42 protein-coding genes and 1 other RNA gene are annotated in these 40,777 nt (G+C 64.7%); 30 read left to right on the forward strand and 13 right to left on the reverse strand.

Annotated elements, in window-relative coordinates:
• Window positions 1-561: 561 nt before the first annotated feature.
• The 3 genes from DFR52_RS23265 to tkt all read right to left on the reverse strand — a co-directional run bounded on the left by DFR52_RS23265 (window position 562) and on the right by tkt (window position 5,832).
• Complete coding sequence (locus DFR52_RS23265) at window positions 562-2,361, reverse strand: potassium/proton antiporter (RefSeq protein WP_110034484.1); 1,800 nt, start codon at window positions 2,359-2,361, stop codon at window positions 562-564.
• A gap of 427 nt (window positions 2,362-2,788) precedes the next feature.
• Window positions 2,789-3,799: a type I glyceraldehyde-3-phosphate dehydrogenase gene (gene gap, locus DFR52_RS23270; protein WP_110034485.1), complete on the reverse strand. Its 1,011-nt coding sequence runs from the start codon at window positions 3,797-3,799 to the stop codon at window positions 2,789-2,791.
• A gap of 41 nt (window positions 3,800-3,840) precedes the next feature.
• Window positions 3,841-5,832, reverse strand: a complete 1,992-nt coding sequence (gene tkt, locus DFR52_RS23275) for a transketolase (protein WP_110034486.1) — start codon at window positions 5,830-5,832, stop codon at window positions 3,841-3,843.
• A 265-nt stretch (window positions 5,833-6,097) separates the two neighbouring features.
• Here tkt and DFR52_RS23280 point away from each other — a divergent pair, with 265 nt between their 5' ends.
• The 3 genes from DFR52_RS23280 to ssrS all read left to right on the forward strand — a co-directional run bounded on the left by DFR52_RS23280 (window position 6,098) and on the right by ssrS (window position 7,118).
• Window positions 6,098-6,373 carry a DUF4164 domain-containing protein gene (locus DFR52_RS23280; protein ID WP_110034487.1) on the forward strand — a complete coding sequence of 92 codons (276 nt, stop codon included), beginning with the start codon at window positions 6,098-6,100 and terminating at the stop codon, window positions 6,371-6,373.
• A 168-nt stretch (window positions 6,374-6,541) separates the two neighbouring features.
• The gene (locus tag DFR52_RS23285; protein WP_110034488.1) at window positions 6,542-6,907 is read left to right on the forward strand and encodes a cell division protein ZapA; all 366 of its coding nucleotides are present in this window, start codon (window positions 6,542-6,544) and stop codon (window positions 6,905-6,907) included.
• A gap of 54 nt (window positions 6,908-6,961) precedes the next feature.
• Window positions 6,962-7,118: non-coding RNA, 6S RNA (gene ssrS / locus DFR52_RS23290), on the forward strand.
• Window positions 7,119-7,132: 14 nt separating this feature from the next.
• On the opposite strand, the gene DFR52_RS23295 is transcribed toward ssrS, so the two are convergent.
• Window positions 7,133-7,336 (reverse strand): helix-turn-helix transcriptional regulator, encoded by a 204-nt coding sequence (locus DFR52_RS23295; RefSeq protein ID WP_158285031.1) that lies wholly within the window; start codon window positions 7,334-7,336, stop codon window positions 7,133-7,135.
• A 229-nt stretch (window positions 7,337-7,565) separates the two neighbouring features.
• Here DFR52_RS23295 and DFR52_RS23300 point away from each other — a divergent pair, with 229 nt between their 5' ends.
• Window positions 7,566-8,138: a 5-formyltetrahydrofolate cyclo-ligase gene (locus DFR52_RS23300; protein WP_280954205.1), complete on the forward strand. Its 573-nt coding sequence runs from the start codon at window positions 7,566-7,568 to the stop codon at window positions 8,136-8,138.
• 8 nt (window positions 8,139-8,146) lie between these two features.
• Complete coding sequence (locus tag DFR52_RS23305) at window positions 8,147-8,971, forward strand: TIGR00282 family metallophosphoesterase (protein ID WP_110034490.1); 825 nt, start codon at window positions 8,147-8,149, stop codon at window positions 8,969-8,971.
• Window positions 8,972-8,992: 21 nt separating this feature from the next.
• Here DFR52_RS23305 and DFR52_RS23310 read toward each other — a convergent pair whose 3' ends face one another.
• From DFR52_RS23310 to DFR52_RS23320, 3 genes are all read right to left on the reverse strand, one after another.
• Window positions 8,993-9,577 carry a tetratricopeptide repeat protein gene (locus DFR52_RS23310; protein ID WP_146215660.1) on the reverse strand — a complete coding sequence of 195 codons (585 nt, stop codon included), beginning with the start codon at window positions 9,575-9,577 and terminating at the stop codon, window positions 8,993-8,995.
• Window positions 9,574-10,389 (reverse strand): MBL fold metallo-hydrolase, encoded by an 816-nt coding sequence (locus tag DFR52_RS23315; RefSeq protein WP_110034492.1) that lies wholly within the window; start codon window positions 10,387-10,389, stop codon window positions 9,574-9,576. Before DFR52_RS23315 ends, DFR52_RS23310 begins: the two co-directional genes overlap by 4 nt.
• Window positions 10,390-10,478: 89 nt before the next feature.
• Window positions 10,479-10,952, reverse strand: a complete 474-nt coding sequence (locus DFR52_RS23320; protein WP_110034493.1) for a GFA family protein — start codon at window positions 10,950-10,952, stop codon at window positions 10,479-10,481.
• Window positions 10,953-11,031: 79 nt separating this feature from the next.
• Between DFR52_RS23320 and DFR52_RS23325 the strand changes: the two genes are divergently transcribed.
• From DFR52_RS23325 to DFR52_RS23375, 11 genes are all read left to right on the forward strand, one after another.
• A complete protein-coding gene (locus DFR52_RS23325) occupies window positions 11,032-11,778 on the forward strand; it encodes a YebC/PmpR family DNA-binding transcriptional regulator (RefSeq protein ID WP_110034494.1) in 747 nt (248 codons plus the stop codon).
• Window positions 11,779-11,919: 141 nt separating this feature from the next.
• Window positions 11,920-12,426, forward strand: a complete 507-nt coding sequence (gene ruvC / locus DFR52_RS23330) for a crossover junction endodeoxyribonuclease RuvC (protein WP_110034495.1) — start codon at window positions 11,920-11,922, stop codon at window positions 12,424-12,426.
• A gap of 55 nt (window positions 12,427-12,481) precedes the next feature.
• On the forward strand, window positions 12,482-12,748 hold the full coding sequence (locus DFR52_RS23335) for an AbrB/MazE/SpoVT family DNA-binding domain-containing protein (protein WP_110034496.1): 267 nt from the start codon (window positions 12,482-12,484) through the stop codon (window positions 12,746-12,748).
• Window positions 12,729-13,145, forward strand: a complete 417-nt coding sequence (locus DFR52_RS23340) for a type II toxin-antitoxin system VapC family toxin (protein ID WP_110034497.1) — start codon at window positions 12,729-12,731, stop codon at window positions 13,143-13,145. The genes DFR52_RS23335 and DFR52_RS23340 overlap by 20 nt, the downstream gene beginning before the upstream one ends.
• Before the next feature lie 83 nt (window positions 13,146-13,228).
• Entirely contained in the window at window positions 13,229-13,480 is a 252-nt protein-coding gene (locus tag DFR52_RS23345) for an AbrB/MazE/SpoVT family DNA-binding domain-containing protein (protein ID WP_110034498.1), read from the forward strand.
• 1 nt (window position 13,481) lies between these two features.
• On the forward strand, window positions 13,482-13,892 hold the full coding sequence (locus DFR52_RS23350; RefSeq protein WP_110034499.1) for a type II toxin-antitoxin system VapC family toxin: 411 nt from the start codon (window positions 13,482-13,484) through the stop codon (window positions 13,890-13,892).
• A gap of 25 nt (window positions 13,893-13,917) precedes the next feature.
• The gene (gene ruvA / locus DFR52_RS23355) at window positions 13,918-14,535 is read left to right on the forward strand and encodes a Holliday junction branch migration protein RuvA (protein ID WP_110034500.1); all 618 of its coding nucleotides are present in this window, start codon (window positions 13,918-13,920) and stop codon (window positions 14,533-14,535) included.
• 149 nt (window positions 14,536-14,684) lie between these two features.
• Entirely contained in the window at window positions 14,685-14,978 is a 294-nt protein-coding gene (locus DFR52_RS23360; RefSeq protein WP_110034501.1) for an AbrB/MazE/SpoVT family DNA-binding domain-containing protein, read from the forward strand.
• The gene (locus tag DFR52_RS23365) at window positions 14,975-15,373 is read left to right on the forward strand and encodes a type II toxin-antitoxin system VapC family toxin (RefSeq protein ID WP_158285032.1); all 399 of its coding nucleotides are present in this window, start codon (window positions 14,975-14,977) and stop codon (window positions 15,371-15,373) included. Before DFR52_RS23360 ends, DFR52_RS23365 begins: the two co-directional genes overlap by 4 nt.
• A gap of 40 nt (window positions 15,374-15,413) precedes the next feature.
• Window positions 15,414-16,451 (forward strand): Holliday junction branch migration DNA helicase RuvB, encoded by a 1,038-nt coding sequence (gene ruvB / locus DFR52_RS23370; RefSeq protein ID WP_110034503.1) that lies wholly within the window; start codon window positions 15,414-15,416, stop codon window positions 16,449-16,451.
• Window positions 16,452-17,351, forward strand: a complete 900-nt coding sequence (locus tag DFR52_RS23375; RefSeq protein WP_110034504.1) for a metallophosphoesterase — start codon at window positions 16,452-16,454, stop codon at window positions 17,349-17,351. It begins immediately after the preceding gene.
• A gap of 89 nt (window positions 17,352-17,440) precedes the next feature.
• Here the strand turns inward: DFR52_RS23375 and DFR52_RS23380 are convergent, their stop codons facing one another.
• The 3 genes from DFR52_RS23380 to DFR52_RS23390 are packed head-to-tail and all read right to left on the reverse strand — an operon-like array spanning window position 17,441 to window position 20,510.
• The gene (locus tag DFR52_RS23380) at window positions 17,441-18,391 is read right to left on the reverse strand and encodes an NAD-dependent epimerase/dehydratase family protein (protein ID WP_110034505.1); all 951 of its coding nucleotides are present in this window, start codon (window positions 18,389-18,391) and stop codon (window positions 17,441-17,443) included.
• Window positions 18,388-19,293: a glycosyltransferase gene (locus DFR52_RS23385; protein WP_110034506.1), complete on the reverse strand. Its 906-nt coding sequence runs from the start codon at window positions 19,291-19,293 to the stop codon at window positions 18,388-18,390. The genes DFR52_RS23380 and DFR52_RS23385 overlap by 4 nt, the downstream gene beginning before the upstream one ends.
• Window positions 19,290-20,510, reverse strand: a complete 1,221-nt coding sequence (locus DFR52_RS23390; protein WP_110034507.1) for an NAD-dependent epimerase/dehydratase family protein — start codon at window positions 20,508-20,510, stop codon at window positions 19,290-19,292. Before DFR52_RS23390 ends, DFR52_RS23385 begins: the two co-directional genes overlap by 4 nt.
• Window positions 20,511-20,632: 122 nt before the next feature.
• Here DFR52_RS23390 and ybgC point away from each other — a divergent pair, with 122 nt between their 5' ends.
• From ybgC to serA, 14 genes are all read left to right on the forward strand, one after another.
• A complete protein-coding gene (gene ybgC / locus DFR52_RS23395; RefSeq protein WP_110034508.1) occupies window positions 20,633-21,091 on the forward strand; it encodes a tol-pal system-associated acyl-CoA thioesterase in 459 nt (152 codons plus the stop codon).
• A 196-nt stretch (window positions 21,092-21,287) separates the two neighbouring features.
• A complete protein-coding gene (gene tolQ / locus DFR52_RS23400) occupies window positions 21,288-22,004 on the forward strand; it encodes a protein TolQ (protein ID WP_110034509.1) in 717 nt (238 codons plus the stop codon).
• Between the two features lie 13 nt (window positions 22,005-22,017).
• On the forward strand, window positions 22,018-22,470 hold the full coding sequence (gene tolR / locus DFR52_RS23405; RefSeq protein ID WP_110034510.1) for a protein TolR: 453 nt from the start codon (window positions 22,018-22,020) through the stop codon (window positions 22,468-22,470).
• Window positions 22,471-22,476: 6 nt separating this feature from the next.
• A complete protein-coding gene (locus tag DFR52_RS23410) occupies window positions 22,477-23,628 on the forward strand; it encodes a hypothetical protein (RefSeq protein ID WP_110034511.1) in 1,152 nt (383 codons plus the stop codon).
• A 17-nt stretch (window positions 23,629-23,645) separates the two neighbouring features.
• The gene (gene tolB, locus DFR52_RS23415) at window positions 23,646-24,959 is read left to right on the forward strand and encodes a Tol-Pal system beta propeller repeat protein TolB (protein ID WP_110034512.1); all 1,314 of its coding nucleotides are present in this window, start codon (window positions 23,646-23,648) and stop codon (window positions 24,957-24,959) included.
• 151 nt (window positions 24,960-25,110) lie between these two features.
• On the forward strand, window positions 25,111-25,620 hold the full coding sequence (gene pal / locus DFR52_RS23420) for a peptidoglycan-associated lipoprotein Pal (protein WP_110034513.1): 510 nt from the start codon (window positions 25,111-25,113) through the stop codon (window positions 25,618-25,620).
• A gap of 164 nt (window positions 25,621-25,784) precedes the next feature.
• Window positions 25,785-26,708, forward strand: a complete 924-nt coding sequence (ybgF, locus tag DFR52_RS23425; protein ID WP_110034514.1) for a tol-pal system protein YbgF — start codon at window positions 25,785-25,787, stop codon at window positions 26,706-26,708.
• 128 nt (window positions 26,709-26,836) lie between these two features.
• Complete coding sequence (gene tilS / locus DFR52_RS24745) at window positions 26,837-28,045, forward strand: tRNA lysidine(34) synthetase TilS (RefSeq protein WP_280954206.1); 1,209 nt, start codon at window positions 26,837-26,839, stop codon at window positions 28,043-28,045.
• Window positions 28,046-28,164: 119 nt separating this feature from the next.
• Complete coding sequence (gene ftsH / locus DFR52_RS23435) at window positions 28,165-30,096, forward strand: ATP-dependent zinc metalloprotease FtsH (protein ID WP_110034516.1); 1,932 nt, start codon at window positions 28,165-28,167, stop codon at window positions 30,094-30,096.
• A 506-nt stretch (window positions 30,097-30,602) separates the two neighbouring features.
• A complete protein-coding gene (gene glmM, locus DFR52_RS23440; protein WP_110034517.1) occupies window positions 30,603-31,955 on the forward strand; it encodes a phosphoglucosamine mutase in 1,353 nt (450 codons plus the stop codon).
• A 206-nt stretch (window positions 31,956-32,161) separates the two neighbouring features.
• A complete protein-coding gene (locus DFR52_RS23445) occupies window positions 32,162-33,010 on the forward strand; it encodes an outer membrane protein (RefSeq protein ID WP_110034534.1) in 849 nt (282 codons plus the stop codon).
• A gap of 218 nt (window positions 33,011-33,228) precedes the next feature.
• Window positions 33,229-34,068 (forward strand): outer membrane protein, encoded by an 840-nt coding sequence (locus DFR52_RS23450; RefSeq protein WP_245415466.1) that lies wholly within the window; start codon window positions 33,229-33,231, stop codon window positions 34,066-34,068.
• Window positions 34,069-34,223: 155 nt separating this feature from the next.
• The gene (locus DFR52_RS23455; protein WP_110034519.1) at window positions 34,224-35,402 is read left to right on the forward strand and encodes a phosphoserine transaminase; all 1,179 of its coding nucleotides are present in this window, start codon (window positions 34,224-34,226) and stop codon (window positions 35,400-35,402) included.
• A 76-nt stretch (window positions 35,403-35,478) separates the two neighbouring features.
• On the forward strand, window positions 35,479-37,074 hold the full coding sequence (serA, locus tag DFR52_RS23460; protein WP_110034520.1) for a phosphoglycerate dehydrogenase: 1,596 nt from the start codon (window positions 35,479-35,481) through the stop codon (window positions 37,072-37,074).
• A 151-nt stretch (window positions 37,075-37,225) separates the two neighbouring features.
• Here the strand turns inward: serA and DFR52_RS23465 are convergent, their stop codons facing one another.
• From DFR52_RS23465 to DFR52_RS24355, 3 genes are all read right to left on the reverse strand, one after another.
• A complete protein-coding gene (locus DFR52_RS23465; protein WP_146215661.1) occupies window positions 37,226-39,943 on the reverse strand; it encodes a patatin-like phospholipase domain-containing protein in 2,718 nt (905 codons plus the stop codon).
• A gap of 303 nt (window positions 39,944-40,246) precedes the next feature.
• Window positions 40,247-40,495: a hypothetical protein gene (locus tag DFR52_RS23470; RefSeq protein ID WP_110034522.1), complete on the reverse strand. Its 249-nt coding sequence runs from the start codon at window positions 40,493-40,495 to the stop codon at window positions 40,247-40,249.
• On the reverse strand, window positions 40,492-40,777 hold a 286-nt coding region (locus tag DFR52_RS24355), incomplete at its 5' end, for a hypothetical protein (protein WP_158285033.1). The genes DFR52_RS23470 and DFR52_RS24355, both read right to left, overlap by 4 nt.

A 40,777-nucleotide genomic window follows, 5' to 3' on the forward strand; every position in this document is an offset into this window, starting at 1 on the left:
CCACCGCCTTCCGCCGTCCCGGGGTCCGTAGCCCCGGAACATCCGTTCTGGCGGAAGATGCGGCAAGTATGGCACGGGGGCGCGAGGGGTGGACGCCAAGGGGCGAAAATTTCCGCAAGGGACTGGAATTGCTGGAGGGGCTTTGCGGATCCGTCCAACAGTTCCGGCCGGGTGCTGACCCCAGTCTCCCCGTGCGGGGGAGATGTCGGCGCCCGCCGACAGAGGGGGTATGCGGCCACGGATCCGGCGGGCGCGGGAATCGCAGCGGCCTACCCCCCTCTGTCACCTTCGGTGACGGGGCGAGCCACGGGTCTCGCCCGTCCTGCGGACCCCTCCACAAGGGGGGAGAATGGCATCGTGCGCGCACCCGCCACCCACGCCGAAATCCCGCGCATGGCTTTGGCCATCGACCGTCCCGGCAGGCAGCATGAGCCTTCGCGCGGCGTCGCGCTCAGGCCTTCGATCGCTGACATCGATTTCTGGCCTGCGGACACCGCTCCGAAGCCCCCGCAAGGGGGGAATGGCATCGGGCGCGTGGCGTCGGGCGGTCAGCGGACGGGGTCAGCGCCGATGCCTGCGACCGAAGTCGCGCAACGCCTCGATGAGTTCGCGCAGGTTGAGGAACAGCGGCAGGCGGGTGACGGGGGCGACCGGCTCGAGCGAAATGCCGACCATCGACATGTGCCCGTGTTCGTCGGTCTGGCGGACGATGAGCACCATGCGGCCGATCCTGACCCGGTCCGCATAATCCGGCCTGCCGCCCAGGCGCTGCTCCATCAGCTCGGCAATGGTCAGGTCCTTGTCGGCATCGCTGATCAGGCCCGGGCCGTAGGCGACGTCAAGCTCCTCGGCCTTGCGCGAGGGCAGGATGGTGAAGGTGCCGAAGAACTCGTTGTCATTCTCGGTCAGCACCGCCTTGGAGGCGAACAGACGGTCGAGCAGGCGCGAAAAACCGGGCGCGATGAAGAGATAGACATGGTCGTTTTCCCGCAGGCGCCCCGCATACTGATAGCGCATCGACCTGTCGTCGCGGATGACCAGCGACGGCCGCGCCCAGCGGGGAATGCGCTCGCCGCGCAGCACCGGACTGTCGGCCACCACGCGATAGACCAGCAGTTCGTGGTTGGCGGCGCCCGGCAGGTCGAGTTCGACCTTGTCGATGGCGCCGATCTGCGGCGGCACGATCAGGCCCAGCCAGCGCGCCATCGGCTTGACGGTCCAGCCCTGGATGGCGAGCGAGACCATCACCACGATGAAGGTGGCGTTGAAAAACAGCTGGCCATTGTCGAGATTTCCCAGGATCGGCAGGATCGCCAAGAGGATCGAGACCGCGCCACGCAGACCGACCCAGGAGATGAACGCCGTTTCCCGCTGGCTGTAGTCGAACGGCAGCAGGCAGAGCCAGACGGCAAAGGGGCGGGCGACGAAGACCAGCAGGAACGCCAGCGCGACCGCCGGAACGGCGATCTGCGGGAACTGCGAGGGGGTGGCGAGCAGGCCGAGGACGAGAAACATCACGATCTGCGCCAGCCAGGTCATGCCCTCCTGGAAGCGGATGATGGAGGCCTTGGCCTGGATCCTGCGATTGCCCGCATAGATGCCGGCCACATAGACGGCGAGGAAGCCGCTGCCGCCGATGGCGGAGGTGAAGGCAAAGACCATGAGCGCCAGGGTCAGCACGAAGATCGGAGCCAGGCCGCGCTCGACCTTCATGCGGCGGATCACCTGAACGATGAGCACGCCGCCGAGAAGGCCGAGGATCAGGCCAAGTCCGATCTGGCGGGCGAACTGGATGAGAAGATCAAGGCCGACGGAGTCGAGGCTTTCGCCCGCTGCCATGATGTTGACCAGCGCCAGGGTGAGGAAGATCGCCATCGGGTCGTTGGTCCCGGACTCGACTTCCAGCGTCGAGCGGACCCTGTCGCGGATGTTGATGCCGCCAATGCGCAGCAGGAAGAAGACCGCGGCCGCATCCGTCGACGCGACGATCGAGCCGAGCAGAAATCCCTCCAGCCATGAAAAGCCCAGCAGGTAGCGCGCGGCGAGCCCGAATCCCATCGCCGTGATCAGCACGCCGATGGTGGCGAGCGTCAGCGCCGGGGCTGCCGCCTGGCGGAAGGACTGCAGCGATGTGCCAAATCCAGAATCGAACAGGATGATGGCCAGCGCGATCGAGCCGACCATGTAGGCGGCGGAATTGTTGGAAAAATCGATGCCGAGGCCGTCGACGCCCGCCAGCAGGCCGATGAGGAGGAACAGCAGCAGCAGCGGCGCGCCAAATCGCCGGGCCAGCAGGCTGGAGAATGCGGCAATCAGTATGAGCGAGGTCGAGGCCAGCACGACTATATAAAATGCATCCAACCGCTGTCCCTTTGAAAAATCGTCAGTCGATGAATGGCCGGAGCCGGGATGCCTGAATCGACCCGGCGGCGCATTGCGCCGCCCTGTCCGGAATCAAACGAGGTGTTGGGTCGGGCACTATCGCGCGGAAACCCCTATATGCCCAATGTGGCGGCAATGAAGGCGGGCGGCAAGGGCCAAGCCCTGCAAATGCCTCCGATTGCTGGTCTTTCGCGTTTCGGCATGGCGCAACCGGCGGTGATCCGGCCTCGGCAGCAAAAGGCCGGCCCGCGATGATCGCAGGCCGGCCCTGTCGGCGTCCGGAGGTGTTTCGGCGTCCGGAAGGCTGAAGCCCATCGCGTGAATTCAGATTCACGTGATGGGCTTCAGCTCTTTGATTTTGCATGTCGTGGTCCCGAAACCGCTGCACAGTTTCGGGCGACATGCATTAGATCAGCTTTGCCATCGCCAGGGCCGTGTCGGCCATGCGGTTGGAGAAGCCCCATTCGTTGTCGTACCAGGCCATGACCCGGACCAGCGTGCCTTCCATGACCTTGGTCTGGTCCATGTGGAAGGTGGCGGAGTTCGGGTTGTGGTTGAAGTCGATGGAGACATTCGGGTCGTTGGTGTAACCGAGAATTCCGTGCAACGGCCCGCTGTCCGCCGCAGCCTTGATGGCGGCGTTGACCTCCTCGACCGTGGTCTCGCGCCTGGGCACGAATTTCAGGTCGATGACGGAAACATTCGGCGTCGGCACGCGAATCGAGACGCCGTCGAGGCGGCCCTTGAGCTCGGGCAGCACCAGGCCGACGGCCTTGGCGGCGCCCGTCGAGGTCGGAATCATCGACAGGGCGGCGGCGCGGGCGCGGTAGAGATCCTTGTGCATGGTGTCCAGCGTCGGCTGGTCGCCGGTGTAGGAGTGGATCGTGGTCATGAAGCCCTTGTCGATGCCGATGGCATCGTTGAGGACCTTGGCCACGGGCGCCAGGCAGTTGGTGGTGCACGATGCGTTGGAAACGACGAGGTGCTCGGCGCTCAGCTTGTCATGGTTGACACCATAGACGACCGTGAGATCGGCGCCGTCGGCGGGCGCCGAGACGAGCACGCGCTTGGCGCCGGCCTTCAGATGCAGGGCGGCCTTGTCGCGGGCGGTGAAGATGCCGGTGCACTCCATGACGATGTCGATGCCGAGATCGCCCCAGGGCAGGTTGGCCGGGTCGCGTTCGGCAAACACCTTGAAGCTGTCGTCACCGACGCGGATGACATCGCCCTCGACCTTGACGTCGAGCGGGAAACGACCGTGAACCGAGTCATAGCGCATCAGATGCGCGTTGGTTTCCACCGGGCCGAGGTCATTGATGGCGACGATATCGATGTCGGTGCGGCCCGACTCGAAAATCGCCCGTACGACATTGCGTCCAATACGGCCAAACCCGTTGATGGCAATCCTGGTCTTCATATCGAAAATCCTTCAGCGTCAGGAATGGCCTGTCTTGATGATCAGGCCTGGTCGTTGATACGTGCCTCGACGGCCGCGACGGTCGCCTCGGCGGTGATACCGAAATGCTTGTAGAGCTCCTTGTAGGGGCCGGAGGCGCCGAAGGTGTTCATGCCGATGAAGATGCCGTCGGAGCCGATGAAGCGGTCCCAGCCCTGGCGGATGCCGGCCTCGATGGCGACCTTGATCCGCGACGTGCCGATGATGGCTGCCTTGTACTGCTCGGTCTGGTCCTCGAACAGCTCGAAGCTCGGAACCGAGACGACGCGGGTCGAGTGGCCGTTGGTCTCGAGCTGGGCGCGGGCGGCCAGTGCGATCTCGATTTCGGAGCCGGTGGCGAAGATGGTCACATCCGCGTCGCTGGCCGAGACGAGATCGTAGGCGCCATAGGCGCAGAGGTTCTCCTCGGTGAACTCGGTGCGCACGGTGGGCAGGTTCTGCCGGGTGAGCGCCAGGCCGCTTGGCCGGGTTTCCGACATCAGCGCCAGATGCCAGCACTCGGCCACTTCGACGGCGTCGGCGGGACGGTACATGACAAGGTTCGGGATCGCCCTGAGTGCCGCCATGTGTTCGACCGGCTGGTGGGTCGGGCCATCCTCGCCCAGACCGATGGAATCGTGGGTGAGCACGTGGATGACGCGAATGCCCATCAGCGCGGCCAGCCGGATCGACGGGCGGCAGTAATCCGAGAAGATCAGGAAGCCGCCCGAATAGGGGATCAGACCTCCATGCAGGGCGATGCCGTTCATCATCGCCGCCATGCCGTGTTCGCGGATGCCGTAGTGGATGTAGCGGCCCGAGAAATCGGTGGGCGTGATCGCCTTGGTCTGGCTGGTGCGGGTGTTGTTCGAACCCGTCAGGTCGGCCGAGCCGCCGAGCGTTTCGGGAACGACGCCGTTGATCACTTCCAGCGCCATCTCCGAGGACTTGCGGGTGGCGACCGCCGGCTTGTCTTCGGACAGCTTGCGCTTGTAGGCGATGATGGCGGGTTCCAGCGCGCCGGGCAGTTCGCCGCTCATGCGGCGATCGAGCGCCACGCGCCTGTCGGAATCGGCTGCGGCCAGCCGGTCTTCCCAGGCCTTGCGGTCCTTGACCGACCGCAGGCCGGCCAGACGCCAGGCGTCGAGGATGTCGGAAGGAACCACGAAGGGCTCGGAGGTCCAGCCGAGCGCCTTGCGGGTGGCGGCGATCTCCTCGGCACCGAGCGGCGAGCCGTGGGCGTCCTTGCTGCCGGCCTTCTTCGGCGCGCCGAAGCCGATGGTGGTCTTGCAGGCGATCATCGTCGGCTTGTCGGATTTCTGCGCCGCTTCGATGGCCGAAGCGATCGCCTCGGGATCATGGCCGTCGATCTCGATCGTGTTCCAGCCCGAGGCGCGGAAGCGCATCGGCTGGTCGGTGGAATCGGCCATCGATACCGGTCCATCGATGGAAATGCCGTTGTTGTCCCAGAACAGGATCAGCTTGTTGAGCTTGAGGTGGCCGGCCAGCGAAATCGCTTCCTGGCTGATACCTTCCATCAGGCAGCCGTCGCCGGCGAGCACATAGGTGTAATGGTCGACCAGGTCGGCGCCGAATTCTGTGGCGAGATGCCGTTCGGCCATCGCCATGCCGACGGCGTTGCCGATGCCCTGGCCGAGCGGGCCGGTGGTGGTCTCGATGCCGGCGGCGTGGCCGTATTCCGGGTGGCCGGCGGTTGGCGCTCCCAACTGGCGGAAGTTCTTGATGTCATCGATCGAGATGTCGTCGTAGCCGAGCAGATAGAGCAGCGAGTAGATCAGCATCGAGCCGTGGCCGGCCGAGAGCACGAACCGGTCGCGGTCCGCCCAGCCGGGCTTCTTCGGGTCGAAGGACAGGAAACGGGAGAACAGCACCGTCACCACATCGGCGGCGCCCATGGGCAGCCCGGGATGGCCGGATTTCGCTTTCTCGACGGCATCCATGGACAGGAACCGGATCGCATTTGCCATCCGGTCGTGTTTTTCGCGTGCGTTCATGACGGTTAGGCCTTCTTGCGTTCGGGTCTGACATGGCCCGTTTCCGGGCCGGTTGAAGGGCGGCGAACTCATAGCAGTTGCGCCGCCGGTGTCAACAAACAGGCGTTTGACCCCGGCGATTTGCCTCGCTGTCCGGTCCGGATGCAGAAGCCTGGGGAGGGAGCTCCGGCTTTGTTGACGGCCCGTTGCGCTGATGGATAAACTCACCGCAGCAAGCCTCGGGGATTGCAGCGATTCGGCCGATCCCCTGCTGTCCGGGATACCCATGACGAACACTGAAAGAACAGTGAAATCAACACTCGAGGCGCTGCATCAGGCGCTGAAGAAGCTTGACCACGCGGTGGATCGGAAAGTCGAGACCGGCCGCAATGCCGAAGCCGCGGAGGCCGAACTGGGGCGGATGATCGAAGATCGGTCCCGACTCGCCCAGGAACTCGATCGGTCCGAGGACCGGGCAAACCGGCTCGAGGAAGCCAATCGCGAGGTGTCGCGCCGGCTGGTGACGGCGATGGAGACCATTCGTGCCGTGCTCGACCGCTGACACGCGACGGTCGTGATGCCATGGTGCCTGGCGCGAGAGGGACGAGGCGGATGGATCCGATGACATCCTCGATGCTGCATCCGGCCGGGGCGGCTCCGTGCGGGTGCTGGCCGGGCGCTTCACTCCTATATGCATTCATATCCACACGCGCATGACAGGGACTGCTCCATGGCTCAGGTAACGGTTTCCATTGACGGCAAGGCCTATCGAATGGCCTGCGAGGAGGGGCAGGAAGATCATCTGACCGAACTCGCCGGCAAGCTCGACCGCTATGTCGGACATCTCAAGGGGCAGTTCGGCGAGATCGGCGATCTCAGGCTGACGGTGATGGCCGGCATCATGATCATGGACGAACTGCACGAGATCCAGAGCCGGACCCGCGGCCTCGAGGCGGAACTCGAGACACTGAAGAAGACGCGCGACAACGCGCTGACGAAGATCGAGAGGACCGACAGTGACCTGTCGGAGGCGCTGATGCAGGTCACCAGCCAGATCGAGGCCATCGCCGGAAAGCTCAACGGCCAGCCGACGTGAATTTCCATCGAGCCGGGCACTGGCGCTTTGGCCGCCGGGAGCCTATATCCGGAGTGCGGTCTGCGCCTCACGACAGGATACACAATCCCCGGGGCCTTACTCGATCCTAAGGGAGCTGTCCCTGACTCGACCCGTGGGTTTGGTCACACGGCGCCCACCTACGTTGTAGGCACCCGGGATCGACCTTTCCATCGGTTGTCGTGGATCGCACTCATTTCCCCCTGATCAGCACCCCGACCGCCTGGCGATGATGGCCGCGTCGATGACGGTGGGTGCGGCGAACTTGTCGCGCGCCGCCATGAGATGGACGAGCACCATGGCGGCGCTGCAGCCGAGCAGGCGGGCGATGTCGGGCACCGAATTGCCTTCGGTGACCAGCATCAGGCATCGCCGTTCGACCGACGTCATCTCAGGTTCTGGTAGGGTCATGGGTCCTCGCTTGATCGGCCGGATTGCCAGCGGCATTGGTGGGGTTAACGAGAGCTGCCGAATTGAGTTGCACGTGGAGTTGGTTGCGTTCCACCATGGTGAACAAAGCCTGCAGGAGAGTGGGCGCCGGGATCAATCCGGCACACACCGCCGGCCGGCCGGCGGGCGATCATTGACAGCGGAGCGCTTGGGTCCTATCGGCTGAGCAACAGGCAGGGACGGACGCCACTTGGAAACCAAGGCAGATATCCGCAAGGCGATGCTGGCGCGGCGCAATGCGATTGCGGTCGAGGACCGCATCGAGATGAGCCTGGCGATGGCGGACGCCGGCGAAGCGCTCGACTTTGTCCCCGGCACGGTGATCTCCGGCTACATGCCGATCCGTTCGGAGCCCGATCTCAGGCCGCTGATGGCGCGGCTGCGCGAGCGCGGCGCGCGGCTGTGCCTGCCGGTGGTGCTCGACGCCGAGACGATCGCATTCCGCGATTTCGTGCGCGAGGCGGCGCAGGTGGACACCGGGTTCGGAACCACGGGGCCGGGAGAGGGCGCCGAGGTGCTTGACCCCGACATCGTGCTGCTGCCGCTGTCGGCGTTCGACGGGGCGGGAAACCGGCTCGGATACGGTGCCGGCCATTACGACCGGGCGATCGCGCGCCTGCTGGCACGGGGCCGCAAGCCGGTGCTGATCGGCACCGCTTTCTCCCTGCAGCAGGTTGAGCATCTGCCGGCGGAGGCCCATGATGTGCCGCTCGATTTCATTCTCACCGAAGGCGGCCTCAAGCCGTTCGCAAAGCCCCGATAGGATACTCCATGCGCCTGCTGTTCCTCGGAGACATGTGCGGCCGGACCGGCCGTACGGCGGTCTTCAACCGCCTGCCCGGGCTGATCCGCGACCTGAAGCTCGATTTCGTCATCGTCAACGGCGAGAACGCGGCGGGCGGCTTCGGCATCACCGAGGACATCCTCACGGAAACGCTGGATGCCGGCGCCGACGTGGTGACGACCGGCAACCATGTCTGGGACCAGCGCGAGGCGATCGCCTTCGCCGACCGGCAGGACCGGTTCCTCAGGCCCGCCAACTATCCGGCCGGCACGCCGGGCCGCGGCTCCAATCTCTACATCGCCCGCAACGGCGCGCGGGTGCTGGTCGCCAACATCATGGGGCGCGTGTTCATGCATCCCGATCTCGACGACCCGTTCGGCGCCGGCGAATCCATTCTCGCCGCCTGTCCGCTCGGCGAGCAGGCGGACGCCATCGTGTTCGATTTTCACGCCGAAGCCACGAGCGAGAAGATCTGCTTCGGCCATTTCGTCGACGGACGGGCAAGTCTCGTCGTCGGCACCCACACCCATGTACCCACCGCCGACTGCCAGATCCTCAACGGCGGTACCGCCTACATGTCGGATGCCGGCATGTGCGGCGATTATGATTCCTCGCTCGGCATGGAGAAGGAGGAGCCGATCAACCGCTTCATCTCGCGCATGCCGAAGGGGCGGTTCGAGGCCGCGTCCGGGCCGGCGACGATCTGCGGCGTGGGCGTCGAGATCTCCGACCGAACCGGACTGGCGGAAAAGATCGCGCCGCTCCGGATCGGGCCGCGGCTGTCGGAGACGGTGCCGGAATTCTGGCGCTGAGCGCCCTCGGGCGATTGCTGCTCAGAGTTCCTGCTGGGTGCCCCTGACCGCCGGCCGCCTGGCGTCGGGGTCGGGCGGCAGCATGCCGCGCTCCTTGAGCCAGGGATGGATGGTGACGGCGCGCGACAGCGCGGCCACCGCACTCTCCGTCCGCCCGATGCGCATGAGGACGTGGTACATGCCCGACCAGGCGGCGAAATGGTCGGGATCAAGGTCCACGGCCGTCTCCAGATCCGACAGCGATCCGTCAATGTCGTCGCGCAGGAAGCGGACGAAGGCGCGCTGGCTCCAACCCTCCGCATAGGCCGGCGCCTCGCGCACGGCGATGTCGAAGGCGGCTTCGGCTGCCTCAAAATCATAGCTTTCCCGGCGCTCCATGCCGCGGTCGATGGCCTCGCGCACCCGGGCCGTCGGCGCCTGGTCGAGCCACCAGTGCCAGATGGCGTTCTCGGCCATCCGACCCTCGGTCTCGGTTGCGGCGGATTTCAGCGCGGCAAACAGCCGCGTCCGTTCGCCCGGGGTGTCGGCGAGCAGGGACGAAGGCTGCCCGACGACCACGGCGAGGGCGATCGCGGCGGCGATGAAGCGGCGGCGGCGCATGGTCATATTCCCTTCAGCACCATGATCGTCGGCCGCCGGGGCAGGGAGCGCGCGGAGACGGTGACGGCCTCGTCGTTGACGTAGTCGGTGGCGAAGCTGTCGCCCATCATGGTGATGAAGCCGGAGATGGCCGCGCCGCGACGGTGCATCGGCAAGAGGATGGAAGACTGCAGCCGTCGGGCGATGGCGGTCATGGCGCCGTGGCTCAGCGTCAGGCCGCCATCGACCGGAACCATGACGATGTCGAGCCGGCCGATCTTCGCATAATGCCGGTCCTCGAGCGGGTGGTGCAGATGGCCGAGATGGCCGATGCACAGGTCCGCCACCTCGAAGATGAAGATCGAGTTGCCGTCCGGCTCCATGCCGCCGAAATTGCGGATGTCGGTGGTGACGTTGCGGACATAGACATCCTCGACCACCAGATGATGCTCGGCCGGCATGCCGTCGTCGCGCCAGCCGGGGAGCACGTGCCCGATGCGCGGATCTGGCGAGCGGGTGAAATGCGAGCCGTGCGCCTTGTTCATGGTGACGACGCGCGGGACCTCCACCGGGCCGGCATAGCCGTTGTAGTCGGTGGCGATGGTGACGCCCGCAGGCGTGGTGATGACATAGGTGGCGTGGGCGGCGAAGCGGATCTCGACCTCGCCCGGATTGCCGCCCGCCACCGGCAGTGCATCCGGCGCGAGATTGACATAGGTGGCCTGAGGCAGCGCCTCGGCCACAGCCATGCACTGGCTGAAGGGACGGGCCGCGTCCTCAGCCAGGGCGGGGACCGACAGGGCGGCAAGCAGAACGGCGACGAGGGCAAGGATTGGCATCAGCTCACTCCATGGTCGTTGTTCCGTCCAATCTAACGGCCGATGGCCGCAGGTAAAGTGCCGCCGGCCGATCCGGGGGCCGCGGCGGATCACACTTGCGTCATCTCCCGCCAGCGCCGTGCGAGCGCCGCGTAGCCGTCGTCGGGCTGCCTGTCATAGACGAGCTCGTCCTCCCCGAAAGCGATGAAGCGCTGCCTGGATCGGGTCCAGATGTGGCCGGCGGGAACCAGCCAGGAGGTGTCGTTGAGCGTGCCGGCCTTGATGTTGATCTCCGGGCTCGCCGTCGAGCCGTGCCAGATGCGCACGCCGCAGTCCGGGCAGAACCAGCCCTGGCGGCGGGCGCCGCTTTCGGACAGCCGTTCGACAAGCCTGAGTTCGCCCTCGATCTCCATGTCGGGGCGGCGGAAGCGCAGGCTTTCGCCATAGGCGGACGAGGTCTGGCGCTGGCATTCCGTGCAATGGCAGAGATAGAAGACCAGCGGCGCGCCGCGCATGCGGTAGCGCACTCGGCCGCACTGGCAAGCGCCGGTGATGGGCAGCGGCGGGACGGCGGTCCTGAACATGGTTGCGTTCCTTCTGGACGAAACAGGGCAACATCCTTATAAGGCGGCCATTCCAAAACCAAAACCGTTCAGGGGTGCCATGGCCGGCCATTCACAATTCAAGAACATCATGCACCGCAAGGGGCGCCAGGACGCCGTGCGCTCGAAGATGTTTTCCAAGCTTTCGCGCGAGATCACCGTCGCCGCCAAGATGGGGACGCCCGACCCGGCGATGAACCCGCGGCTGAGGCTGGCGATCCAGAACGCCAAGGCGGTCTCGCTGCCCAAGGACAACATCCAGCGCGCCATCAACAAGGCGTCGGGCGGCGACAGCGAGAACTACGAGGAAGTGCGCTACGAGGGCTACGGCCCCGGCGGCGTCGCCGTCATCGTCGAGGCGCTGACCGACAACCGCAACCGCACGGCTTCGAATGTGCGCGCCGCCTTCACCAAGTCCGGCGGCGCATTGGGCGAGACCGGGTCGGTGGGCTTCATGTTCGCCCGCGTCGGCGAGATCGTCTATCCGGCCGACGCCGGCTCGGCCGACGCGGTGATGGAAGCGGCCATCATGGCCGGCGCCGAGGATGTGACCAGCGACGAGAGCGGCCACACCATCCTTTGCGCCTTCGAGGACATCGGCGATGTCTCCAAGGGCCTCGAGGAGGCGCTCGGCGAGGCGACATCGGTGAAGGCGATCTGGAAGCCGGCGACCACCGCGCCGGTGGACGAGGACAAGGCGCTGTCGGTGCTCAGGCTGATCTCGACGCTCGACGACGATGACGACGTGCAGAATGTCTACGCCAATTTCGAGGTCTCCGACGAGGTGATGGCCAAGCTTTCGGCCTGATCCGGGCGGTCGCGACGATCAAAGGCGCTCCGCCTGGCGGGGCGCCTTTTGCGTGCGCCAGGCGGAGCTGCCAGCGGCTTTGTTTTTGGTTTGTTCACATTTGCGGTGGCAAGCTCGACCCGACAAAGCTAGGGTTTTTACATGGCAGACATGATTCGCATCATCGGCATCGATCCAGGGCTGCGCGCCACCGGCTGGGGCATCGTCGACTCGCTCGGCAACAATCTGCGCTTCATCGCCTCGGGCACCATCAAGTCGGACGCGACGCTGGATCTCGCCTCGCGATTGAACCAGCTCTATGACGGGCTGGAAGAGGTGGTGCACTCCTACCAGCCGTTCGAGGCGGCGGTGGAGAACACCTTCGTCAACAAGGACGCCACCGCGACGCTGAAGCTCGGCCAGGCCCGCGGCATCGCCATGGTGGTGCCGGCGAGGGCCGGGCTGAAGGTGGCGGAGTATGCGCCCAACGCGGTCAAGAAGACGGTGATCGGCGTCGGCCACGGCGACAAGAAGCAGATCCACATGATGGTCAGGGTGCTGATGCCGAAGGCGACCTTCGACAGCGAGCACGCAGCCGACGCGCTGGCGATTGCCATCTGCCATTCGCATCACCGCACCTCAATGGTCTACAGGATCGCGGCGGAGTGAATGTTCTTGACTTGTTCTGCTGTTCAGACTAGGTAATACCGCAGAGGTATTACCTATGCGGGTTACGGAAAAGGGCCAGGTTACGATCCCGAAGCGGATCCGCGACAAGCTGGGCATCAAGATCGGCAGCGAGGTCGAGTTCGTGGAATCCGCCGATGGCGGTGTCGATCTCGTGCTCGCCAGTCGCGCCGACGAGAAGGATCTGGCTGCCCGCCGCTTCGCGCGCTGGATCGACAAGATCGCCGGCACAGGCGACAGCGGCCTGTCGGCCGAGGACGTGATGGCCGCCACCAGGGATCGCGATGTCCGCGACCCTGGTTGATTCCAACATCCTGATCGACCTGCTGGACGCAAATTCGCCCTGGCGGGACTGGTCGCGCACCCATCTGATCGCGGCCGGTTCGACGGGCGACGTGGTGTTCAACATCGTCATAGCCTCCGAGGTGTCCTACAGCTTTCTGAGCGAGCAAGGTTTCCGGTCGTTCTTCGAGCGAACGCCTCTGAGCTTCGAGGATATTCCGCTGGAATGCGCGATCAAGGCGGGGTGGGCGCATCGCGCTTACCGGGCTCGGGGCGGAGCGCGTGAGAAGGTGCTGCCGGATTTCCTGATCGGGGCCCATGCGCTTGTCCGCGGCCATGCGATCCTCACCCGTGATCCGGCTGGCTACCGGACCTATTTTCCCGATGTCGAGATCATCGCGCCCGATACGCATCCATGACGCGTTGCGAAGCCAGCACAATGTTCTTGACTTGTTCTGTACGGTCAGAATAAGTTGGAATCATTCAAACTGCGGAGCCGGTCATGCGCGTCTCGGACAAAGGCCAGATCACCATTCCGAAGACCCTGCGCGAACTGGCTGGAATTCACCCCAACAGCGAGGTCTCGGTGCAGTTCGAGGGCGGGAGGCTGTTCATCGAGGCCGTCGACCGGCAGGAGTCGCTTGCCAACCGGGAGCGTCTGGAGCGGTTCATGGTGGCGTTGAAGAAGCTCGAGGGCACCGGTGATCCGGAGATCCGCGCCGAGGACGTCATGCGCGAAACCCGGGACCGGTGAGATGGCGGTGCTGGTCGACACCAATGTGCTCATCGACGTGGCGGCGCTCGATCCGTCCTGGCATCCCTGGTCGCGGGAGCAACTGGCGCTCAACCATGGCAACGGGCTGGTCATCAATCCGGTGATCTTCGCCGAGTTCAGCTATCGCTACGACAGTCTCGACGAAGCCGAGGCGGCGCTTGACGCCACACAGGTCCAGCGCGAGCACCTGCCCTGGGAGGCGGCATTCGCGGCGGGGCAGGCGTTTCGGGTCTACCGCAGCCTCGGCGGCGCGCGCGACAAGGTGATGCCGGATTTCCTGATCGGCGCGCATGCCGCGGTGCGCGGCTATGCCATTCTCACCCGCGACCCGGGCGGGTATCGGCGCTACTTCCCGGGCGTCGCCGTCATCGCGCCCGACACCCATCCATGACCCACTCACCCACGAGGCAGACGCCATGATCGGCAAGCTCAAAGGCACCATCGAGGAAATCGACGAGGATCATGCGCTCATCGACGTGCACGGCGTGTGCTACATCGTGTTCTGCTCGACGCGGACGCTGGGCCGGCTCGGCTCGCCCGGCGAGGCGGCGGTGCTCCACATCGAGACCTATGTGCGGGAGGACCAGCTCAAGCTGTTCGGCTTCTCCTCGCATCTCGAGCGCGAATGGTTCCGGCTGCTGCAGGGTGTGATGGGAGTCGGCGCCAAGGTGGCGCTGGCCGTGCTGTCGACGCTGAGCCCGTCGGAAATCGCCAACGCCATCGCGCTGCGCGACATCGCCATGGTCAGCCGGGCGCCGGGCGTCGGCAAGAAGGTGGCCGAGCGCATCGTCACGGAACTCAAGAACAAGGCGCCGGCCTTTGCCGGCGAGGCGGCAGGCACGATCGGTCTCAAGCAGGAGCTCGGCGAGGGCGTGGCGCCGGCGCCGGTGACAGACGCGGTCTCGGCGCTGACCAATCTCGGCTATTCCCGCGACCAGGCCGCCAACGCGGTGGCAGCGGCGCTGAAGACGGCTGGCGAGGGGGCGGATTCAGCCAGGCTGATCCGGTTCGGGTTGAAGGAATTGTCGCGGTAAGGCATTCCTTGCGCAATGAGAAATTCCTTACTTGAGCCTGAGATCACAGCTTCCCGTCCGGCCCGGCCAGTGTTCTGAAAGCGAGTTCGTTGCGGCAGATTGGAATTCCTACTATTCTGTTTGGTAGGAAAAAAAAGATCGGTAAGAAAATGGGCTCGTTTACCACCATGTCATCAAAGGGGCAGTTGACGATCCCCAAGGATGTGCGCGACGAACTGAATCTGAAAGCCGGTACGCGGTTCTACGTGACTGTCCGCGATGGCGAAGTTGTCGCACTGCCCAAGAACCTCTCGGTCCAGGATCTTGCCGGCTTTCTGGGCAAGCCGCCCCGCGGGCTCGGGGCGACGCTTGAGGATTTCGATGAGGCCATAGAAGCGGCGGTTGCCGAGGACGATGAGCGCATACGCCGGGAATGGCCAGAGGGCGAGGGCGGTCAAGAGTGATTGCCGTCGATACCAATGTCCTGCTGCGCTATTTCGTACATGACGATCACGCGCAGTTCGAGAGTGCCAAGCGGTTCTTCAACGAGCGCACCAGCACGGAGCCGGCGTATATCAGCCTCGTCGTCCTTGCCGAATTTGCATGGGTGCTCAGGCGACGTTACCGATATTCATCGGCTCAGGTCCTGGGTTTGCTGCAAGCCCTGCTCGATACGGCAGAGCTTTCGTTTGAACTGGAAGATGTCCTCGCTCCCTATTTTTCCGGAATGAAGGAGCTGAAGGGCGATGTGGCGGACCATCTTGTCGCCTTGAGCTCGATGAGAGCAGCTTGCAGCCACTCAGTCACTTTTGACAGGGCCGCCTCCAAGGCGGTCCACGGCATGGAGCTTCTGGCATGACGCCGTTGCGCTCCGCCACCAATGATGGGAATAGCCTGGCATGAGCGATTCTGACCGACTGATCGACGCGGAGAAGCGCGGCGAGGACGTGGACACGACGCTGCGGCCGCAGTCGCTCGACGAGTTCACCGGCCAGGCCGAGGCGCGGGCCAACCTCAAGGTATTCATCGAGGCGGCGAAAAACCGAGGCGAGGCGCTCGACCATGTGCTCTTCGTCGGCCCGCCAGGGCTCGGCAAGACGACGCTGGCGCAGATCATGGCCAAGGAGCTGGGCGTCAATTTCCGCTCCACCTCCGGGCCGGTGATCGCCAAGGCCGGCGATCTGGCCGCCCTTCTGACCAATCTCGAGGACCGCGACGTGCTGTTCATCGACGAGATCCATCGGCTGAGCCCCGCGGTGGAGGAGATCCTCTATCCGGCGATGGAGGATTTCCAGCTCGACCTGATCATCGGCGAGGGGCCGGCGGCACGCTCGGTGAAGATCGACCTGTCGCGCTTCACGCTGGTGGCGGCGACGACGCGGCTCGGGCTGCTCACCAACCCGCTGCGCGACCGCTTCGGCATTCCGGTCCGGCTGCAGTTCTATTCGGTGGAGGAGCTGGAACTGATCGTGCGCCGCGGCGCCCGCATCATGGGACTCGGCATGACCGACGAGGGGGCGGTCGAGATCGCGCGTCGCTCGCGCGGCACGCCGCGCATCGCCGGCCGGTTATTGAGGCGCGTGCGTGACTTCGCCGAGGTGGCGCGCGCGGAAGCCGTGACCAAGATCATCGCCGACGAGGCGCTGACGCGATTGTCAGTGGATTCGATCGGCCTCGACCAGCTCGACCGGCGCTACCTCACCATGATCGCCGGCAATTTCGGCGGCGGGCCGGTGGGAATCGAGACCATCGCAGCCGGCCTGTCCGAGCCGCGCGACGCCATCGAGGACATCATCGAGCCCTATCTGATCCAGCAGGGATTTTTGCAGCGCACGCCGCGCGGCCGGGTGCTGACGGCGCGCGCCTGGGGCCATATGGGGCTTGCCATGCCGAAAGATCTCGCCGCGATGCAGGCGAGCCTGTTCGAGGACGATTGATTGATCACGCGACGTGGTCTTCTCAAGCTGCTCGGAGCTGGCTTTCTCACGCTGGTGGCGACCGCAGCCTATCCATTCTCCGAGGTTCTTGGAAAGCCACGCGTTACGAAATACGCTCTAACCCCTCGCCGCTGGCCGGCGGACCTCAAACTGCGCGCGGCTGTGATCGCCGACATTCATGCCTGTGATCCTTGGATGACGGTTTCGCGGATCGAGGCCATCTGCCGCCAGGCGATGGAACTGGATCCCGATATCATTCTGCTCTTGGGAGACTACGTCTCGGGCACGAAGATTGTCACGGGAAACGTGGATTCTTCGGAATGGTCGGCGGCGCTTGGCGCTTTGCATGCGCCTCTTGGTGTTCACGCCATACTCGGCAATCACGATTATTGGCACGACCGGACCTATCAGCGAGACCAGAGTGTGGCTCCATTCGTCGTGGACGCCTTGCAGCTCGTCGGAATTGCGACCTATGTGAACGAGGCCGTGCGCATCGAGAAGGGTGTTCATGGATTTTGGCTTGCCGGGCTCGGTGATCAACTGGCGTTGTTGCCGGGCGCAGCCTATGGCCGCCACAGCATGCGGGGCATTGATGATCTTGATGCAACGCTCGCCGGTATTCCCGATGGCGAAGCTGTTGTTCTGATGGCCCACGAACCGGATATATTCGCCTCTGTCGATGATCGGGTGAGCCTGACCTTGAGCGGACATACGCATGGCGGTCAGTTCAACCTGTTCGGATGGCGTCCGATTTCGGCATCCAGAGGCTCTGCGAGATTTCCGGCCGGTCACTTCGACGTCGACGGTCGCGAGCTCATTGTTTCCCGCGGGCTTGGATGCTCCGTTCTGCCGCTGCGCGTCGGCTCCCATCCTGAAATCCTCCTGATCGAATTGGGCTGAGCCATGCCCCCACGCATCGGCGTCCGCGTCAAGCCGGCGAAGGACTCCGTCTTCCAGATGCGGATAGCGGGCCTCAGCTTAATCGCCGCTCATTGATGGGCAGAAGACTTCCCCTGCGGAGAGCGGGGGAAGTCTTGATCGCGGATATGGGAGGCACAGAGCGATCGAATCGTCTTTTCCAAGAGAACCTTGCCGCCCGGCTTCCATCCCAGCGCCTGCAGACGGTCGGTGATCATCAGCCATTGACTGGTATCGGAGGCTTTGGCCGGCAGGGGATGCGGGCAATCAGTGGCCCCCTGCAGGCCTGCCAGCAGGTCATGGCGATCAACGAGCAGGTCGGAGACATTGAAGACCCGGCCGTTGACCGCCTCCGGCGGCAGCTCCAGCATCAGCCGGACGGCGCGGGCGACATCGCGGCCGTGCACCTCGGAGCCGGCGCGCGGCTCGATCGGGCGTCCCGCCAGATAGTCCGCGAACAATCCGTCCCATTTCTGCGGCTGGCCGGGCAGGGCGGCGCCATAGACGCCGGTGACGCGCAGGCTGACGGCGACGAAGTCCGGCCGTGTCATCGCGGCCAGAGCCTGCTCGGCAAGCAGCTTGACCTTGCCGTACAGCGTATCGGGGTGGGGTGTCGTCTCCTCGGTCAGCACCGAGCCAGGGGGCTGGACGCCATACACCGCCCGGCTCGAGAGAAAGATGCAGCGCCGGACGCCTTCCCGCCTGGCGGTCTCGAACAGCCGGATCGTGCCGTCCCGGTTGCGGGCGCGAAACCCGTCCGGATCGCCGCCTTCGCCGCCGCGGTACCTGCCGGGCACGTGGTCGAAGGCGGCGTGGACGAAGTGATCGACGCCCTCGAAGGCGCGGGACTGGTCGATGTCGGGATCGAGGCTGAGCGGCACGTAGCGCACCGGACGGGAGAAGGCGCCGGCACCGGGCCGGGTCCTGCCCCCTGTCGTCACCTCATAGCCCTGGCCGATCAGGTCCTCGACGATGAAGCGGCCGACCTGGCCGGTGCCGCCGGACACCAGCACGCGGCTCATGGGCCCGTGGCGGCCGCCGGGGCTGCGACGGCCTCGCCCGCGCGCTGCAGCGGACCGTGCAGGGCGGCGATGTCGGGAATGGCCTCGCCGGAGAAATAGGCCTGCCAGAGATCGATCAGCGGCTGCAACTCGGCGGCCCGCGGGTGATCGGCTTCCCAGGGTTTCTCATACTGGTAGTGCAGCACCGCGATCGACCGCCAGTCCCACAATTCGGGCAGGTTGAACCAGACATATTGCAGCATGTTCATGGTCACCGGCAGGCCATGCCAGTCCGGGAAGAAAGTCTGCAGGAAGGTCTGGTCGGTGCGCGGCCAGAAGGCGCCCGGCGTGTCGAGCCGCGCGAGCATGGCGGTGAAGGTGAACAGCGACGGACGGGCGACGAAGACGCCGGAATTGAGCCGGTGGAAGTCGGCCAGGCTCTCGTAGACATTGGGTGCGGCGGAAAACTCAGGATAATCGAACAGCCTGTCGATGTTGCGCAGCACGATGGCGTCCGCGTCGATGAAGACGCAGGATTCGTATTCGGTCAGCTGCCACAGGCGCAGCTTGCAGAAATTGTCGAGCGGCGAATGGAAATCCGGTTTGCGGCCTTTGTTGAACGGTGCCTGCTGGTGAAGGGCCTTGCGCGCGTGGCGGGCGTTGAAGGCGTCGGAAACGTCGAGCAGTTCGGTGTGCACCAGGCGGCAGCCGAATTCGGCGAGCGGCGCCAGGTCCTGTGCCGCCACGCCACCGGTGTGCAGCACGGCGATGTCCGCCTTGCTGCCGGACAGCCGGATCGAGCGCGCCAGAGCGCGGGCGCCGAGCGCGTAGTCGGCGTTGGTGACCAAGGTCACATAGGCCGCCCGCGCAGCGGCCGGCGCCGCGGCGACAAGACCATCATGCTGGGGCGAGAAGCGGCTCATGACACCGATTTCAGCCGCTTGCCTTCCGGATCGGCGTTAAGCCGCGGCGCGATCTCCTTTGTCCAGGCAGACATGGCCGGGATGCGCGAACGGTCGACACGGAAGGCGAATTTGCGCGCCACCTCGACGACCTCGTCGAGCAGTCCGTCGGCGAGCTTGATCGGGTCGAGGCCGAGCGCCAGGAACTTGGCGTTCTCGACGACCAGGTCGTTCTCGGGTGCTTCCTTGCGCGGATTGGGGAGATTGACCACCTCGGCGCCGGTGAGGCCCGACACCAGCCTTGCCAGGTCGGCCACCCGGTGGGTCTCGGTCATCTGGTTGAAGATCTCGACCCGGCTGCCGCGCGCCGGCGGATTCTTCAGCGCCAGCTCGATGCAGCGCACCGAATCCTGGATGTGGATGAAGGCGCGGGTCTGGCCGCCGCTGCCGTGAACGGTGAGCGGATAGCCGATGGCCGCCTGGATCAGAAAGCGGTTGAGCACGGTGCCGTAGTCGCCGTCATAGTCGAAGCGGTTGATCAGCTGCGCGTGGCGCCGGGTCTGTTCGGTGTGGGTGCCCCAGACGATGCCCTGGTGCAGGTCGGTGATCCTGAGCCCGTCGTTCTTGGCGTAGAACTGGAACAGCAGCTGATCGAGGCACTTGGTCATGTGGTAGATCGAGCCCGGATTGGCCGGGTAGAGGATCTCCTGCCTGACCGTCTCGCCACCCATCGTGTCGATGCCGACGGGCAGATAGCCCTCGGGAATGGCAGCACCCACCGTCGAGTAGCCGTAGACGCCCATGGTGCCTAGATGCACCAGATGCGCGTCGATGCCGGTCTCGACGATGGCGTTGAGCACGTTGTGGGTGGCGTTGACGTTGTTGTTGACCGTGTAGTTCTTGTGCCGGTCGGACTTCATCGAATAGGGAGCGGCGCGCTGCTCGGCGAAATGGATGATGGCCTCGGGCCGGTTGGCCGACAGCCACTGCTTGAAGACCTCGTAGTCGCGGGCGAGATCGATGAGATGGAAATGGATCCGGCGCCCGGTCTCCTGGTGCCAGATGCGCGTGCGCTCCTGGATCGAGTCCATCGGGGTCAGCGACTGCACGCCGAGTTCGGTGTCGATCCAGCGGCGCGACAGGTTGTCGATGATGTGGATCTCATGGCCCGCGTCCGACAGATGCAGGGCCGTCGGCCACCCTATGAACCCGTCACCACCCAAAATCGCTATCTTCATATGATCGTTCCCCACTTCAAACAGACATCATTCAACCCTGATAGGGTAGAATTGTGACAGGGTTGCAATGCTTGCCAAGCCCATTTCGTTCCTGCACACAGATTTGGAGGAAAGGGAAAGCGATGGACCAGGCGATACTGTCGGGCGTGCTCACAGAGGCGGGCCACGAGCTCATGCAGCGGGTATACTACGAAGACACGGATTTTTCCGGACTGGTCTACCATGCGCGCTACCTGCATTTCCTCGAACGCGGGCGGACCGACTTCATCCGGCTGCTGGGCGTCACCCAGGGCGCCCTGCACGGAGACCGGGATCCGGCCGACGCGGTGGCCTTCGTGGTGCGGCACATGGAGATCGACTTCCGGCAGCCGGCGCGGATGGACGACATCCTCACCATCGCCACCAGCACCACCGAGGTCCGCGGCGCCCGCATGCGGCTCGACCAGACGATCAGCCGCGACGGCGCGGTGCTGGTGACCGCGCGGGTGACGGTGGCGGTCATCAACGGCCACGGCCGCGCCCGGAGACTGCCGGAGGATCTGGCGCGCAGGTTCGGCATCGACCCGGCTTCCGAATCCTAACCAAGCCTTAACCATAACGGTGTATGAATCAGGCAAGAGGGGCGGCAGGCCCGGTGTCGCGCCATCCTTTGACCAAATTTGACCGCAAGAAGACCAGCAAGGACATGGCGGCAACCGTGCAGTCTGGTTTTCAGGCAGTCGTGACGACTTGGCCGCCCGGTACCACGCCGGGCGTTTGGATTCGAGGGTTATCGAAATGGAACAGGTAGGATTGGCAGCGACGAGCGACGTGACGCTCTGGTCGCTCTTCATGCAGGCGGGCTTTGTCGTCAAGCTCGTCATGCTCGGACTCATCGGTGCATCGATCTGGACCTGGGCCATCGTCGTCGACAAGTATGTCTCCTTTGCCCGGGTGCGGCGCCAGCTCGACCAGTTCGAACAGGTGTTCTGGTCGGGTCAGTCGCTCGAGGAGCTCTACCGCACCTTGTCGGACCGCAAATCCTCCGGCATGGCCGCGATCTTCGTCTCGGCGATGCGGGAGTGGAAGAAGTCCTTCGAGCGCGGCGCGAAATCGCCCATCGGCCTGCAGATGCGGATCGACAAGGCGATGGACGTGACGCTGGCGCGGGAAGCCGAAACGCTGGAAGCGCGGCTCGGCTCGCTCGCCACCATCGGCTCATCCGCCCCGTTCATCGGCCTGTTCGGCACCGTCATCGGCATCATGACCTCGTTCCAGGCCATCGCCGGCTCGAAATCGACCAATCTCGCCGTCGTCGCGCCCGGCATCGCCGAGGCGCTGCTGGCCACTGCCATCGGCCTGCTCGCCGCCATCCCGGCGGTCATCGCCTACAACAAGTTCTCCGCCGATGCCGGCAAGATCACCTCGCGGCTCGAAGGCTTCACCGACGAGTTCTCGGGCATCCTGTCGCGTCAGATCGACGAGCGCCTGACACCGCGCCAGGCAGCTGAATAGGGTGGATTGAACCATGGGCATGGCAACATCAGGCGGCGGATCCGGCGGCAGGCGCCGCGGCCGCGGCCGCAACCGCAAGCAGCTGGTCAGCGAAATCAACGTCACGCCGTTCGTCGACGTCATGCTCGTGCTGCTCATCATCTTCATGGTGGCGGCGCCGCTGATGACCGTCGGCGTGCCCATCGACCTGCCGGAAACGCAGGCCAAGGCGCTCAATTCCGATACCCAGCCGATCACCGTCTCGGTCAATTCCGAGGGCAAGGTGTTCCTGCAGGAAACCGAGATCCCGCTCGAGGAAGTGGTCGCCAAGCTCGAGGCGATCGCCACCACGGGCTACAGCGAACGCATCTATGTGCGCGGCGACACCAATGCCGACTACGGCACCGTCATGAAGGTGATGGCGCGCATCTCCGCCGCCGGGTTCAAGAATCTGGGCCTGGTGACACTCCAGGAACAGGACAGCTAGGGGCCGATGAAAGGGAGTCTGGTCGCATCAACGGTTTTCCACGCGCTGATCATCGGATTTGCGGTGTCGAGCTTCACCGCGCCCAGAACCCTTGAAGTCACAGATATGGAAGCACTGCCGGTCGATATCGTGCCGGTGGAATCCATCACCCAGATCCAGCGCGGCGACAAGAAGGCCCCCATGGCCGAGAAGTCGGCGCCGACGCCGACCAAGCGGCCCGATCCGGTCGCCGATGCCGAGAATGTCGGCGAGAACGACGCCGACCTCAAGCCGGTGGAGGCGGCCAAGGCCAGCCCGAGGGAAGTGACGTCGCAGGCGCCGCCGAAGGCCGTCGAGACCCCCGTGCCCGCTCCGGAGCCGGAGCCGAAGCCGGCCCAAGAGGTGGCCAAGGCCGAACCCGCGCCCGAGCCGGACCCGGTGACGCCGCCGAAGCCTGCGGAAAAGCCCGCAGCCGAGGTCGAGCCGGCGCCGGAAGCCAAGCCGGAGCCTGCAAAGCCAACGGAAACAGCATCGCCGCCCGCCGAGACGACTCCGGATCCGGTGGCCGAAGCCATCGAGCAGGCAGCGCCGGCCGAGCCCGATTTCACCGCACTGCCGACGGCCGGACCGGTTCCCGCCGCGCGGCCGAAGCCGGAGAAGCCGGTCGAGACCGCCTCGGCCGAGCCCGCCAGGGAAACGCCGAAGCCGGCCAAGCCCGCCAAGCCGGCGCAGGCCGCCGGCGGCTCGTCGAAAAAGAGCGATTTCAACGCCGACGAGGTGGCCGCGCTCCTCAACAAGCAGGACTCCTCCGGCGGCGGCGCCAAGCGCTCCACCGAAACGGCCTCGCTGGGCGGTTCGAAGACGACGTCGGGCGAGACGCTGAGCCAGAGCGAGATGGACGCGCTGCGCGGCCAGATCCAGAAGTTCTGGAACATCATCCCCGGCATGGCCGATGGCGGCGATGTCCGGGTCATCGTGAAAATGCGGCTCGACCCCTCGGGCAACATCATCGGCGATCCGGAAGTCAGCGCCACGGGTGGTGCTGCCGGGACCCGCGGCACGCTGGCGGGCAGCGCCAAGCGCGCCGTGCTCAGGGCGCAGCCCTACCAGCTGCCTGCCGAGAAATACGATACCTGGTCGGAAGTCGTCGTGAACTTCGACCCGAGCCAGATGTTTTGAAAGTGAAAGGCCGAACCATGAAAAAGCTGAGCCGCCTGTCTCTCCTGTCCATGGCCCTGATTGCCGCGTTCGCCGTCATGGCGTCCGGACCGGCGCGGGCCCTGGTCGAGATCGATATCAACAAGGCCAATGTCGAGCCGCTGCCGGTGGCGATCACCGATTTCATTTCCGGCGACGAGCTCGGAGCCCAGATCTCGGGTGTGATCGCGGCCGACCTGAAGCGGTCGGGGCTGTTTGCGCCGGTGGACAAGGGCGCCTTCATCGAGAAGATCTCCAATCCCGACGCCGCGCCCCGCTTCGAGGACTGGCGGGTGATCAATGCCCAGGCGCTGGTCACCGGCCGGGTGGTCAAGGAAGCCGACGGCCGGCTGCGCGCCGAATTCCGGCTTTGGGACACCTTCGCCAACCAGCAGCTCTCGGGCGAGCAGTTCTTCACCCAGCCGGAAAACTGGCGCCGGGTGGCCCATATCATCGCCGACGCGATCTATGAGCGGCTGACCGGCGAGAAGGGCTATTTCGATACCCGCGTGGTCTTCGTCGCCGAATCGGGACCGAAGACCGATCGCAAGAAGCAGCTGGCGATCATGGACCAGGACGGCGCCAATGTGCGCACGCTGACCGACGCCAACAGCCTGGTGCTGACGCCGCGGTTCTCGCCCTCGCGCCAGGAGGTCACCTACATGTCGTTCGAGGGCGGCCAGCCGCGGGTGTACCTGCTGCAGCTGGAAACCGGCCAGCGCGAGCTGGTGGGCAACTTCCCGGGCATGACCTTCTCGCCGCGGTTCTCGCCGGACGGCCAGCGCGTGATCATGAGCCTCGAGCAGGACGGCAACGCCAACATCTACACGATGGACCTGCGGTCGCGGGCCACCACCCGGCTGACCAGCACGGCGGCGATCGACACCTCGCCCTCCTATTCTCCCGACAACAGCCAGATCGTGTTCGAAAGCGACCGCGGCGGGCGCCAGCAGCTCTATGTGATGAATGCCGACGGCACCAACCAGCGCCGGATCTCCTTCGGCGACGGTTCCTACTCGACGCCGGTGTGGTCGCCGCGCGGCGACCTGATCGCGTTTACCAAGCAGTCGGGCGGCAAGTTCTCGATCGGCGTCATGAAGACCGACGGATCGGGCGAGCGGATTCTCACCTCGGGCTTCCACAATGAAGGCCCGACCTGGGCGCCGAACGGCCGGGTGCTGATGTTCTTCCGCCAGCCGGCCGGCTCGGGCGGTCCGCAGATCTATTCGATCGACCTCACCGGCTACAACGAGCAGCAGGTGTCGACGCCGAGCTATGCCTCGGATCCGGCCTGGTCGCCGCTGCTGGAATAGTTTCGCCGGAATTTGGCCGCTATAGCGCCGCAATTGCGGTTCAAATCGCGCTCAAAACCCGGGAAAACATGATTTGTTAACCCTGTCTGTTCAATGCGGATTAACCGCGACCGGTTAGATTTGGTCAACCACACTTTCAAGGAGATCGGTCATGGGCCGCATGCAAGCACTTGCCCGCAACCCGGCAATTTTGGCGCTCTTCGTCGCGCTGGCAGTTACCGGATGCGCGTCGAAGAAGAACAACCTTCCCAACAACGCGTCCGACCTCGGCCTCGGCGCGGGCGCCGCGACCCCGGGATCGCAGCAGGATTTCACCGTCAATGTCGGCGACCGCATCTTCTTCGACACCGACTCCTCGGTGATCCGGGCCGACGCCGCCGCCACGCTCGACCGCCAGGCGCAGTGGCTGGGCCAGTACGGCAACTACCAGATCACCATCGAAGGCCATGCCGACGAGCGCGGCACACGGGAATACAACCTGGCCCTCGGCGCCCGCCGCGCCGCCGCCACCCGCGACTATCTGGCCTCGCATGGCGTGCCGGCCAACCGCATACGCACGCTCTCCTACGGCAAGGAGCGGCCGGTGGCCGTCTGCGACGACATCTCCTGCTGGTCGCAGAACCGCCGCGCGGTCACCGCACTGGCCGGCGCGGGAAGCTGAGCCTGACGCCCTGAATGCAGCAGGCGGGCGGTCTTCGGGCCGCCCGTTTTGCATTTCTCCTTATTTTAGCCGATTTGTGCGTTGATTCACTCTTCGAGCCTGCGATAATCGAGGCACGCCGGGCGGGCCAGCCTGGGCCGGCGATCAGGCAAGAAGGCAGTTTCATGCATCATCTTCGTTCACTCTTCATCGCCGTCGCCGTCGTCGCGCTGGCCGCCCCGGCTTCGGCCGGCGGCATCTTCTCCGTCCTGAGCCCGCAGCGCGCGCTTCCGCCCGCCGCGGTGGGCCAGTCCGGGGCAACCGTCCAGAACGTGCAGGTCTCGGGCGACGACGTCTTCCGCATCGGCCAGCTCGAGGAGCAGGTGCGGGGCCTCAACGGCCGCATCGAGGAACTGGGCTTCCAGCTGCTGCAGATGCAGGAGCAGATGCGGCAGATGCAGGAGGACAACGAGTTCCGCTTCCAGCAGCTCGAAGGCGGCGGCACGGCCAAGCGGAGCGATGCCGGTCCGGCGGTGACGGAGCCCGCCACCAAGCAGGCCGATTCCTCCGCGCTCCCCGGCGTCGAGGACACAGCCACGGCCTCGACCAATCCGGGCGCCGGCGCGCCGCCCAAGGACATCGGCCAGATCATCTTCGACGACAGCGGCAATCTCGTCGCGCCGTCGGGCACGGCTCCGGCGACGGGCAGCCAGACGGCGTCGCTCGGCTCGCCCGAAGAGCTCTACCAGACGGGATACAACCACGTTCTGGCCGGCGACTACCCGCTCGCCGAGCAGGTGTTCCAGGACTACCTCGCCGCCTATCCCGAGGGTCCGCAGGCCTCCGACGCGATGTTCTGGATGGGCGAGGCGCAGTTTTCGCAGGCCCGGTTCAACGAGGCGGCCAAGACATTCCTCGACGCCCACAAGCTGTTTCCGAAGGCCGACAAGGGACCGGAGACACTGCTGAAGCTCGGCATGTCGCTGGCAGCCCTCAACAACCGCGACACCGCCTGCGCCACCTACCGCGAAGTGCTGGTGAGCTATCCGGGTTCATCCAAGGTGATCCGCGACAAGGTCGCCCGCGAACAGAAGCTGAGCAGCTGCTGACTCCGCCGTCCCCGGCGGCGGCCAGCCGCGGCATACCCAGCGAGCGACCCGATGGCAGGCCCGACGATGGCCTCTCGAAGACGCTGCGCGATTTCCTCACCCACATCACCGCGCCCGGACCTCTCGGCATCGCCGTCTCCGGCGGCAGCGATTCGACCGGCCTGCTGCTGGCGCTCGACGCGGTCAACCGGGCGCTGCCGTCGCCGCGCAGGCTGGTGGGGCTGACCGTCGACCACGGACTGCGCGCCGCATCGGCCGCCGAGGCAGCCGGGGTCGGGGTGCTCTGCCTGCGCTTCGGCCTCGCGCACGAGACGCTGGCCTGGACCGGACCGAAGCCCGCCACCGGCCTTCAGGCCGCGGCGCGGGAAGCCCGCTACCGGCTGATGGAAGCGGCCGCCGACCGGCTCGGCCTCGTCGGCGTCGCCACCGGACACACCGCAGACGACCAGGCCGAGACGGTGGCGATGCGCCGGCTGCGCTCGGCCGACGCCGCCGCGGCAGGCCTCGCCGGCATTCCGCCGGCGACGCTGTTCGATGGTCGCCTCTGGGTGCTGCGGCCGCTGCTTGCCACCCGCCGCGACACCATCCGGCAATGGCTCACGCGCGCGGGGCAGGGCTGGATCGACGATCCCAGCAATGCCGACAGCCGGTTCGAGCGGGTGAGGATGCGCCGGCAGCTCTCGGACGGCGTCGCGCCGGCTGACGCGGCCGACATTGCCGGAGCCCGGCTGGCGCAGGCAGATGCGGTGGCGGCACTCATCGAGGCGGCAGGAACAAGGCTCGCCGACGGCCGGTTCCGTCTGGAGCCCGGTCAGGCCCCCGCCGCCGTCGTGCTCGCCGCGGCGGAGGCGATGATCGGGCTAGCCGGCGGACGGCGCCGGGCGATGGATCGCGCCGGGCGCGCGCTGCTGGCCGATTTCATCCTCGGCGGGACCACGGGGGCCTGCACGCTCGGCCGCGCGGTGATGACGCGGAGCGGCGGCGCGCTCATCCTGCAGCGCGAGCGCCGCGACCTGCCGGAAATCAGTGTGGCGCCGCTGGAGAGCTGCGACTGGGACGGGCGGTTCCGCATCACCAACCGGGATGCGCGGACCCCGCTGCTCGTCCGCGCCGGACCGACGCCGGGCCTGCTGCCGGTGGTGCTGCGGCAGGGGGACGGGAGCGGCGACCCGGCGGCTGCCACCGGGCTGTCCGGGGCCGGTTTCGACGTCGAGCCGCTGTGCGGCCGTGCGTCGCGGCTCCTGCCGGTTTTCGAGCTGCCGGTGGCCCGGTCACTGGCGAATCTGGCCGGCGCCAGGCCATTTCCCGACTGCCCGTGGGCATCGGCGTTAAACTAGTCATGCAATGGTCGCTCTCGCGCCTTGGCAACGGCGCATTCGAAACCTATGTTACGAGCACACAATGGCGTCACGACGCATATTTGGCCCATCAGGCGCCAGGACCCCCGGGGAAAAGAATGAACCCTAATTTTCGCAATATCGCCCTCTGGGCAATCATCGCCCTCCTGCTGGTTGCGCTGTTCAACATGTTCCAGGCACCGACCGAGCGCACGGCGGGACGGGACATTGCCTATTCGCAGTTCCTCAGCGACATCGATGCCGGGCGCGTGCGCGACGTGACGATCATCGGCGAGCGGATCAGCGGCACCTATTCCGACACCAGCGGAACCTTCCAGACCTATTCGCCGGGCGACGCCAACCTGATCGACCGGCTCAACACCCACAATGTCGCCATCACCGCCAAGCCGGAGGTCGACAGTTCCAACACGCTGATCGGCTATCTGATCTCGTGGCTGCCGATCCTGCTCATCCTCGGCGTGTGGATCTTCTTCATGCGCCAGATGCAGGGCGGCTCGCGCGGCGCGATGGGCTTCGGCAAGTCGAAGGCGAAGCTTCTGACCGAGGCGCACGGCCGCGTCACCTTCGCCGACGTGGCGGGCGTCGACGAGGCCAAGCAGGATCTCGAGGAGATCGTCGAATTCCTGCGCGACCCGCAGAAGTTCCAGCGGCTGGGCGGCAAGATCCCCCGCGGCGTGCTGCTGGTGGGCCCTCCCGGTACCGGCAAGACGCTGACGGCGCGCGCGGTGGCCGGCGAGGCCAATGTGCCCTTCTTCACCATTTCCGGCTCGGACTTCGTCGAGATGTTCGTCGGCGTCGGCGCGTCCCGCGTCCGCGACATGTTCGAACAGGCCAAGAAGAACGCTCCCTGCATCATCTTCATCGATGAAATCGACGCCGTCGGCCGGCATCGCGGCGCCGGTCTGGGCGGCGGCAACGACGAGCGCGAGCAGACGCTCAACCAGCTGCTGGTCGAGATGGACGGCTTCGAGGCCAATGAGGGCATCATCCTGATCGCCGCCACCAACCGTCCCGACGTGCTCGACCCGGCGCTGATGCGCCCGGGCCGCTTCGACCGCCAGGTGGTGGTGCCGCTGCCGGACGTCTCGGGCCGCGAGAAGATCCTCAAGGTGCATGTGCGCAACGTGCCGATCGCGCCGAACGTCAATCTCAACACGCTCGCCCGCGGCACCCCCGGCTTCTCCGGCGCCGATCTGATGAACCTCGTCAACGAGGCAGCCCTGATGGCCGCCCGCCGCAACAAGCGCATGGTCACCATGCAGGAGTTCGAGGACGCCAAGGACAAGGTGATGATGGGGGCCGAGCGCCGCTCCACCGCCATGACCCAGGACGAGAAGAAGCTGACCGCCTATCACGAGGCCGGCCACGCCATCGTGGCGATGAACGTCGCCATGGCCGACCCGGTGCACAAGGCCACCATCATTCCGCGCGGCCGCGCGCTCGGCATGGTGATGCAGCTGCCGGAAGGCGACCGCTACTCGATGAGCTTCAAGTGGATGGTCTCGCGGCTCGCCATCATGATGGGCGGCCGCGTCGCCGAGGAGCTGACCTTCGGCAAGGAGAACATCACCTCGGGCGCCTCCTCGGACATCGAGCAGGCCACCAAGCTGGCGCGCGCCATGGTCACCCAGTGGGGCTTCTCCGACGAACTCGGCCAGGTCGCCTACGGCGAGAACCAGCAGGAGGTCTTCCTCGGCCATTCCGTGGCGCAGCAGAAGAACGTCTCGGAATCCACCGCGCAGAAGATCGACAGCGAGATCCGCCGCCTGATCGACCAGGCCTATACCGAGGCGCGCTCGATCCTGACCAAGAAGAAGAAGGATTTCGTCATCCTCGCCGAAGGGCTGCTGGAATACGAGACCCTGTCGGGCGAGGAGATCAAGTCGCTGGTGCGCGGCGAGAAGCCCGCGCGCGATCTCGGCGACGACACGCCGCCAAGCCGCGGCACCGCGGTTCCGACCGCCGGCGTCAAGGGCAAGGGCAAGAAGGGCGACGAGCCCGAGGCGGGCCTCGAGCCGCAGCCGCAATAGCTGGCAACCGGCAGGCGGTTCATCCGCCGGCCCCTGTTGACTGACGAGATGCCGCAGGATCCCCGGATGCTGCGGCATCCTGCTTTCTGGAGCCGAAGCGGCGCCGGAGGCCGCTCTGGCTCTCTGTCACGATGCATGTCGTGATCGCGAAACCGCCGCACATTTTCGGGCGACATGCATGGATGCGCTTCTGCTTTTCATTCAATCGCCGACGTGCTCTCAGTTTCCGATCTGTCGCATTGTCCTTTGACGACGTGACATTCACTTCGTCCGGGAATGCTCCGGGCGACGGCCGGAACAGTCATGGCCTGTTAACCGCACAGCCATGGTCTGTTTACCATGGAGCTGAAAACGCCGCGCCCAATGCCGCCGACGGCCCCGTTTCGTGTCAATTGCTACGATTTGTAATCAAAACTGACTTTATTCTCGTGAGGGAATATAAGACATCAGGGCGACGGGAATCAGCGCGGGACTCATTGATACCGCAGCACCGGCAAGGGGGCTTCATGAGCAAACGTTATTTCGGGACCGACGGCATCCGCGGTCAATCGAACATGGCGCCGATGACTCCGGACATCGCGATGCGGGTGGGACTGGCGGTCGGCAACCTGTTCAAGCGCGGCGAGCACCGCCACCGGGTCGTCATCGGCAAGGACACGCGCCTGTCGGGCTACATGATCGAGAACGCCATGGTGGCAGGCTTCACCGCCGCCGGCGTCGACGTCTTCCTGCTGGGACCGATCCCCACGCCGGCGGTGGCCATGCTGACGCGGTCGCTGCGCGCCGACATCGGCGTGATGATCTCGGCCTCGCACAACCCCTACCAGGACAACGGCATCAAGCTGTTCGGTCCCGACGGCTTCAAGCTGTCGGACGAGATCGAGATGCGCATCGAGGCGCTGCTTGACGAGGACATCCATCTGCAGCTCGCCCGCTCCGAGGCGATCGGCCGGGCCAAGCGCGTGGACGGCGTCCACGACCGCTACATCGAGTTCGCCAAGCGCACCATGCCCAAGGACATCACGCTGTCGGGCATGCGCGTGGCGATCGACTGCGCCAATGGCGCCGGCTACAAGGTGGCGCCGGCGGCGCTGTGGGAACTGGGCGCCGAAGTGGTGACGATCGGCAACGAGCCGAACGGCACCAACATCAATCTCAATTGCGGCTCGACCCATCCGGTGGCGCTGGCGCGCAAGGTGCACGAGGTGCGCGCCGACATCGGCATCGCGCTCGACGGAGACGCCGACCGGGTGCTCATCGTCGACGAAAACGGCGCCATTGTCGACGGCGACCAGCTGATGGCGCTGATCGCCGAATCCTGGGCCGCCGACAACCTGCTGCGCGGCAACGGCATCGTCGCCACCATCATGTCAAATCTCGGGCTCGAGCGCTTCCTCGGCGACAAGGGGCTCAATCTCGCCCGCACCCAGGTGGGCGACCGCTACGTGGTCGAGCACATGCGCGCCCACGACTACAATGTCGGCGGCGAGCAGTCCGGCCACATCGTGCTGTCGGATTTCGCCACCACCGGCGACGGCCTGGTGGCGGCCCTCCAGGTGCTGGCCTGCGTGCAGCGGATGGGCCGACCGGTCTCTGAGGTCTGCCGCCGCTTCGAGCCGGTGCCGCAGGTGCTCAAGAATGTGCGCTATTCGGGCGGCAAGCCGCTGGAGGACAAGCGCGTGCGCCAGGCCATCGGCGACGCCGAGAGCGAGCTGAGCAAGACCGGCCGGCTGGTCATCCGCGCCTCGGGCACCGAGCCGCTGATCCGGGTCATGGCCGAAGGCGACGACAGGGCCCAGATCGAGGGCATCGTCGACAACCTGGTCACCGTGATCTCGGATGTGCGCAACGCCGCCTGATCTCCATGGTTAACCAAATCTAAAAATGCAAAAATGGCGGCTTCGGCCGCCATTTCTATTGTCGCAAAATATTTTTGTTTCGATTCCTGGTAAACGAACGTGGTTAAGCCAGATTTAACCTTTGCTGCCCATTATCCATCTCGAAACAACGGTGTGAAGCATTCCGCTCGGGGCATGCAGCGCCAGATTCGACGATGGAGCAGATCATGAAGAAATTCCTCCTGGCGGGTGCGGCCATGGCGCTGTTTGGCGCGGTAACAGCACAAGCAGCAGACATCATCCCTCAGTTGCCTGAGGAACCCATCTACCAGCAGCCGGAACAGCCGGTGGTGGCCTCGGCTTCGGGCTGGTACATCCGCGGCGACGTCGGCTATGCCTGGAACCGCAGCAAGGGCGTCGACTTCTTCCAGGGCGACCTCAACACCTACACCGCCTTTTCCAGCTCCAAGCTGCGCGGCTCCTACTCGGTGGGCGGCGGCGTCGGCTACCAGGCCACCGACCGGCTTCGCGGCGACGTGACGCTCGACTATTTCGGCAAGGCCAAGTTCAATGGCTCGACCATCGGCACCTGCGGCGCCGGCCCTGTCGCCTGTACCTCGACCGACCTGTCGTCGATGACGGCCTACAGCCTGCTCGCCAACGCCTATGTCGATCTCTACAAGTGGGGCCGCTTCACCGCCTATGCCGGCGGCGGTCTCGGCGGCACCTATGTCAAGTGGAACGGCCTGAACAACGTGGCCTGCGAAGACGCGAGCGGCGACTGCTACGAGGACAACCATGGCGGCGGGGCCAAGTGGCGCTTCACCTACGCGCTGATGGCCGGCGCATCGGTCGACCTGACCTGCAACCTCAAGGGCGATCTCGGCTACCGCTACCGCCATGTCAGCGGCGGCGGCATGTTCCGCGCGCTGGGCAGCTCCGGCTACCAGGGCTACGACCGCGGCTTTGACTCGCACGAGGTCCGCGGCGGCCTGCGCTACAGCTTCGGCGGCTGCGAAACCCAGGCAGCCTATGTCGAGCCGGCGCCGATCTACTCCCAGCCGGTCTACAAGTAACCAGATCCGACCTTCGATCGAGCCGCCCGGTGGAGACACCGGGCGGCTTTCTGCTGTCCAAATGCGGGCGGCGGGCGCGACAGGGTTAATCGACGGCAAACAAACACGGTTAAGAAACATGCTTAACCTCGACTTAACCACTCGCCCTCATACTCGGCCGCAATGAACTGCACGGACGGCGCCGAGCCTTCCATGCCCATCGAAGGAAAGGGCTGACCATGCTCAAGCGAATCGCGTTGTCCTCATGTCTGGTGCTGCTGGCGGGCGCGGCGTCGCCGGCGCTGGCCGCCGACATCGACCAGATCATCTACGCACCGGAACTGCCGACGACGCAGATGGTCGAGGTCGGCTCCGGCTGGTACCTGCGCGGCGACATCGGCTATTCGCTGCAGAGCAAGGGGGCGGCGACGTCCTACAATGTCTTCGATGCCGGCCCGCCGGCAAGCTACACCGCCACGGCGTTCGATTCCTCGGACCTGACCTCGGATTTTTCCGGGGCCATCGGCTTCGGCTACGCCTTCACCGACTACTTCCGCTCCGACCTGACGGTCGACTTCAGCCGCGGACGCTTTGACGGCTCGAGCAGCGCCGCCGGAGACTGCGTCGGCGGCACGCCGGCCAACACCACCTGCAGCTCGACCGGCCGCCAGGACTTCGAGAGCTACGGCTTCATGGCCAACGGCTATGTCGATCTCGGCACCGTGGTTGGCTTCACCCCCTATCTCGGCGCCGGCGCGGGCATCACCCGGGTCAAGTGGGACGACCTGAATTCGACCAATCGATGCGTCGATCTCGGCGGCGCCTGCGGCACGACCGAGACCGCGCAGGCGGGCGCCGACAGCTGGCGCTTCACCTATGCGCTGATGGCCGGCATGTCCTACGACATCTCCGAGAGCCTCAAGCTGGATCTCGGCTACCGCTACCAGAAGACCGCCTCCGGCCCGATGTTCCAGTATGACGCCGCCACCGCGCTGGCCGGCGCCAGCGGCGCCCAGGCCCGCGACAACGGCTTCGAGAAGCACGAGGTCCGCGTCGGCCTGCGCTATGAACTCTGGTAGGCGAAAGCGCCCGATGACCACGATCCGAGGCGGGGGAAACCCCGCCTTTTTCGTGCCCTCCGAGCATTCCGCTTGACTTCGCAGCGCGGCAAATATACCTCCGCCAGTGGGCCACCCCTCCCCAACGAGGGGCCACTATCTGGAAGGATAGCCGAATGACTGGTATCGCCAAGCCGGACAACCGTCCGCAAAATCCCAATTTTTCCTCGGGTCCCTGCTCGAAGCGTCCTGGCTGGTCGCTCGAAGCCCTTGCCGATGCGCCGCTGGGCCGCTCCCACCGCGCCAAGGTCGGCAAGGCCAAGCTCAAGCAGGCGATCGAGCTTACCCGCGACATCCTCAAGGTTCCCGCCGACTACCGCATCGGCATCGTGCCGGCGTCGGACACCGGCGCCGTCGAGATGGCGCTGTGGTCGCTGCTCGGCGAGCGCGGCGTCGACATGGTCGCCTGGGAGAGTTTTGGCTCCGGCTGGGTCACCGACGTGGTCAAGCAGCTCAAGCTCAAGGACGTCCGCAAGATCGAGGCGCCATACGGCGAACTGCCGGATCTTTCGACCATCGATTTCGACCGCGACGTGGTCTTCACCTGGAACGGCACCACCTCCGGCGTGCGGGTGCCCAACGCCGATTTCATTCCCGCCGACCGAAAGGGGCTGACCATCTGCGACGCCACCTCGGCGGCCTTCGCCCAGGAGATGGATTTCTCCAGGCTCGACGTCGTCACCTTCTCCTGGCAGAAGGTGCTGGGCGGCGAGGGCGCGCACGGCATGCTCATTCTCAGCCCGCGCGCCGTTGAGCGGCTTCTGACCTATGTGCCGGCCTGGCCGCTGCCGAAGATCTTCCGGCTAACCTCCGGCGGCAAGCTGATCGAGGGCATCTTCTCGGGCGAGACCATCAACACGCCGTCGATGCTTTGCGTCGAGGACTATCTCGACGCGCTCAATTGGGCGCAGTCGATCGGCGGGCTCGACGCGCTGATCGCGCGCGCCGACGCCAACGCCCAAGTGCTGTTCGATTTCGCCGCCTCGACGACCTGGCTCGGCAATCTCGCCCGGGTCGACGAAACCCGGTCGAACACCTCGGTCTGCCTGACGATCATCGACCCGGACGTGGCGGCGCTCGACGCGGACGCCCAGGCGGCCTTCGCCAAGGGCGTGGCGGGCCTCTTAGAGAAGGAAGGCGTCGCCTTCGACATCGGCGCCTATCGCGACGCGCCGTCGGGCCTTCGCATCTGGTGCGGCGCCACCGTCGAGACCGCCGATCTCAAGGCGCTGACGCCGTGGCTCGCCTGGGCTTTCGAGACCCAGAAGGCGACGCTTTCCAGGGCGGCGGCCTGAGACCCAGTCCGGCCTCGCCCGAGGGCGGGGCCGCCCATTTCCTTTATAGACCTGAACCCCATTCAAGGAGGCCATCATGGCACCTCGCGTTCTCGTATCCGACGAACTCTCCGAAACCGCCGTCCAGATTTTTCGCGATCGCGGTGTGGAGGTCGATTTTCAGCCGCTGCTCGGCAAGGACAAGGAAAAGCTTGCCGCCATCATCGGCAATTATGACGGGCTGGCGATCCGCTCGGCCACCAAGGCCACCGAAAAGCTGATCGCGGCGGCCACCAATCTCAAGGTCATCGGCCGCGCCGGCATCGGCGTCGACAATGTCGACATTCCGGCAGCCTCGCGCCGCGGCATCATTGTCATGAACACGCCGTTCGGCAACTCGATCACCACCGCCGAGCACGCCATCGCGCTGATGTTCGCGGTGGCCCGGCAGCTGCCCGCCGCCGACGCCTCGACCCAGGCCGGCAAGTGGGAGAAGTCGAAGTTCATGGGCGTCGAGATCACCGGCAAGACGCTCGGCGTCATCGGCGCCGGCAACATCGGCTCGATCGTCATATCGCGCGCGCTGGGCCTGAAGATGCATGTGCTCGCCTACGACCCGTTCCTCTCGGCCGAGCGCGCCCAGGAGATGGGCGTGACCAAGGTCGAGCTCGACGAGTTGCTGGCGCAGGCCGATTTCATCACGCTGCACGTGCCGATGACCGACAAGACCCGCGGCATTCTGAGCCGCGAGGCGCTGGCGAAGACCAAGCCCGGCGTGCGCATCATCAACTGCGCCCGCGGCGGCCTGGTCGACGAGGCGGCCCTTGCCGAGGCGCTGAAGTCCGGCCATGTCGCCGGCGCCGGCTTCGACGTCTTCGAAGTGGAGCCCGCAACCGAGAGCCCGCTGTTCGGCCTGCCCAATGTCGTCTGCACCCCGCATCTGGGGGCCGCCACCACCGAGGCGCAGGAGAATGTCGCGCTGCAGGTGGCCGAGCAGATGTCGGACTACCTCGTCAAGGGCGCGGTCTCCAATGCCATCAACATGCCCTCGATCACGGCCGAGGAGGCGCCAAGGCTAAAACCCTTCATCCGGCTCGCCGACGTGCTCGGCGCCTTTGTCGGCCAGGTGACCGAAAGCGCCATCAAGGAAATCGAGATCCTCTATGACGGCTCGACCGCCGAGATGAACACCAAGGCGCTGACCTCGGCGCTGCTGGCGGGCCTGATCCGCAGCCAGGTGGCCGACGTCAACATGGTCTCGGCCCCGATCATGATCAAGGAAAAGGGCATCGTGCTCTCCGAGGTCAAGCGCGACAAGACCGGCGTCTATGACGGCTACATCAAGCTGACGGTGACCACCGGCAACCAGACCCGCTCGATCGCCGGCACGGTGTTTTCCGACGGCAAGCCGCGCTTCATCCAGATCAAGGGCATCAACATGGACGCCGATGTCGGCGCCCACATGATCTACATCGCCAACACCGACGTGCCCGGCATGATCGGCTTCATGGGCACGACGCTCGGCGACGCCGGCGTCAACATCGCCAATTTCCAGCTCGGCCGCGAGAAGGAAAAGGGCGAGGCGATCGCGCTGCTCTATGTCGACGGCGGCGTCGAGCAGGCGGTGCTCGACACGCTCACCGCCCATCCGGCGATCAAGCAGGCCAAGCCGCTGAGCTTCAACGTGGATTGAGGTGGGGGGAAGATGGCGCCTCCCGGGATGGTGGTTTCGGGGGGGAATTTGGGGGTGGGGGTTGGCAGCTTCTGGGCAGGCGCAACCGCTGAGGCTTGGACTTGCGTCAGACAACCTCTCCAGTTTTGCGAGGCAAGTCAAAGCTCAGACGTTAGTGGGGTGCACCCCAGAGCCCAAGCTGTTTCTTCAGCTCTGCAAGACGCTGCGTAGATTCCTCCGGGCGCTCCCGGATGTGCTTCTTTGGGTCGGGATCAGAGAGCGCTCGAGACATGGCGTGGAATCCAAGTGCCCGATAGGCCTCCATCTGCTCTTCAGAGAAGAACTGGTCGCCAGTGGATTCATGAGGGAACGATGGATAGCGGCGTTCGTAGTCCAGAACGTAGTCCGGTTCATCCCCGGTGACAGCGGCTTTGACGTATAGCAGAATTCCTTTCTTCCCTTCACCATAGTCGATGTCGCCGATCGCAAAGTGGCAATCATGTAACTCAGAATCCTCGGGGACATCTTGTTCGAGGTTTTCCTTTCTCTTGAGTGCTGCGGCGCGGATCGGCGCCCACTTGATGTTGATCCGCACGCCGAGGTCGATGCGGGCGAAGCGCTCGGCATCGACCAGAGCGCCGAACGTCATTGCGGGATCTGCCTCCGCGTCGGCGACGATGATGATGCGGCACTCCCGCTTCAGGAGCTGGTAGAGGCCGATATTGTCGATGTGTCCACCGTCAGTAAGATAAACCTTTGCCGCATCGTCAGAGAGTAATCCAAATGACTCCGCGATCAGATAGGCGCGGAAAAAATCATACCAGCGAGTGTATTCCAATGCCGGTCGACCGCTGGGGTTTTCATACGATACCGGCTTTACGAAGCGTGGGTTCGGCATCCAATAGCCGAGGCGTAGATTCAGGAGTGCCATCGTTGGACGCAGAAGACCGATCCGCACACGACCCATGCTTGAGGAGACCGCTGCACCCGAAATCGCAACTGCCGTTGCGAGGTCGAGTTGCTTCAAGTTGTCCTGCATCAGTGTCGACCTCACGTAACCCGTCAGGTCACTGCCGACGAAACTCCCTGAGAAAATGAAGAACTCAGCATTGCGTCCTCGCTTCACAGGATCTGTTTCGCGCAAGCGCGTGTCACCGTGTTCGACGGCCTTGGTGGTCGCCGCGCGATCTTCAGCTTCGTTTTGGAGCGACATCGTATCGGCTGCCGGCCCCAACGCCGATCGTTGACGAGCATTCAATGTGGCATTGACCAGGAGGTAGGGCGCGTTCGCCTGATCAATATTGGAAAGCAGAAGCGGCCCTGGTCCCACAATGTCTGCGCCCAGGCGAAACGCAGCACTCAGGCGCTCGCGATAAAGTCGATGGAGGCCGTTGGCGTTTTCAGAGAAATTGATCGTCAGCATGAGGACGATCGCGGTGACGAGCAGATAGATATTCACCATCTCGCTTCCATTGCTCCCGGTTCGGGTAATCAATACCGCGCAGATGAGGAACGCAGCAAAGGCGGCGACAGCCAGCATTCCCTTTCCGAAGGTGTTCTTGTCGGTTGTAACAAGAGCCCCAAAGATGCGGAGCATCTCCCGTCCCTGTCTGCGAACCACGAAGATCCAGCATTCCCAAAGCACGAGAACACCCGCAATGATGGCAAGCCAGAAGGTGAGTGTCGGGCTAAAAAGAAAGGAGGGGGCCATAGGATAATCCACGACATCGAATCGATACTCATCCTTGGACGAAATGCCCCACAACGTCAGCGCCAGGTAGGCGGCATAGATCAGGACCGGGACGATCAGGCCGGCGGCCATAAAGATCGCCTTCGAGGCGATGGCACGCAGCTTGATCGCCACTGTGGCGTTCTTCATCGCCTTCTGGATCCAATCGGCCAATGTGCCCCGCAACCCGGCGGTCGCAGTGGCGAAAGCGATAAGGACGGCGGCAATGGATGGGATTGTGCGTCTGTTTTCCTCTGAGCTTGCTGCGTAGTTGAACAGAAATTCCAGGATCGGCCCCTGGACTTCGGTAAGGAGGGCCAGGATCGTCATTGCAGACAACGTGCCGGTTACCCACGTCCCCTGGCTGGTCAACTCCTTGTCGGTCTTGGTGCGATTCAGGCCATGGCGCTCAGGCAAGGACCTCCAGAGCCCCCAGGCAACGAGATAGACAACTGTGATTGCGGCGAGCACGCCCGTCGCAAGGAAAGGAAAGTCGCACAGACCCCCTGTGGTCCGGCAATCGATTCCGGCGATAGGAAAGAGGCCGCTGAAGACCTGAACGAGGATGCTCTTCTTGAGGTCTGCCGCGGTTGGGTTCGCGATGACGGTAATCGTCGCGAGTGGAACGATCAGGGCGAGAATGAGAAAGGCGTTGACTGCAAGCCCACGAGCCAGGACTGCGAAAGACGGCAGGATATCGGACATCCCGTTCGGGATTAAGTACCGGCTGTGATCTCTGATGTGGCTGACTGGCTCGCTGTCGCGCACGTCATCCCTGCTCGCTTTGTCGCTGTCGGGCAGCACGGCATGATCGGGCCTCTTCCTTGGATCGCCCGCGAACGGGAATTGTCCGCGCTCCGCTCCGCGGGACATTGCAGCCACCATGCTGGCGCCGATATGCCCGCCTCCGGAGACCGTCGACAGATAGTCGAGGCGGCTTATGAGTCCCTGTGTGTGCAAAGACTGCAGCACGCCGAGGCAAAAACTCGATGAGCGAATGCCGCCACCGGAAAGGCCGATGCCGAAAAGGCCTTCCGGAACATTTCCCATCCGACCGGCGGGGCCTCTTCCGTCTTTCGCGGCGCGGCGTTTGATAACGGCGTCGTACTCTTCGTTACGAATCTGCGCGAAGTCGTAGTTATGGTTCTCCCCCTGCCGCATGACGTCTACCCCCTGCATGCCTGTTTAAAAATAAGTGTAACTCATTAATGGTCTACAGGTATAGCGTGCGCTGTCTAGATAGCCTATTTTCACATAGACTTTGTTCGGCGATAAATTCTATTGATTATTGTTATGCGATGAATTGGCCGGAGTGGCTATTTTTTTACCTATCTAAATCAAGTAAACCCATATCCTGTTGGCCTAAACATCTGGTGGATCGCCGAGCGTCTGCGAGGGCGAACGTCGACAGGGCGGAGGCGAAGAAACTGGCTCGATGGCGTTGGCTGTCTCATCGCGGCAACTCTATTTTTTGAGAAGGCCCACACAGGCTGACTTCATTTCGGTGTCCTCGGTAAAGACCTGTCGACAGAGCTTCGCCCGTTCCAGGACTATCTTGATCTCGTTGTGGTCGGCCGTGTCCCTATCGGCCTGTCGCGCGGTCGCATCTTCTCGCATCAAGGACAGGACGCGCAGATAGGAAGCCTGATGAGCCCCGAAGGCTGCGCCCAGCACGAGGGCGCACAGCATCGGTGCCAGAACGGCGAGCTTCATATCAGGCCGTTCATGCTGCGTGCGTTCACAAAAGAAAACCGCGAGATCAGTGTGATTGATACCGGAAGCATCGTCGCAGTGCCAAGCTCCCGGCTGGCACCCGTGAACATGCCGAGAAACGTTCCAATAAAAATGAAGGCCACGACCTTGAAGAACTCGCCGGCACGGTGTTTTCCGACGGCAAGCCGCGCTTCATCCAGATCAAGGGCATCAACATGGACGCCGATGTCGGCGCCCACATGATCTACATCGCCAACACCGACGTGCCCGGCATGATCGGTT

It is taken from the genome of Hoeflea marina, from assembly GCF_003182275.1.
Lineage (GTDB): Bacteria > Pseudomonadota > Alphaproteobacteria > Rhizobiales > Rhizobiaceae > Hoeflea > Hoeflea marina.

Coding starts and splice junctions, on each gene's coding strand:
- DFR52_RS23445 (WP_110034534.1), top strand. CDS start 32,162: ATGAAGAAATTCCTCCTGGCGGGTGCGGCCATGGCGCTGTTTGGCGCG.
- pal (WP_110034513.1), top strand. CDS start 25,111: ATGGGCCGCATGCAAGCACTTGCCCGCAACCCGGCAATTTTGGCGCTC.
- DFR52_RS23465 (WP_146215661.1), bottom strand. CDS start 39,943: ATGCGGCAGGGGGAGAACCATAACTACGACTTCGCGCAGATTCGTAAC.
- tolB (WP_110034512.1), top strand. CDS start 23,646: ATGAAAAAGCTGAGCCGCCTGTCTCTCCTGTCCATGGCCCTGATTGCC.
- DFR52_RS23350 (WP_110034499.1), top strand. CDS start 13,482: ATGGCGGTGCTGGTCGACACCAATGTGCTCATCGACGTGGCGGCGCTC.
- DFR52_RS23385 (WP_110034506.1), bottom strand. CDS start 19,293: ATGAGCCGCTTCTCGCCCCAGCATGATGGTCTTGTCGCCGCGGCGCCG.
- DFR52_RS23295 (WP_158285031.1), bottom strand. CDS start 7,336: ATGACCCTACCAGAACCTGAGATGACGTCGGTCGAACGGCGATGCCTG.
- DFR52_RS23280 (WP_110034487.1), top strand. CDS start 6,098: ATGACGAACACTGAAAGAACAGTGAAATCAACACTCGAGGCGCTGCAT.
- DFR52_RS23310 (WP_146215660.1), bottom strand. CDS start 9,577: ATGACCATGCGCCGCCGCCGCTTCATCGCCGCCGCGATCGCCCTCGCC.
- DFR52_RS23315 (WP_110034492.1), bottom strand. CDS start 10,389: ATGCCAATCCTTGCCCTCGTCGCCGTTCTGCTTGCCGCCCTGTCGGTC.
- DFR52_RS23360 (WP_110034501.1), top strand. CDS start 14,685: ATGGGCTCGTTTACCACCATGTCATCAAAGGGGCAGTTGACGATCCCC.
- ruvC (WP_110034495.1), top strand. CDS start 11,920: ATGGCAGACATGATTCGCATCATCGGCATCGATCCAGGGCTGCGCGCC.
- gap (WP_110034485.1), bottom strand. CDS start 3,799: ATGAAGACCAGGATTGCCATCAACGGGTTTGGCCGTATTGGACGCAAT.
- DFR52_RS23380 (WP_110034505.1), bottom strand. CDS start 18,391: ATGAGCCGCGTGCTGGTGTCCGGCGGCACCGGCCAGGTCGGCCGCTTC.
- DFR52_RS23320 (WP_110034493.1), bottom strand. CDS start 10,952: ATGTTCAGGACCGCCGTCCCGCCGCTGCCCATCACCGGCGCTTGCCAG.
- DFR52_RS23335 (WP_110034496.1), top strand. CDS start 12,482: ATGCGGGTTACGGAAAAGGGCCAGGTTACGATCCCGAAGCGGATCCGC.
- DFR52_RS23340 (WP_110034497.1), top strand. CDS start 12,729: ATGTCCGCGACCCTGGTTGATTCCAACATCCTGATCGACCTGCTGGAC.
- DFR52_RS23390 (WP_110034507.1), bottom strand. CDS start 20,510: ATGAAGATAGCGATTTTGGGTGGTGACGGGTTCATAGGGTGGCCGACG.
- DFR52_RS23345 (WP_110034498.1), top strand. CDS start 13,229: ATGCGCGTCTCGGACAAAGGCCAGATCACCATTCCGAAGACCCTGCGC.
- ybgC (WP_110034508.1), top strand. CDS start 20,633: ATGGACCAGGCGATACTGTCGGGCGTGCTCACAGAGGCGGGCCACGAG.
- DFR52_RS23470 (WP_110034522.1), bottom strand. CDS start 40,495: ATGAAGCTCGCCGTTCTGGCACCGATGCTGTGCGCCCTCGTGCTGGGC.
- DFR52_RS23450 (WP_245415466.1), top strand. CDS start 33,229: ATGCTCAAGCGAATCGCGTTGTCCTCATGTCTGGTGCTGCTGGCGGGC.
- ftsH (WP_110034516.1), top strand. CDS start 28,165: ATGAACCCTAATTTTCGCAATATCGCCCTCTGGGCAATCATCGCCCTC.
- tkt (WP_110034486.1), bottom strand. CDS start 5,832: ATGAACGCACGCGAAAAACACGACCGGATGGCAAATGCGATCCGGTTC.
- ruvB (WP_110034503.1), top strand. CDS start 15,414: ATGAGCGATTCTGACCGACTGATCGACGCGGAGAAGCGCGGCGAGGAC.
- tolQ (WP_110034509.1), top strand. CDS start 21,288: ATGGAACAGGTAGGATTGGCAGCGACGAGCGACGTGACGCTCTGGTCG.
- glmM (WP_110034517.1), top strand. CDS start 30,603: ATGAGCAAACGTTATTTCGGGACCGACGGCATCCGCGGTCAATCGAAC.
- tolR (WP_110034510.1), top strand. CDS start 22,018: ATGGGCATGGCAACATCAGGCGGCGGATCCGGCGGCAGGCGCCGCGGC.
- DFR52_RS23305 (WP_110034490.1), top strand. CDS start 8,147: ATGCGCCTGCTGTTCCTCGGAGACATGTGCGGCCGGACCGGCCGTACG.
- DFR52_RS23410 (WP_110034511.1), top strand. CDS start 22,477: ATGAAAGGGAGTCTGGTCGCATCAACGGTTTTCCACGCGCTGATCATC.
- ybgF (WP_110034514.1), top strand. CDS start 25,785: ATGCATCATCTTCGTTCACTCTTCATCGCCGTCGCCGTCGTCGCGCTG.
- serA (WP_110034520.1), top strand. CDS start 35,479: ATGGCACCTCGCGTTCTCGTATCCGACGAACTCTCCGAAACCGCCGTC.
- ruvA (WP_110034500.1), top strand. CDS start 13,918: ATGATCGGCAAGCTCAAAGGCACCATCGAGGAAATCGACGAGGATCAT.
- DFR52_RS23285 (WP_110034488.1), top strand. CDS start 6,542: ATGGCTCAGGTAACGGTTTCCATTGACGGCAAGGCCTATCGAATGGCC.
- DFR52_RS23325 (WP_110034494.1), top strand. CDS start 11,032: ATGGCCGGCCATTCACAATTCAAGAACATCATGCACCGCAAGGGGCGC.
- DFR52_RS23455 (WP_110034519.1), top strand. CDS start 34,224: ATGACTGGTATCGCCAAGCCGGACAACCGTCCGCAAAATCCCAATTTT.